This is a genomic window from Methylotuvimicrobium sp. (assembly GCF_050611805.1).
Taxonomy (GTDB): Bacteria; Pseudomonadota; Gammaproteobacteria; order Methylococcales; family Methylomonadaceae; genus Methylotuvimicrobium.
This window is the reverse complement of record NZ_JBNGHF010000008.1, coordinates 57672-115342: the sequence shown is the minus strand read 5'-3', so window position 1 is coordinate 115342 and position 57671 is coordinate 57672. Positions and strand designations below refer to the sequence as shown.

Genomic DNA, 57671 nt, shown 5'->3' with positions numbered 1-57671 from the left:
TAAACGACTTTACCAAGGCGGTTACTGGTTTAGTGAAAGCCTAACAAAGCCATTCTGCTTAGGCTAAAGCTAGCTTTAGAAATGAGTTTTTATTATTTTTATTTAACAACAACTCTTTGTAATTTTGATAATTTAATTGATTAACAAATAATTTCCCACATAGAGTGTAGACTAGATTTTGTGCTCTAGCGGCTAAATTATGCAACCCGACACAACGCATTCAAGCTTATTGACCCAATTTAAATAGTATTGAGACCACTAATACCTAACGCCTAATCTGAGCAAACAACGCATAACTAAAAAAAGCATTTCACCCTGAAAATCATGAAGAATAAGAAGTTGATTCATTTGTATAGAACTTTCGTTTATCCAAGAGGTTAGAGGGAATATTTAGGTATTCTATTGAAATACTTCATGTGCTTCATGGTTATACTGACGAATTTATACCTTTCGCACTTCAAATTTCAGCAGTGCCTTAGGAGGCGCCGGGATATTGCAAGTCTGAAAAAACAATTAAGGGAGCGAAAAATACGATTATGCCGTTGCACTCCATTTCATGCGTCGATTCACAATTGCAAAATGAAGTGCTTTTAGGGGAAAATAGGCGGTTTAGTGTATCTTGTGCTTTTCGTTCGACTTTATTGGAGGTGTGTCTGCCTGTCGAAGAATATAAACGAAGGCACCGGCTTTGGCCTTCATCATTCAATCCATTAACTCGCATCGAAATCACAGGCGAAAATCATGTCAATAGAGTCAAGACACATTCAGTTGATGGACACTACGCTGCGTGACGGCGAGCAAACGCAAGGTGTCGCCTTCACACCGACGGAAAAAGTGAGCATCGCCAAAGCCTTATTGCAGTTTTTGCGCGTCGACCGAATCGAAGTCGCTTCGGCTCGAGTGTCGGAAGGTGAAAAAGAGGCCGTCAGCCAAATCAACCAATGGGCCCGGCAAGAAGGCTTCGCCGACCGCGTCGAAGTATTGGGTTTTGTCGATCATACGCGCAGTGTCGATTGGATTCTATCTACGGGCGGATCGGTCATCAACTTGCTTGCCAAAGGCAGCGAAAAACACTGCCGCGAACAACTCGGCAAGACGCTCGAACAACACAGCGCTGAAGTATTAAAAACCATCAACTATGCTCACGAACAAGGCCTAAAAATCAACATTTATCTGGAAGACTGGTCGAACGGCTACAAAGACAGTCCCGCTTATGTCTATGGGCTCGTGGACCGCTTACGGAATAGCCCGGTTAGTCACTTCATGCTGCCGGATACCTTGGGCGTTATGTCCCCGGACGAAGTTTTCAACAGCTTCAGCGATATGTGCGGGCGCTATCCGGATTTATTGTTCGATTTTCATCCGCACAACGATTACGGTTTGGCGACTGCCAATGTCATGGCCGCAGTTAGGGCCGGCATCAGCGCCGTACATTGCACCATCAATTGCTTGGGCGAACGCGCCGGAAACGCTTCGCTAGCCGAAGTCGCCGTGGTCCTCCGCGATAAAATGAACATGCATTTGTCGATCGACGAAAGTCATTTGGTACGCATCAGCAACATGGTGGAAAACTTTTCCGGCAAGCGTGTTGCCGCAAATGCCCCGATCGTGGGTGCCGATGTCTTTACACAGACCGCAGGCATCCATGCCGACGGCGACCAAAAAGGCGGTCTATACAAAACCCGGCTGGGACCCGAACGCTTTTCCCGCACCCATAGTTATGCCTTAGGCAAAATGAGCGGCAAGGCTTCGCTGAAAAAAAATCTCGAACGGCTCGAACTCGAACTTTCCGAAGAAGACCAGAAGAAAGTTCTTGCACGCATCGTTAGCCTAGGCGACTCCAAACAAACCATCACGACCGATGATTTGCCGTTCATCATCGCCGATGTTCTCGAAAGCAAGAGCTATCAACATATAAAATTACTGAATTGTTCCTTGAATAGCGGCTTGGACCTCCAGTCCACGGTCAGCCTTCGCGTTGAAATCCAAGGCGAAAACCACCAAGCTACCGGCGCCGGTAGCGGCGGCTTCGATGCCTTCATCGACGCCATCAGTAAGGTGCTTAAAAAATACGACTACCGATTACCCGAACTGGCTGACTATGAAATCCGCATACCGAAGGGCGGCCATGCCAATGCACTGACCGAATGTGTAATAACCTGGAATTGCGGCAATGAATTACGCAAAACCCGCGGCGTCCACGTCAATCAAGTATTTTCCGGAATCATGGCTACGATTAAACTGATCAACATTCAGTTGCATGAAATGAAGAGCACCACTTAAATCGCGACTTTGACGCTGAGTAGAGGCTGATTTCGCGAACTCAACCAACCAGCAAAAGTGCCATTCACAATCAGGCGTGGACACGAAGTATATTAAGTTTTAACTATTCCATTCACTTAAAAACATAAAAATGAAGCATTATAAAATCGCAGTATTGGCCGGCGACGGCATCGGCCCTGAAATTACTAAAGAAGCGCTCAAGGTTCTCAAAGTCATCGAAGAACGTAACGATGTTACTTTCGAATTGATGCCTGCCTCGTTCGGAGCTTGCGCCTATTTCGAAACCGGCGACGCCTTCCCGCAAGCGACTATCGATATATGCGACCAGGCCGATGCGATTCTAAAAGGCCCGATCGGCTTGAGTCATGAAGAAGCAAAAAAAATCCCCATCGACCAACAACCCGAGCGAGGCGCGTTACTACCGATGCGCCGTCGCTACAATACCTACGCAAATTTCCGCCCGGTTTCTCTACCGAAATCTCTGGCGCATTTTTCACCGCTCAAGCCTGAAATTATCGGCGAAGGCATCGATCTGATCATCGTACGCGAATTGGTCGGCGGCCTGTATTTCGGCGAAAAAGAAATGGGCGTCAACGACAAAGGCCTGCGTTATGTCCGTGAAACACTGGAATACGATGAGGAACAAATTCGTCGTATCATGCACGAAGCATTCAAATTAGCCAGTAAACGCCGCAAGTTGCTGCACAATATTCACAAGAGCAACGTGCTGAAATCCAGTGTGTTATGGAACGAAGTCATGGAAGAAGTGGCGAAGGAATATCCGGACGTCAAGGTCGTTAACTTCCTAGTCGACGCTGCGGCAACGGCTTTATGCCTGAACCCGACCCAGTTCGATGTCATGGTCATGGAAAACATGTTCGGCGATATTCTCAGCGACCAAGGCGGAGGCATCCTAGGTTCGCTGGGCTTGATGCCTTCAGCCTGCATCGGTCCCGACAAAGCCTATTACGAACCGTCGCACGGCTCAGCACCGGATATCGCCGGTAAGAACATCGCGAATCCTTATTCCATGATCGGTTCGGTCGCGATGATGCTGGAAAACAGCTTCGACATGACGGCTGAAGCTAAAAATGTTTGGGATGCGATGCAAGGCGTTTTCGGCGACGGTTACTCCACCGCAGATTTGTCGAAACCCGGCAGCGGCGTAAAGATGATCAGCACCGAACAGTTTGGCGACAAAGTCGTGGAAAAATTACGGAATATGACTAAAGCTTAATCCTAAAAAAAGCCTTTTGTCCACGAAACACACGAAAATCACGAATATTCAATTAGCTATACTCTCCAAATTGCTTAACCAATGAATGATTCAAGTATCTCGTGATTTCCGCGGACTAACACCGAATTTAGAATAAGCCTTTGGCAGGAGGCGGTTTGCAATCCATAAGCATCAAGCTAAAAACGGCCAATTCACATCCCCTCTTCGCTCTTTCCCAAGCTCCGGCTTGGGAAAGACACCCCGGAAGCCCCCTTCGACAAGGCTCTCCTGGGCGCAGCCGAAGGGCTCAGGGCAAGAGCTTCCTGTGACTGACACAACCTCCGCGCGTTCTCAATCAACCCCGACTTTCTCGTTCAATCTTCCTTGATTGTCGGGAAGCTAGAGCTTCCTGAACAGATTACCCAAGCTGGAGCTTGCGTAACAGCATATTTTAGTATTTGTGACCTCGATACTATTTATTGTAACTTGGTATTTTCGGCCCCAACATCGCGATCTGGGGATCGCTCCCACAGTGTATGCACCACCCTCTGTGGGAGCAACACCTTCGTCTTCCCTCACCTAGCGTTAGGTGAAGGGCCAGCATGGAGCTGGCATAGAGCCTACAGGGATGTATTTACGGTGTCCTTTGACGGACACCCCGGTGCCGAATTTTGATCTGCGATTTGCATACTTAGCGAAGATAAACCCCGTCCGAACCAATCTTCCCCGCCCCATTTAACACGTAGATACCTGCCGAATTGGCTGGCACATGAAAACCAAGACAGCCGTTACTGACCGATATTTCCTTTCCGGTGATTGCGTCGCGATAAACTCCGTTACGGATATTTTCAACCGCTATATCCTGATCACTTCCGATAGCTAATCCGACAACGGCATAGCTTGTTCCGTCACGATAGTCCCGTACGAATCGCATGCCGCTTCCCCACTCATGGATTTGGCTCATTTCGCCCTTTTGCAATGCAGCTATCGCTCGCCGAATCTGATTCAAGCGCTTGATGTGTTGATATAGCGGATGACATTGGGTCTTACTAATGTTCTCGTCGGTCAGATGATCGCCGAAATAAGCCCTGCCGGTTTGATCGAGCGTGTCGTCGTTGCCGATAACATCCTGCGGCGCACCTTTCATGAACTCGATTTCCTCTCCGTAGTACAAGCAAGGAATACCGCGCACCGTCCACAACAAATTATAGGCGGCCGCGGCCATCCACTGCTCGCCTTTAAAGCGGAAACGGAAGTCGTTGTCAGGCCCGACATCGTGATTCTGTAGAAAGGTCACCAGCGTCGAAGCATTACCGTAGATCCAATCCATTTCCAGCACCCTAGCCACACCTTCGAAGCTGCCCCGACTCAGATTATCGCGAAAGGTCGAGAACAATCCGAAATCGAGTTGCGGAAAACCGGAATCACCGCCGGAATGCGGATTACGCGGATCGTGACCCAAGCGTGTGTACCACCACGGACGAATAAACGAAGGCCCGTTGTCGCCGCCGCCGAGATCGCCCCAGCCGTAGCCCTTGACCAAATTTTCGCCGAACACGAACAGCCCCGGCTTGTGCGCCTTCCAGGCATTGACGTATTCCAATAGATTATCGCGCGGCACATGCTTGACGGTGTCGATGCGTAGCGCGTCGACGCCCATGTCGAGATAACGGTTGACCGCGCCGATCAAATAATCCTTTACGTTTTGACGGTCGGTCGCGAGGTTAATGCAATCGCCGGCGATATGTTTCTTCTGAACGGCCTCGCTTTCCCAATCGCCGCCGCAGATAAAGCCGTGCTGCATGTACCATTCAGGGTCGAGAGATTGCGCATCGATACCGAAAAAACGACCGGGATCGTAACCGGGTTTCGGAATCGTTTCTCCGGTCTTGGGATCTTGCAGCGGCACCTTGCCTTCGGGATCGCTATGATGCCTTTCACGATACCAGTCAGGGGCCACTGGATTGTCGATGTCGTCGCGGTTGGGCCAGGCATAATTACCGAGATGGCCTTGATACGGGCCATGATCGACCCGGCCTTGCTCCGAACCTTGCGGTACATAATATTTGATCGGCAGATGATCGATGTGCACCTTGTCGCGAATACCGTATTGGCAGGAATGATTGACGACGACATCCTGAATGATCTTGATGCCACGTTTATGGGCTTCGTCGATCAAATCCTGATAAGTCGCATCGGGCGATTCGAGGCGGGGGTCGATACGAGTCCAATCGTAGGCGTGATAGCCGTGATAATCCAAACCGCTACGGTTTTCGACCGGCGGCGTGATCCAGATCGCGGTGAAGCCGAGATCACGGATGTAGTCGAGACGTTCGATCAAACCTTTGAAATCGCCGCGCCAATGCGGGTCTTCCGGTTCTCCGGTTTCAGGATTGAACTTGATGCGGTCGCGGCAGAAAAAACTGATGCTCGGATCGCCTTCATTGAAACGAGCGGTCAGCAAGAAATAGATCGTTTCCTCGCGAAAATCACCCAATGGCCCGTTCGGATCAATCGGCGCATGAATGACGCTATCCGACAAAAAAGTTTGGCTTGAGCTTTGTCCTTCGAAATTCAAATTCGGGCCAGCCAAACGATGTGTCAATCTACCAGGATCTTCAATCCAACGCCCGTTCGCGTAATAGCCACTTCGGGCGCAATGTAAATCCTCAGTCTGCGAGCCGTTGCCGTCATTGAAGACCAGGCTAGCAGACTTAGCGCCGTTGAAGCGGTAGACGAACCAACCATCGTCATCCGCCGCCATAGGCTGGCCTGGCCAACTCGTACTATGATCGTCAGGATAAGTATTCCAGTAATGAACATGAACGGTATCCGCCCAATTGGCCGGTTTAAGAAAGCGTATAACGAGTTCGGGCATGTGACTTTGAAACGAACGGTGAATAAGAAGGGTATCAAGGCAGTATGCTAGCCATGAAACCGTAAACTAGCACTCTGCGCCGGGGATAATGGCAATTGAATACTAGACTGTCAAGTACCGGATGATTAATCCAACAATTTTCAATTTGAAAATCCGCAAGTGCGTGGAGCGAACATGGAGGGGGTAACAGTTTTTGCTCCTGCAAAAAATCACAAAGGTGAAAAATAGCTCTTTCATCTCCTGCCTTTCAACCGTCTTCATTTGAAAAACCGAAGACTTCGTTGACATTCACCGGTATCGGATTCATTTCCATGGCGTTCCGCCGAACTCAAAGACCTCACGACAAAATTCCACGACGCTCGCATCATAGATGAAGCCCTTGCCTCGTTCGATCTCGTTCAAAGCCGCTTGCACTCCCAAAGCCGCCCGATAGGGCCGATGCGAGGCCATCGCTTCAACCACATCGGAAACGGCGAGAATGCGCGATTCCATCAAAATTTCGTCGCCTTTTAGCCCATGAGGATAACCGGTGCCGTCCAAGCGCTCATGATGCTGAACAACCATTTCGGCTATCGGCCATGGGAATTCGATGCCTTTGACAATTTCATAACCGATCGACGGATGGCTTTTAATGATGGTAAACAACATCGGTTCTAATTTTCCAGGCCGATTGAGTATTTCGATCGGGACGGCGATCTTGCCGATATCGTGTATCGTCGCACCTAACCGCAACCCTTCTAAACGATAAGCATCGAAGCCCATACGCCGGCCGATTTGCACCGCCAACTCGGCAACCCGCTCTTGGTGTCCGGCGGTATACGGATCGCGCTTTTCAATCGTCATGGCAATCGCGCGAATGGTTTGAATCAATGAGCCTTGCAATTTTTCGGCAAAACGCTGTTGTTCTTCCTCGGCATGTTTGCGCACCGAAATATCGATGATACTAGCCCGGTACTCGGCAACGCATCCTGTTTCATCTTTAATAGGATCAATGCTAAGACTAACCCAGAGCCCGCGACCATCTGCGCGGCGCATATTGAGCTCGATATCGCGAACGCTTTGCTCGCCGGCAAATAACTTCCCGATTTGCGTTCCCCCAAAAAGATCGAAAATCGTTTTCGTTTCCAAAAAAGCCCTGTCATACCCTAGCATCTCGCATAACGACTGATTGAATTGCAGCAAAACTCCGTTTTGGGGTGCGACCGATACATAAGCATTAGGCGCGTTTTCGTATAATTCTTCGTATCGATTCTCGGCGATTTTCAAAACCGACTCGGCATGCTCGCGCTCTTGTCGAATACGCAATGCCCGTATACCGAACGCCAAGTCGCCGGCCATTTCTTCAAGCAATCTCAATTCGGCTTGATCGAAGGCATCCGGCTCAGCAGAATCGAGCGTGATCGCACCCAAGGCTTCGTCATCCGAAATCAACGGCAGCGCGACCACCGACGCATAACCTTGTGTAAACGCGGCTTCGCGCCATGACGGAGCAAAGTCACGCGAATTATTGACGATATCTTTCAGAATAAACGTTTCCTTGTTGCGAATGGCGTAGGCCGCCGGATTGCGTCCGCCTGCATCATCGGCCCAAGACAGCTCGACCGAAGTAATGAAGTCGATATCGCCCCCGGCAAAAGCCATCGGACGAATCGTTTTACGATCGTCGTGCTCCGCATAGCCAACCCATGCAAAACGGTAGCCGCCGCTGTCGATCAAGATACGGCATATATCGTCCATCAGAGTTTGTTCTTGTTGCGCATGAACAAGCGTTGTATTGCACAGACTCAGCGTGCGTAATGCCCGGTTGAGCCTACGCATTTCATTCTCGGCCTGACGCAGCTCGGTAACATCCTGCACCGTGCCTATCATGCGAACCGGTTCTCCCGCATCGTTGACAATTACTTCACCAATTTCGTGAAGCACTCGCTCGACACCATCGGCACGGCAAATACGGTGATCAAGCTCATACTCATCGCCTCGCGAAAAGGCATTTTGCACGGCATCGGCCACAAAATCTCGATCTTCCGGCGATATCAACTCTAAAAACCTCCGATAAGTCGCTACGAATTGTTGAGGCTTAAAACCGAACATGCGGTACACTTCGTCGGACCACGACAACTCGTCGGTGACAATATTCCATTCCCAACTGCCTAGATGGGCGATTTGTTGAGCCGCAGCCAAATTCGTTTCACTAACCCGCAAGTGATTCATCGTGTCGATGCGCCGAAGAGTGTTGATAATCATCTCTCCAGCCGTTTGCAGTAGACGCTCTTCTTCTTCGTTCCAGCGACGAAAACGCCTGACGGAATCGACGCCGATAAAACCCGAGAAAACCCCGCCGTAATTAAATGGCGCCAAAAGCAGCGAAAGTATATTTTCGCGTTCGAACTCCTCGCGCTCGGGTATAGCGCCTGAAGGCAAGCGGCTAACATCGTCTATTGTTACGATTCTTCCGTTCATCAGCTCTCCGAACAACCACGGAAAAGATTCCACCTTAAATTTGCACAGCGAATCGATTTGCGGCTCGATGCCTTCCACGCACCATTCGTGAGTATGTCCGAAAGTATCTCCGGCATCATCGTAATCGAAGATATACGCCCGGTCGACGTCTAAAAACCGGCCTAATTGTTCGAGCGTTTTCAAAACGGTTTGATTAATTTGTTCCGGTCTGGCGTTACTCAAATTCGAAGCGATTTTGGCAATCAAGGTCTCCAAACCGATGCGATAGGTCAGCGCCTGTTCGGCCCGCTTGACTTCGCTAAGATCCAGAACGGTCAAGACAAAACCTTCTCGCTCGTCGTGATCGTTTAAAATCCCCGCAACCGTAATGAAAACCGGTAAGCCAAAGCCGCTCGACACATTCAATTCCATTTCGGCCGAAAAACCTTCGCCGTCTCGGTCGGCTTTATCGAATAGAGCTTGCAACTGCGGCATGAAATAAGCCGTGACCAGCAAACAATCACCTTTATTAAATAAGTGTTTATTACACTCGGGTTCGTGCGAATCGCACCCTAAAAGCGTTCTCAAACTCGGATTGCAAAAAATCACCCGGCAATCGCAATCCAATATCATAATCCCTTCGCCGGCCTGCTCTAGGGCTCGGTTTAATATTCTTCGACGCGCCTCTGTCTTGCGCAACTCGGTTACGTCTTCCAAAATATGAATCGCACTCTTGCTGCTTCTGTCCGCATGTATAATCCCGAAAGAGCGCGAAACGAATATATCGCCATTAGGTAGTTGCAATTCGTTTGCTTTAGCAAAACTAGCTTCCGGAAAATTACGGCATGCAGGCATCGGTTCATTCAGTTTCGGAAATAATTCGAAATAAATGCGTCCGATGACTTGTTTCAGCGTCATTCCCGCACGATCGCAATAAGCGGGGTTGGCTCTAACGATGCGCATCGCGGCATCGTGAATGAAGATAGGATCACCAATCGCATCGAAAGCATCGTTCCAGTCTTGGCTAATGAGTTCCAATTGTCGCCGGCTCTCTTCCAATTCGGCAGTTCTTTCCCTAACTCTAACCGCTAGATGATCGCGCGCATCGATCAATTCGCTTTCCGTTTTGCGCAGACGGCTATTCAGACGAATGAAATAAACAACAAAGAGACTTAATACCAGCGGCGTCAGTATCGACAATAACAACCAATGCCAATAATGACGCAAAAAATCATCAAAACCGATCCGGCCAATCTCTTCATACGGACTCAGTCGTAACTCGCGCAATAAATCGTGCACGGGTCGGTAATTATAAGCAACGGTCCAACCGGCAATTCCCGCTGCTTGAGCAGCGGAACTATCGATTGACATCAACATTAACGCCGAGGCAACTTCGAGACTCAAAGACTCGGAGGTATCGGCGAGTTTAGCAAATGGCCATTCAGGGTAAAGGCGAGTACTGCTTAAATAGCTGAAATTTTCATGCTGTATAGGGTTGATAACTTTCAGTTCTTTCAGATCGATCGCACCTTCTTTATGCATTTGCTCCAAAGTATCGCTACGCGCGGTCCCGGCATCGGCCGATCCATCTAAAACCGCACGGACGGTCGCATCATGGGTATTAAGAAAACTCAACCGAGTATGCTTCTCTGGCGTCACGCCCTGAGCCTGCATTTCACGCCAAGCTGCCAGATATCCGCCTAATGACGATTCGCTCACCGCAGCGAAACGCTTGCCTTTCAAGTCGGCAATTTGATTTATGTCTTCCCGATCCGCGCGCGTGAATATCACGCCGCTAAAAAATGTATTGCCGCGTCCGCCATTACGCTTACGCATTGTAGCGATACGCCCCGCGCCATAACGCGCCTCGAAATCGACATAGATTCCCGAGTTCACGAGAAAAAAATCGACTTTGCCCGAAGCGACAGCTTTATCGATTTCGTTAAAATCTAGCGGAACGATGGAAAAGTTTCGACTGGATATTTCACTCGCCAAATACTCGGCCGTCGGCAACCATTCGACCAAAGCGCGGTCCTTGCCCCGATTCGCCAATACGCCGATACGTACCGTATCGTCAGCAGCAACAGAAGCCGGTGTCAAGAGTAATATTGACGATAAAGACAAGATAATTAAGCGCAGCAGAAGCATATCGAACAATTTAATAGAGGAAGATTATTCTTAGGATTTTAAGAATGAAATACGAAGTCACCACCACCGGAACGGCTTAATTTCCTTGAGCATCATAGCAGATAAACCTTAAATAACGGTTCGGTTAAACAGTAAAAAATAATCGGTGATTCTTCTTGATGATTTATGCTCTGTAGGTAGCACTACCATTAAGTTAAGGATTTGGTCGTAAATAACTTCCCTATTTTATGGAAAGTTCGGTTGCTCGATTGACAGGTGTCGGCGGAAGGGAAAGCCGCCGTGAACCCATCCATGGGGCTTGACGGCAGCAATCCCTGCTGCCAACATCCTCGCTAGCCACACCCCATACCTTCATAAAGTCAACCATTTTTTGAGTATAAAGGGAGTAATTTCGCTAAAATACGAGCAAAATCGCAGTGTCGGGTGCGGTACTTATTTCATGTTCTCTCCTTATCCGATTTGACTTTTTTCGGTTTCGGTTTATAAATGGTCAGAAGAGAACGCTTTTTTGAGAGACTTTCTATTTTTTCAATTCTTTGTGATTATTTTGAGTGTTCGCATTTCAAATTTTGGTATTTTTACATGAAGAAGAAAGAGTATTAGGCGAATTTTAATTCCCGCAATATTCCGATTTTTCTAGGCGTCTAATTTCCACAATTTATAGATACGATCTATTAAATTCGTTAATTGAACCGTAAATCTCTATCGATAACCCTAACCCAAACTTAACATTTTGCAATTGTATGATACTGAATAATATGTAAAAATTTATTTTGATAGCACTACATTTGTTAACGCTGAGTTAATTGATAATTTTTGACTTATACCAAAATTTGATTCGCTAAGAGTTTATATCTCTTATTCGTTTTTACTTATTTTTTGAAGTTCGAGTAAAATCGATCAATAGAAAGGAATGCTTATATGCTTGAATGGTCGATTCTAATTTTTTTACTTTTTATTGTTTATATCATTATGAAAAAATCTAACACCACCACTGAAAAAACCAAATCCGAGACTGAGAAGACCGTGACACCCGAAGCGGTTAAAGAAACGCCAAAGAAAGCAAATCCTACCCGCCCGTCCTCTAAACAAGTTAAAGCCGCCACCGAAGAACCTAAAGCAACAATCGAACAACCGGTCACAACTGAAACCGCTAAAGTAACGCCAAAAAAAACCAGCACCGCCCGAGCTGGCACTAAAAAAACAAGCAGCCCTCCTCCAGCTCCGGTTGCCAAAACCCCGGAAATAAGCATACGTGAACGCGTCGGTTTAACTGCAGGTAACATTTGGCAATACTTGGACAAAAATGGCGAAACTTCCGTTGCAAGATTAATCAAAGAACTTCCTGAAGAAGAAAAAATTATCCATCGCAGCATCGGTTGGTTAGCCCAGGAAGATAAAATCAAACTCGACACCGTCAATCGAGTTGAAACCATCGCACTAAAATAATGAAGGGAATGAACCGTGTGGACTAATCTGCCTAATCTAATGTGGATTCAAGCAATCTGCAAATTACGTTCTTTAAATAAGCTAAACTAGCTACATATTGTTGCAGCCATAAATGAAACGTACTCACAAATTACTCCCATTTGATTGAAAAAAGTCAAACAAATAAAAGGTCTGGGGCGTGTCTATCAAGGACCGCTGTAAACCCGGCATCTAAATTCCATTGCTCATTGGCTATGATTAACTATCTGGGATAATTTAGGTGCTGGGTAAACCCATCCATGGGGGCTAGACTGCAAGCCCCCCCTATTCCCTACATCCTCGCTAGCTACAACCTCATACCTTCATAAAGTTAACCATTTTTTGAGTGTAAAGGGAGTAGAAGATAGTTAGTTACAACGTTTCTCAGTTTTATACCCGAAGATCAAAATTCGGCACTAAGGGCCCTAGCACCTAATTTATTTAAGAGTCAGTGAGCTATGAAATTACATGGACGTATTCACAGCGTCATTTGACGGTCACCCCGGTGCCGAATTTGTAAATACGATGGATATAAAAACCTCTACATTAACATTTCTTCGGCGCCCAAATTACAGGGTGATTTTTTGAAGGTTCGGCAGCCGGCTTGCCAAATCGCTTCACCGCCTCATAAACCCACCGTGCGCGTAGCTTATTCATACCGTCTTCGATACAAATGCGCTGTAATAATCTGTCGACAGGGTCTCTATGAGCGGCCATGCTCAATAAGCCATACCGCATTAGTTGATAAAGCGCATCATGTACCAACGAACCACGCATAATGTTTTTAGTATCGATAGCTGGACCCGACGCACCATCCCAAGCATAACCTGATCTAATCAGCAAATTACCAGAGGCATCAAGTTGAATAAACTGGATGTCTATTGCTTGATTGGGAGCAATGCCAATATTAGGTAACCTATAATCTTGTTTAAGTTGATATTTATAACCGCTACGGTAACCAATACAATTCATATCACACCTCACCCAAATGTAAAAACCTACCTCAATTTCCTCTTAACCTCCACCAAAACCTGCTTCCGTTGCGTAATTATTCCCCCCCTAGCATTGCCACGCAGAGCATAGGAACGAGAATGGCCGTGGAACTGAATATTCACATGCCAACTGCTCTTTTCAGGTTCAAATTTAGCTAAAGCCTATACACACACAACAATCTGAATGTGTATTTCCTAGGATACCTTTTAACTGCTTTTTCGTTTAGCCCCTATATAAAAGAACAAACCAAATGCCAGAACAGCAGGCAGCAAATTCCAGGTCACTAGCCACTTCCAATTAGGTATTTGGGTAACATACCCCCAAAAGCGGTCACTATTTGTTGTAGAGAATTCATTGGGAAGAAAGCACGCAGTATAAGTGTAAAAAGAGCTATCAAAAACATAGCACTTGGCTCTTTCTTTAGTGTAGGCCTCACTATGTCTTTTTTCGATACTGGAATCGCTGAAAACAGACTGGAGCACATGATAAACGGCTTTTAGTTTTTCGCTTATTTCGCCTGGGTTTTTATCGAATGTAAAAGTGTAGTTTTCACCAGTTTCTAAAACAGAATAACGATAAACCTCGCTCTGATATTCATAGATATATCCATCTTCGGCTGCGCGAGCTTCAGGGCAATAATTGGTTGCCCATATAAATATCAGATAACACAAAAAGACCATGACAGGAATCTTCCTTGGTTTGGCGAGCAATGACGAGACTGTTTGGAATTGAATTCGATACATCATCATGAAAAATTCCTCTTAGAATAAATCAGCAGTATGCACTTTTTTACCCGAATTGGTATGCATGAAATCGTCTGCAGCGCTTCCCTGGCCAGGGAAGCGGCTATTGAGCAAGCAGAACTTGCGATAGCTAAATAACCTCAATAAAAAAGCAGTTATCAGGTCGTGAGCCTGTTTTTTTACTCCCTTTATACTTAAAAAAGACTAACTTCATGAAGATATGGGGTGTGGCTAGCGAGGATGTCGGCAGGAGGGAACGCTGCCGTCAAGCCTACACGGACGTATTCACGGTTTCCTGTCAAGCGAGTTTCCGAACCCGCTACAAAACTCATAGCTCCAGGAAGTTATTTTTCACGAAATCCTGAACTTGTCAGAATTGAATCAAACACCCAGGTTTGTTTTATCCTTCTGGAAAGATTATGGCAGAATAAGCCGTAGAACTATTTTGAGAGAACCGATTAATGAACGATATTTACAGTCAAAAGCATCGGCAACTGCAAGACCTGCATGATACGCGCAATCTAGCCGACCGGGTACAGGAGCTGATCGTCGAAAATCAAATCAACGAACAACATCAGCCTTTCATCGAAAGCCGAGACTTTTTCTTCTTGACCTCGATCGACCACCGAGGCTATCCCACCTGTTCCTACAAAGGCGGCAATCCGGGTTTGGTTCGCGTTGTCGATCCTCAAACGTTAGCCTTCCCCAGTTATAACGGCAACGGCATGTTTCTGTCGATGGGTAATATTCAAGGCAATCCCAAGATTGGTATGTTGTTCATCGACTTTGAAACACCGCACCGTATCCGAGTACACGGCGAGGCATCGATTCAAGAAGGCGACTCATTGCTATCGGAATACCCGGGAGCAGACATGATCGTCAGAGTCAAAATCGGCGAGATATTTATCAACTGTCCACGCTATATCCACCGCATGCAGCGCATTGAAACGTCAAAATACGTCCCTCAATCCGGCAATGAAACACCCATTCCACAATGGAAACGCATCGATGCATTACAGGATGCGCTTCCCGCTTCAGAACAAGATCTTGCAGAAAAGCTAGGCGGCACCATTACGCCGGAAGAATACGCCGAGAAGGTGATAAAGGGAGAAGGATGATTTCAACATTAAAGAACCCTGTCATCATTATCTTCAAATCCTGCAGAAGGTTAAGGAGGCAGACCCTGAGGTATCCCCGCGAAACAGCCTAATAAAACAATTTGCTATGGCTGAAAATTGATAAATATATTGATTTTTTTCATCGTTCCTACGCTCTGCGTGGGAATGCATCCCAGGACGCTCTGCGTCCCTAGAGGTCGATAATCACGACAAGAGCAACGATACATTCTCTACAGTTTCTTAATCCGATTGCCCGCCGCAGTCGACGCAGAGCGCCTAAAGCGGCATTCCCACGCAGAGCATGGGAACGAGCGTTTTGTGGGGATACATCAGGGGCAGACCTTATATTTGACATAATAATGAATCCGGATGCGCTCAATGCCCACCAAAAAAGGAAGTGTCAAAGTTAAAGCTCCCTCTTCCTTTTTTGTCTTATCTCTCCGCATGCCGCGAATCGATGGCTAGGAAGAAGAAACCTCGGCAAGTACTTTCCGGGGACGATCGATATTGCCGAAAATAAGGAAAGCTACGATTTAACACGCTGTAAAAAATAGCTTGCACTTTTAAAGTTCTGTCTCGCAATACCAAAACATTGCGCTATCCCTAGCACTAACCCTTGCTTCATTGCGGAGTCTCGCCCTCCCCAGCCTGCAACACATAAATAGTCGCCCCAATCACTGCGGCCGGCGCGACGATGATATTTATTATCGGCAAGGTTAAACCTAACATCGTGACGCCACCGAAGCTCATCGAACCTAGACGAATGCTTTTGAGTATTTTACGTTGCTCAGAAAATAACAAACCGGCATTCTCCAATGGATAAGCCATGTATTCCAATGCCGCACCCCAAGCCCCAAACAAACCCCATAAAAAAGGCGCCGCGATATTGATGCCGGGAATGATCGATACAATTAATAACGGCAATGCCCTGCTACCCAAATAACCGAAGCGCTTGAATTCGGCCAGGATGATTTTGTTGATGGAGTGCTCGCCAATCTCAAGCTTTCGGCCCGTAAAGAGTTCCGCCGATTTTGCCGACAATGTGCCGTAAAAGGGCGCCGCAATCACATTCGCCACAATAGTAAACGTGAAAAAACCGGCGATAAAAAAACTAAGAAAAAACAGCGGCCACAAAACCCAGCTTAACCATGACAACCAGTCCGGGATAAAATATGCTATAAGGTCGGCCACATAATAATAACCGAGTACCAACACCGCGCTATAAAGGACGAGATTGATCAAAACCGGAATCACGATAAATTTTCGCAACTCCGGCTTAAGCGCCCAACGCAGGCCACGAAAGAAACAACTCACCGCCCACGCCGGATTATTGCCTTTTTTTGAAAACTTCATTATTTCAGTCCCCCCATACCATTTTCCGATGGATTCAATACCACGCCGCGTTCGGTCACGATCGCCGCAATCAATTCGGCCGGCGTCACATCAAACACCGGGTTCCAAGCGCTGACCAAGGATTCCTGATTATAACTATCCGGTAACAACTCATTCGATGCACGCTGTTCGATTTCAATACCGCTACCATCGGCAAGATTCCAATCGATCGTCGAAAATGGAGCAGCTACCATTAACTTTATGCCATGTTGTTTTGCCAACACCGCCAGCGAATAGGTGCCGATCTTGTTTGCGGTATCCCCATTTGCGGCGATTCGATCGGCACCGACGACAATCCAATCGACCGCGCCCGACTTCATTAACCAGGCGGCCGCCGAATCGGCTATCAAAGTCGCTGCAATGCCATCTTGAGCCAATTCCCAAACGGTTAGTCGGGCACCTTGTAACCAAGGGCGAGTTTCTCCTGCAAAAACCTTATTTAAGCCTCGCCGGCAGGCGCTCCGAATCACGCCGAGCGCGGTACCATAACCGCCTGTCGCCAAGGCGCCGGCATTACAATGCGTCAAAACGCCTTTAGTTCCACCGATAATGTCGGCGCCTAACTCGCCGATTCGATGATTCGCGGCAATATCGGCCTGATGGATTTCTAGGGCCAAGGCTTGTGTTGCCGCCACCGGATCTTCCGGGTGGGAATTTAAAAGCGCTTTCATCCGGTCCAAGGCCCAAAATAAATTGACCGCGGTCGGGCGCGATGCCGCCAGCCTTTCGATATCAGTAAACACTTTATCAGACCAATTTACAGAACGATCGTGATAATGCTGCTTCACCGATAACGCCACACCGTAAGCCGCCGCAATACCAATAGCGGGCGCTCCGCGCACACACATCGTTTTGATCGCTTCAGCGACTCCCAGCGCATCTCGGTAGTCTTCATAAACGATTGTTTTAGGAAGCAGCCTTTGATCCAGGACTTTTAACGAATCGCCTGTCCATTGCAGGGCTTGTACCGCTAATTGTTTGGGTTCAGTCATTGTTTATCGAATAGGTCGGAAAAAAAGTTATAATTCGGTTTTATCTTGCGATGCATGCTGTCGGCACACATTGCACGCAGGCTATTAATTTAATTTGGAAACCGTTCATGAAAGTCGATATTGCTATCAATGCCCGCTGGATTATACCCGTTGAGCCGGCATCCGTAACCTACGAGCATCATACGTTGATTATCGACAAAGGTCGTATCGTCGACCTATTGCCGACAACGGAAGCCTCGCAAAAATACCGGCCCGATTCGGTGGAGAATCTCGACCGACACGCCCTTATTCCCGGTCTGATCAACTGCCACACTCATGCCGCGATGACCCTATTGCGCGGCATTGCCGACGATTTACATTTAATGGACTGGCTGCAAAATCATATCTGGCCGCTCGAACACCAGTGGGTCGGCGAGGCTTTCGTCCGGGACGGCACTGATCTTGCGATCGCCGAAATGATACGCGGCGGCACGACCTGTTTTAACGATATGTATTTTTTCCCGGAAATCACCGCGCAGCAGGCGATACATCACGGCATACGCGCCGGCATCGGCATGATTCTAATCGACTTTCCGTCCGCCTGGGCCGAGAATGCCGACCGTTATATCGAAAAAGGCCTGGAACTGCACGACCGTCTCCGCCACGAGCCATTGATCAAAACACCGTTTGCGCCGCATGCGCCTTACACGGTCTCGGATGAACCTTTACAGAAAGTCAGAACTTTCGCAGACGAACTCGATGTGCCGGTACACATGCATGTTCACGAAACCCGGCACGAAGTCGATGAGGCCTATGAAAAAAACGGTAAACGTCCAATCGAAAGATTGAACGATCTTGGCCTGATCAATCCCTCGTTTATCGCCGTGCATATGACGCAATTAACTGACAGTGAAATCGAGCTGTTTGCCCAGTCAGGAGCGCATATCGTTCATTGCCCGGAATCCAATTTGAAACTAGCTAGCGGCTTTTGCCCGGTCGCGAAATGCCTCGATGCAGGAATCAATGTCGCGCTGGGTACAGACGGGGCCGCCAGCAATAACGACTTGGATATGCTCGGCGAAATGCGGAGCGCCGCGCTGCTAGGGAAAGCCGTCGCGAACGACGCATCAGCGATACCGGCCATGACCGCGCTTAAAATGGCAACGATCAACGGCGCCAAAGCCTTGGGCCTCGACGACGAAATCGGATCGTTGGCTATCGGAAAATCGGCCGATATCGCGGCGATCGATTTGAGCGGCATCGAAACCCAACCTTTATATTGTCCGGTCTCACAAATCGTTTACGCGGCAAGCCGACAAAACGTTACCGACGTTTGGGTAAACGGCAAACGCTTATTGAAACAACGGCGCCTGACAACACTTGATCTTGCCGAATTAAGGGTCAAAATCGACGCATGGCGGCAGCGTTTATTTCAATAACTAATACTGACCTCTAATCCGCCGCTAGCAATAACCCAGTAATATAGTATACAATTATTCAACCTAAACGGTTCACTATCATGACAGTTACAGACAACGTACATCTTCACGAAATCAATAAATTCGGCTCGCTCGCGGAACGCTGGTGGGATACTACCGGCGAGTTCAAAACTTTACACGATATCAACCCGCTACGAATCCGTTTCATTCAAGAGCATGCGGAGATTAACGGCAAACGTATCGTGGATGTCGGTTGCGGCGGCGGAATACTTTCCGAAGGACTGGCTAAAAACGGCGCCGATGTGCTCGGCATCGACTTGAGCGAGGAATTGATCGATATCGCCGATCTGCACGGACTGGAGTCGGGCGTCAACGCGCATTACCGCAAAATTAGCGCCGAAGCCTTGGCCGATGAACAACCCGAAGGTTTCGACCATGTAACTTGCATGGAAATGCTCGAGCACGTTCCCGACCCGGCATCTATCGTCAGAGCCTGTGCGAAACTGGTTAAGCCCGGCGGCACGGTATTTTTCTCGACGCTGAACCGTAAGCCGAAAGCCTATTTATTGGCCATCGTTGCAGCGGAGTATGTATTGAGAATGCTGCCTAAAGGAACACACGATTTCAAAACCTTTATTAAACCTTCTGAGTTGAGCCGCTGGGCACGCGAAACCGGGCTTGAACTACAAAGCATGGCCGGTATTGAATACAATCCTCTGACCAAACGCTTCAGTCTCGGCAAGGACATCGACGTTAATTATCTTGCCGCTTTCAAACGAAAAAACTGACTATGGTCTGCGATTTTAAACTTTCTTGCGTGCTATTCGATCTCGACGGAACACTCGTCGATACCGCACCAGACCTAATTGCCTGCTTGAATCATGCTTTGCTTGAACACGGCTTTGCGAATGCCCCAAAAGAATCGGTTAAGCCCTATATCTCATATGGCGCTGCGGCGATGGTTAAAGCCAGCATTAGCGATACCGTCAGTGATGACATTCGGCAGGCGATTCTAAAAACAATGCTCGACCGATATCAACACAATATCGCCGAATTCACGGTTTTTTTCGACGGCATGCCTCAACTACTCGAAACCATTGAATCACAAGGTCTTAAATGGGGGGTCGTGACCAATAAACTTAAACGCTACACCGATCCGTTGATGCAAGCGCTCGATCTGACGCGACGAGCAGCCTGTATCATTAGCGGCGATAGCACCGGCAACAGCAAGCCGCATCCCGAACCGATGCTAGAAGGCTGTCGACTGGCCGAAGTAACGCCACACGAATGCGTTTATATCGGCGACGCGAGCCACGACATCGAAGCCGGAAGAAATGTCGGCATGAAAACCCTGGCGGCCTTATACGGCTATCTTAAACCGGACGATGTTCCCGAGAACTGGGGCGCCGATGCCCTGATCGATCATCCCCGCCAAATCGATTCATGGATAAGGTCAACATTATGCAATTAACAGGAAAGGTTATTCTGATTACCGGCGCGGGCGGCGGTCTTGGCGGTACGGCTGCTTTGGCTCTCGCTAAACAAGGCGCACAGGTTATTTTACTGGACAAAATCATCGCTAAACTCGAAGCGGTTTACGACAAGATTGTCGCGGCCGGCGCACCTGAACCGATCATGTACCCTTTTGATTTGGCCGGCGCAAACGAAAACGATTACCAGGAACTCGCCGAACGGATCGAAGCAAAATACGGCTCGCTGGACGGCTTGCTGCATTCGGCTGTCGAATTCAGTGCATTCGAGCCTTTAGTCTTGCATAAAACCAAGGACTGGGGGCATTCGTTGAATGTTAATCTGAATGCGCCCTTTATATTATGTAAAGTCTTGTTACCGGTCATGCAAAAAAGCGATTTCGCTTCTATCGTATTCACGTCGGATTCCAAGGCGAGAACCGGCCAAGCCTATTCGGCGTCTTACGGCGTATCGAAAATCGCGCTGGAAGGCTTGGCTAAGATAGTGGCGGAAGAGCTGGAGTCGGAAGGAAAAATCAGGGTTAATACCTTGATTCCGGGACCTATCGATTCGCCATTTCGAAAAAAAGCATACCCGGCTGAGGATAAAAGCCTGCTACCGGCAATGTCCTCATTAAATGAGATTTATACCTATCTTTTCAGCGCCGACAGTATCGGTCTAACCGGTCGCATCATCGACGCGCAAACCTTTAAGCAACAACCAACGAATTAGCATGGCTGAAAGAGAAAGCATCGTTTTAACGCGGGATGTCAATATCGTCACGATTCCCGACGGCAATAACGGCACCTTAAGTAAAGGCACCGTCGTCACGATCCATCAATCGCTCGGTAACAACTACACGGTTGTCACCGATTACGGACACATGGTACGCATCAACAGCGCCGATGCCGACGCCTTGGGCAAAGAGCCTCACGAGCTCCACACCTTAGTCCGCGACACGGATCCTGACGCAGTCGAAAAAAACTGTTGGGAGGTCATGAAAACGGTCTATGACCCGGAGATCCCCGTCAACATCGTCGATTTGGGACTGGTTTATAACTGCGTGGTCACACCTACCGGGGAAGGCAAAAACAGGGTCGACATTCAAATGACGTTGACCGCACCCGGTTGCGGCATGGGCCCCGTCATCCAAAGTGATGTCGAAAAAGCGATACGTGCGCTACCCGGCGTCGATAGCGTTAATGTTGAAGTAGTGCTGGACCCGCCCTGGTCGAGACACATGATGTCGGAAGTCGCCCAGGTGCAACTCGGCTTGTTTTGAGCGGAATTATTATACCCATCGCAGATCAAGATTCGGCACCGGGATGTCCGTCAAAGGCCCAGCACCTAAATAAGCTATGGTTTTGAATCATTGCCAAAGACCTATGAAATTTAGGTGCTGGATGAACGACGGACCTCGATAGACTCATCCCATGCCTTTTATTCTTAGAATTCGGTATAAATAACTTCCCTATTTTTAATGCACGGTAAGCAGGTTCGGTTGCTCGATTGACAGGTGTCGGCGGCAGGGAAAGCCGCCGTCAAGCCTACACGGACGTATTCATGGCGTCCTGTCAAGCGAGTTACCGAACCCGCTACAATACTCATAGCCCCAGGAAATTATTTTTCACGATTCTCGCGCAGAGGCGCTGCGCGAGGCACTTTAAGTCATTCGCCGACGATAAACTGACCGAAGGCCCGGCTGCCCTCGCCTGTTTCGATCGTATCGATCACTTCAAGACTCAGCGCATCAATGACCGATACATTGTCATCGAACCAATTCGCGACATAGACGAAGCGACCTCCTGGCAGCGTGTCTATACCTTCGGGTTTATCGCCAACACTGATTACGGCCTTTTCTTGTAACGTTTCAGTATCGATCACCGATACGGTGCCGTCGTCCTGATTGGTCACGAACAACAAGCTATCGTTTTGCGTCAGCGAAGCGGCATAAGGCAGCATCTTGACCTTGACAGTGCCGATTCTTTTCAGATGATCGCGACTCAAGACCGTCACATCGTCACTCTCGACGTTCGCGACATAGATCTTCTCGCCTCGGCTATCGATCGTTAAACCGAACGGATGTTCGCCGACCTTGGTCGTGTTGCGGATTCGCAGCGTTTCCAGGTCTATCTGAGACACCGAATTATCGAGCCGGTTCGCGACATAGAGCCATCGGTTGTCGGGGCTTACCGCAAGACCGGACGGCGATTGTCCAACCGGAATCGTTTTCTTAACTTGCAGGCTTTCGGCATCGACTACCGATACGATGTTTTTGTACCAGTCGGCGATGTAGATCGTCTTGCCGGTCCGGTCCGTCGTGATGCCCAATGCGCCCGCACTGACCGGAACCTGAGCGATCAGCTTGTTGTTGGCAGTATCGATCACGGCTAGTTCGCCCGATTCCGGCGTCGTGACATAGACACGGCTACCGTCCGGCGCAACTGCGATCCCTGCCGGTTTGCCGGGTACCGCGATCGTTTCGATAACCGTATTCGACGCAGTGTCAATAACCGATACGCTATCGCCGAGTTGATTGGTGATATAGGCGCGTGGCGCGGCGGCGGCCAATGGCAGGGATAAAAAAAACGCGGCGGCCAAAGCCGCCGCGTTTTTGACATGCGTTAAAAACACTGCAAACAACCTTATTTTTCGGCTAAGGCTTTCAGGTTTTCCAAACCTTCTTTAAAAATAGCGTTAACGGCAGTGTTGGCCGCTTCTTCGTTCATTTCAGCCGGCGGGTTGTTGTTCATGTATGCGCGGTAGTAACCGGCTTTCCAGATGACCTGCGTTTTATCGCCTTTGGCCTTGACGTCGATGCTGGCAGCATAGTTACTGACCGGCAATACCGGCACCTCTTCGTCTTGGCCGGAATGCGTTATGGTTTTTGCAGCACTCATATCTTTGATTTTATAAGCATAACTCATCTTTTTATCGTCATGTTTTTTCAATTCTTCTTTAATCGTGCCCCCGTCTTTTAGCGTTAAAACACGGGTTGCGCCTTTTTTGTTGCCGCCCTCACCGGTTGTGCTGGCCACTGCCGGCAACCATGACATATCGTCGAAATTTTTAATCAACGCCCAGACTTTATCAGCCGATGCATTAATGGTGATATCCTGCTTTACTTTCTGACGCACCGGACCATGAGCATGGGCACCGGCTGCAAACAAAAACAAAGCTGAAACTAAGAGCGTGAATTTTTTCATTATTGACTTCCTATTGCGGAAAAGTGAAAAGATAGTCGGCTATTATATGCCAAAACACCGATCGCTAAAAACGAGTCGTGGGTTAATTCTGCAAAAAAGCACCTGAATTTTTCCTGAATTCATGCGCCAAGGATTTGTTCATAAACTTATAAAAAGTATATTCTGTCCACGAAAACCACGAAAATATTCAATTAACTATACGTTCCAAGCCGCTCACCCAATGAGGGCTTAAAAAGATTTATGGAACCGCATGAATACTTTACTGTGAAAGTTCGTAGATTTGGACACTTTATCTAATTTTTCGATATACAAAACTCTGTGCTGGCAATACCGGTTCCAGAGAGGGTGCGGTTGCTCGATCGACAGGCGTCGGCGTCAGGGAGCCGCCGTCGAGCCTACATGGACGTATTCACGGCGTCCTGTCGGGCGAGTGACCGCACCCTCCGCCACCAAGAGAACTTTCATTTGCCGGGGCGATGGTTAGGCCTTCATGAACGTTAGTGTATTTCTTGGAGCGAATGCCGAATTAAGGATAAATAATTTCTATATTGTGGGGGCAGCAGTGACCCGCTACAAAGCCATAACTCCGAAAAATGATTTGTTACGAAATCCTAAACAAAAGCATTCACTGCCGACAAATCTTTTTTGATGTCCTCGATGTTTTCGAGACCGACCGAAATACGCACCAAACCATCCTTGATTCCCGCAGCGTCCCGCGCCTCCGGCGTCAGGCGCCCGTGTGTGGTGGTCGCAGGATGAGTGATAGTGCTTTTGACATCGCCGAGATTTGCCGTAATCGATATCATGCGCGTCGAATCGATTAAATTCCAGGCCGGCTCTTTGCCGCCCTTCAATTCAAAACTCACGATGCCGCCGAATCCGGTTTGCTGACGCTTTGCCAACTCATGTTGCGGATGCGATGCCAGCCCTGGATAATGAACCCTTTCAACTCCCGGTTGCCTTTCCAACCAACGGGCTAAATCCAAAGCATTGGCGCAATGTTTTTCCATGCGCAGCGCTAGCGTTTCGAGCCCCGACAGAAAAGCCCAGGCATTAAAAGGACTCATCGAAGCGCCGCCTGTGCGCAAATAAGGATAGATGGCCTTTTCTATGATTTCATCGGAAGCGACAACAGCGCCGCCGACACAGCGACCGTGGCCGTCGATATATTTGGTCGCCGAATGGACGATAATATCGGCACCCAATTCGAGCGGTTTTTGCAGTGCCGGCGTACAGAAACAATTGTCGACAATGAGCAAGCAATCATGCCGATGCGCCAAGTCGGCAAGCGCTTGAATATCGGCGATTTCAGTCAACGGATTAGACGGCGTCTCCAAAAACAAAAAACGGGTATTCGGTTTGATCGCCGCTTCCCAAGCGGCCAAATCGGTTAAGGCGACAAAATCACTCTCTACCCCGAACTTGGCAAAATAATTTTGAAACATCAACACAGTATTGCCGAATACACCCCGCGAAACCACCACATGATCGCCCGATTTCAGCAAACCCATGCCTACCGCCATGATCGCGGCCATGCCCGACGCAAAAGCCAAACACCGCTCACCGTTTTCCATCCTGGCCAATCTTTCTTGAAATGTATTGACAGTCGGATTGGTAAAGCGGGAGTAGATATTACCGGGAATTTGGCCGGTAAACTTCAATGAGGCTTCTTCCGCGCTGTCAAACACATAACTGGACGTGATGAATATCGGAATGCTATGTTCTGCTTCGCCCGTGCGCCGATGCCCCGCTCTAATGGCCTGAGTTTCGAGCGAATAATCGTTCCAATCGGTATCTTTCATGTTGCTCCTATTCTAACCGGCGAGACGTTTTTTTATATGTTTCAAGCATAAACTTTGCTCAGTCTGAATTCTGCATTTCTATGATAAAATTTTCCGAATTTCTTTTTGCCTGAGCATCATCGTTACGCAAGGCTTGAACATTCTCCAAATAGGCATCGTCGATATCGCCGGTAATATATTCGCGGCTGAAGCACGATGTATCGAAATGCTGAATATCCCTATTACCTTTCCTTACCGCCTCGATCAAATCTTCAAGATCCTGATAAATTAAACGATCCGCACCGATTGCTTCGCAAACTTCATCTTCTGTCCGACCGTGCGCAATTAATTCTTCGACCACCGGCATATCGATACCGTAAACATTAGGATATCTGACCGGCGGCGCTGCCGATGCAAAATAAACTTTTTTAGCCCCGGCTTCACGGGCCATTTGTATGATTTGCTCCGAAGTCGTTCCTCTGACGACGGAATCGTCGATTAGCAGAACATTTTTTCCGTCGAATTCCAAATCGATTGCATTGAGCTTTTGCTTAACCGATTTTTTGCGCTTTTGTTGCCCCGGCATGATGAACGTCCGTCCGATATAACGGTTTTTGATAAAACCTTCTCGGTATTTGACACGAAGCTTGTTAGCCAACTGCAATGCCGCGGTTCGACTGGTATCGGGAATCGGAATCACCACATCGATATCGTGATCCGGCCAAATCCGCATAATTTTTTCGGCCAATTTTTCACCCATTCTCAAGCGGGCCTTATAAACTTGGATATCATCGATGATCGAATCGGGACGGGCAAAATAGACATATTCGAACATACAAGGACAATGATCGACGAAATCGGAACATTGCTTGGTATGCAAGGCACCCGATTCCTCGATGAACACAGCCTCTCCGGGATCGATATCCCGAATCAGATCAAAGCCCAAGACATCCAGCGCGACGCTTTCGGAAGCGATCATAAATTCGCTGCCTTTATCGGTTTTTCTTTCGCCGAATACGATAGGCCGAATACCATGCGGGTCGCGAAAGCCTAAAATACCGAAGCCAGCTATCATTACGACGACCGCATAAGCGCCGCGAACACGTTGATGAACTCTGGAAACCGCGGTAAACACATCGTCCACAGTCAATTTTAACTTACGCAGTTGCTGCAACTCATGCGCAAACACATTGAGCAACACTTCGGAGTCGGAGTCGGTATTGATATGACGTTGATCTTCGATGAATAAAACGTGCTTCAACGCTTCGGTGTTGGTTAAATTGCCGTTATGCGCCAGCGTCAAGCCGAACGGCGAATTCACATAAAAAGGCTGCGCTTCGGCCGAGCTCGTGCATCCGGCGGTCGGATAGCGCACATGACCGATACCCATATTACCCTTGAGCTTCAGCATTTGACTATTAGTAAAAACATCCCTAACCAAGCCGTTATCCTTACGTAAATGCAAACGTCCGTTTTCACAGGTCACGATGCCGCTCGCATCCTGCCCCCTATGCTGCAATACGGTCAACGCATCATACAGCTCTTGATTAACGTTGTTATGAGCAACAATACCGGCAATACCACACATGCTTTAAACCTAGAATTTTAATCAACGATAATTAACATAGCTCATCACGTCTGACGGGATATGATCCCGTAACCAAACGGCAAGCGATTGAAAAGGCGGAATCAAAGTCGACTCTTTCCACCAAGCATCCTCCGGAAGCGGCGTCAAACCGGCCAACATGATGCAAACCGTGACGACCAATAAGCCGCGAGCGATACCGAAAATCATTCCGGCGAAACGATCCGACCCGGTCAATCCGGTTTGCTTGACCAATTTTCGTAACATTAAATTGATCAATGCACCGAAGATTAGCACCGAAAAAAACAATGCCGCAAAGGCTGCGGCAATACGTGCCGAAGGCACGCTAAAAACCGGCTCTAAAAGCGCGGAAAACTCCCGACTAAACGTTAACCCGAGCCAAACCGCGACGACCCACAATACCAGCGAGAATGCTTCTTCGATAAAGCCTCTAAATAAACCGATCACCAAAGAAATGGAGATCAACCCCAAAATGGCATAATCGACCCAAATCATATCCGCATCTCCTATAAAGCTCATTCGGAAACCAGAAAACCTTTGAGACTGTGTTGGCTATCCAATTGCATTAGTTGGGTTTCAGCCCGTTTTTTATCGAGTTCGGGACCGACACGAAGACGATACGCCTTACCTTGCGCAGTATCGACTTCGGTAACAGCAGCAGGAAAACCTTTTGCGCGCAGTTTATCACGGAGTGAATCGGCATTTTCCTGTTTACTGAAACTTCCTAATTGTATATACCACTTTACCATGCCTGTGTTTGCAGCCGGCCCGCTCTGTTGAGGCGCCGATTGACTTACTTGAGCAGGCGCTGACGGTTCGATGGCCTTGGGCTTATTGACCGACAATAATAGGCTCTTGAGGTTATTATCGGCATCTAGTCGCGTTTTAAGCGCCTGGGCTTTGCTTTTATCGGTTTCAGGCCCCACCAAGACCCGATAGGATTTTCCGCCTCGGATATCGATCTCCTCGACCGCAGCGGGAAAACCTTGAGAACGCAATTTATCGCGCAATGCGAATGCATTATCTTTCTTACTAAAACTGCCCGGCTGTATATACCACGTCACGAGTTCCGCAATCGGCAATGTCTCCGCCGACTCCGTTTTCGGAACCCTGACTTCGGAAACCGGAGCATTCTCAACTATCTCGGTCGGCTTATCCGTTTCCGTCAAAGAGGACGGCAATTTTTTCTTATCAATAGGTTTAAGCTCAGACCCGTCATCGACAGGCCCAATGTATTCGAGCTCTTCAGGAGTCAAACCCTCTACTTCATCGGCATCAGGCTCGGGTTCGTCAACCGACTCTTCGGCCCACTGAGGCCGACTGCTGTCCGGAAGACGCTCGGCAGTCATGGCGAATTCTTGCGCTGGCGGCTCAGGCAAGGCTAATTCGTTGACCAATTGACCGCTCTCCTCAATCGGATCGTCAAACAGCATCGGTACAAAAATAGCGGCCAACGCGGTGATGACAACCGCGCCGATCAATCTTTGTTTTAATTCCTGATCCATCGATAACCTCTAAGCTAAACCAGCTAAGGAACGAGCATGAAATAACTTCGACAACTGTTGAAAGGGGAGTCGGCGGCTCGATTGACATTTATCGGCGCCCGGGATAGCCGCCGTCAAGCCGACATGGAGGTATTCACGGCGTACACTCAAGCGAATCACCGAACCGCCGCAAAACCAAGTATTTGTAGAATTTATTTTGTGCATATTCCTAAATATTCAGATACTAAAAAGAAAGAACCGAAAACCAGTAATAAATCGTTTTTTCCGGCTTTAGTCTTGGCACTATCCAATGCGTCTTGCAATCCGGAAAAACCGAAATCAACACCCGTAATTTTGCACTGTTCAAAATAATCTTGCATCATTGCCTCGGAAGCGCACCGAGGATTGTCTTTTAACGGCACAAAATACCATTGATGAACCAATGGCTTCATGATACTGATAACGCCAGGAATATCCTTATCCTTCATCATCGTAAAAACGGCATGAATGCGTTTGTCGGAAAAGTTATCGCTCAAATAGTCGACCAAGGTCTGAACGGCTTGCGGATTATGCCCGACATCGAGTAGGACAGGTATCTCGTCATGAATGAATTGAAAACGTCCGGTTAGTTCAACGGATTCGATGCCCTGCCTTATCGAATCCACACTAATCGGCAGTCGTGAAGACATTTGGGTCACAGCCATTACCACAGCAGCCGCATTTCGATATTGATGCTCGCCTTTGAGATTAGGTTCCGGCAATTCTTCGATCTGCCGATCGGGTGTATACCATATCCAACCTTTCGGCTGCTTCCGATAAGCGAAATCGCACCCGATAAAAAAAGCCGGGGCCTCGATTTCGTTTGCATAGTCGTATATCGAGTCAGGTGATTCAGGATCGCTGATAATCGCAGGAACCTGCTTTCTAAAAATACCGGCCTTTTCACGACCAATCAGCTCGCGCGTTTCGCCGAGCCAATCGGCATGATCGATCCCGATGCTGGAAATAATAGAAACGTCGGGGTCCACAATATTGACGGCATCAAGACGCCCGCCCAAACCTACCTCCAACAACTGCACATCGAGATTGGCCCTGGAAAAAATATCGAGCGCGGCCAAGGTTCCGAATTCAAAGTAACTCAACGATATACCCTCACGAACCGATTCAATACGCTCGAAAGCCGAACAGATCAAATCGTCGCTAACCGGATTGCCGTTAATTTTTATACGTTCGTTATAACTTAGAATATGCGGAGAAGTATATGTTCCGACTCGATAACCTTGAGCCCGATAAATAAATTCTAAGAAAGCCACGCATGAACCTTTACCATTGGTTCCTGCTACTGTGATCGTCGGCGGCTTATTGTAATCCGGTTGCAATGATCGGAATACGCTCTGTACTCTCTCCAATCCTAGATCGATCGTTTGCGGATGCAATCCTTCCTGCCACCTAAGCCAGCCCTCGAGCGTATCGAAATGCTTCATCTCAGACAAATTGTGGGTTCCACGAAAACATAAAAAAGCACGAAAGCGTCAACGAGATAGAAAATCGTGGATTGTCCCATCCAATAACTGCAGACTTAAGCCCTATTGCGGACCGATTATTGTTGTGTTTCTCATGACTTAAACGCAACAGTAGGATCATTCGGCCATTTATAATTGTACTGAATCCTGAACGGCAGGCAAAGGCTCGGATTCGGCCAAGATAATAGGCTCGTCTACATTCGGGCTTATTTTCGTTTCCATCCGCGAAGCCATCAAAATCGCCAGCATTGCAGCAATTTTATCGCGCATTTCACGCCTATCGATAATCATGTCGATAGCGCCGTGCTCTTGCAGAAACTCGCTACGTTGAAAACCTTCCGGCAATTTTTCTCGAACGGTTTGCTCGATGACGCGAGGTCCTGCAAAACCGATTAAGGCATTCGGCTCGGCGACATTAATATCGCCAAGCATCGCCAAACTTGCGGAAACACCGCCCATCGTCGGGTCGGTCATACAAGAAATAAACGGCAATCCCGCTTCCGACAACCGTGTCAAGGCCGCGCTGGTTTTCGCCATTTGAAACAATGAAAACAACGATTCCTGCATGCGAGCGCCGCCGCTGGCGGTAAAAACAATGAACGGCGCACCCATTTCGAGGCTCTGATTCACGCCTCGCACGAAACGCTCACCGACCACCGACCCCATCGAACCGCCCATAAAACTGAAATCGAACGCAGCGGCTACGATATCTTTATTTTTTAGCTTACCCTTAATCACTACGAGGGCATCGCTTTCCTTGGTCTGTTTTTGCGCTTGGCTTATACGGTCTTTATAGCGTTTGGAATCCTTGAATCTAAGCGGGTCGGTCGGTTTGATATGTTGACCGATTTCATCTTGATCCTGCTCATCGAGAAATAATTCCAACCGTACTCTTGCCGATATCCGCATGTGATGATTGCATTTAGGGCACACACTGGAATTTCGTTCCAATTCGTTGTTATAGAGAATCGCGTTGCAACTCGGACACTTGGTCCATAAGCCCTCGGGCACAGCGCCTTTTTTCTTGTTAGTCCCGTCTGTTCTGATTGTTGAGGGGACCAGTTTTTCAAACCAACTCATATTTTAAACTCCGAATTCGCTCATGTGATCGACGACTTATTCATCCATTGCGGCGCGCATGGCTTTAAGTAAATCGACTATTTCGGAACAAGCCTGCTCCGGATTATCCAAATTCGCTTCGATTTTACTGATTAAGGCACTACCGACAACGACACCATCACCTAAATGAGCCACTGTCTTTGCCGTTTCGGCATCCTTGACACCGAAGCCGATACCGATCGGCAATTGAGTATTCGCACGGATTAACTTCAGCCTTTCCTTGACATCGGCGGTGTTCAAGTGCCCTGCACCGGTCACACCTTTGAGTGAAACGTAGTAAATATAGCCACTGCCCGCCGCATCCATTTTACGAATGCGTTCTTCATTACTATTGGGCGCCAACAAAAAAACCGGATCGATACTGCGTTCTTTCAGCAGCGAAACACAGAAATCGGCCTCCTCAGGCGGCAAATCAACCGTCAGCACACCATCGATTTCGACGCGTTGCGCCGCATTGGCAAAATCTTCGTAACCCATTGCCTCGATCGGATTTAAATACCCCATCAACACGACCGGCGTTTGGTCATCCTTTCTTCTGAATTCGGCGACTATATTGAGTACTTTTCTTAAACTCATTTTATGCGCCAAGGCGCGTTCACTGGCTTTCTGAATGACCGGTCCGTCCGCCATCGGATCGGAAAACGGTACGCCAAGCTCAATAATATCAACGCCCGCTTCCACCATCGCATGCATCATCGGCACGGTAAAATTCGGATGCGGATCACCGGCCGTCAAAAATGGAATTAAAGCCTTACGGCCTGATTTGGAAAGCTCTTCGAATTTTGCGGCTAAACGGCTCACAGTTCTATTCCCTCGCGTTGCGCCAAGGTCATGATATCTTTATCGCCACGACCGGAAAGATTGATAATAATAATGCTGTCTTTGGGCATGGTCGGCGCCAGCTTTGTCGTATAGGCAATCGCATGACTCGATTCCAGCGCAGGGATAATGCCTTCCATTTCGGTTAAATCATGAAAACCCTTCAAGGCTTCATCATCGGTTATGTTGACATATTCGGCGCGCCCGCTGTCTTTCAACCAAGCATGCTCGGGTCCGACGCCGGGATAATCCAAGCCGGCCGAGATTGAATGCGTTTCGATGATTTCACCATCATCATCCTCGATCAAATAAGTCCGATTGCCGTGTAAAACTCCCGGACGTCCCGCACAAAGCGGAGCAGAATGACGTCCTGTTTCGACGCCGTCTCCGGCCGCTTCGACGCCGTACATTTTGACCGACGCATCGTCGATAAAAGGATAAAACAAACCGATCGCGTTCGACCCGCCCCCGACACAAGCGACCAGCGCATCGGGCAACCGCCCGGTCATGGTCAAACATTGTTCTTTGGCTTCACGGCCGATCACGGTTTGAAAATCGCGCACCATCGCAGGATAAGGATGAGGCCCTGCTACCGTTCCAATGATGTAGAATGTATTATCGACATTGGTAACCCAATCACGGAGCGCTTCGTTTAACGCGTCTTTCAGAGTCTTCGAACCCGATTCGACCGCAACGACTTTTGCGCCAAGCAGTTTCATTCGGTAAACATTCAAGGACTGTCGCGCGACATCGACCGCCCCCATATAAACAACGCACTCGAGTCCCAATCTGGCAGCAACCGTAGCCGTAGCTACACCATGTTGACCCGCGCCGGTTTCAGCGATGATCCGGGTTTTTCCCATGCGCTTAGCCAATAACGCCTGTCCGATCGTATTATTAACTTTATGCGCGCCGGTATGATTGAGGTCTTCTCGTTTCAAATAAAGCTGTGCACCGCCTAAATGCCGACTCCAGCGTTCGGCATGGTAAAGCGGTGAAGGGCGCCCGACATAATGCTGTAAATCGGCATCCAGTTCGGTTAAAAATTCAGGATCCTGCATATAGCGCAGATAAGCCTCTTCTAACTCTTGAATAGGCCCCATTAATGTTTCGGCAACGAATTTTCCGCCATAAGGACCGAAATGTCCGCGCTCGTCCGGCAAGTTATAATGCTGTGTCATGTTACTAACTTCTATTACCCTCGTTAATTATTCTTACGAATGCCGCCATTTTACCGGCATCCTTAATACCTTTTTCCGATTCCACGCCGCTGCTAACATCCAATGCATAAGGGCCGACCGATTCCATTGCCTGCCTGACATTGCAGGGTTCCAAACCGCCGGCCAAAATAATCGGTTTCGGGCAAGATTGCGGAATCAAATCCCAATCGAAACGGTTTCCAGAACCGCCTTTCACTCCCGGATGATAGGCATCGAGTAACAAACCGGCGGCTCCGGAATACCGTTTAGCCAAATCAGCTATATCAACGTCCTGTCGCATCCTAATTGCCTTGATATAAGGTTTATTGTACAGCTCGCAAGCATCTGGCGCCTCATCGCCGTGAAATTGCAAACAGTCGATCGGCACTCGACTCAACACTTCACGAATACGCGCCTCTTGCTCGTCGACGAACAAACCGACAACACTGGTAAAGGGCGGTAAAGCTTCGGCAATCGCAAGAGCTTGATCGATATCAATATTTCTCGGACTAGACGGATAAAAAACCAACCCGATCGCATCTACGCCTAGATGCGCCGCACGGACTGCGTCATTAACCCGGGTAAAGCCGCAAATTTTCACGCGAGTACGCATAAAGAGATAAGGGATTTAATAAAAAATTTAGCCGAATAGAATAACATAAAACAAAAGCTCTAAGCTAAGGCTAAAATGGCCTCAGCAATTCCCAGTTTGAGAAATTTCTCCGTGTTCAGGGTGCGGGGCCGAATTTTGATCTAAGGTGGTTAATACAACGACTAATGAGTATGATTTGATTCGGAGTGCTCGTGATTGTCAGGATGTAGATGATTATCACTCGGGTGATGGCTCTGAGATGAATCAGAGTGAGGGGGCTCACCACCCGAATCATGTCTATGCTCATTGACTTGCGGTTGCCCGTGCTCATGCACACTGGCTTCTTGGAGATCGATTGCCCCTTCGACTGCAACGCCGTAACGATAGACCATCAATCCGCCCAAATCGGCGCCCAAAACGACCAACACAGACAGACCCGCCGACAGCAATAGAAAAAAACCGTTTGCAGCACCTTTAAGCGACCTGCCGGCCAACAGACGCCAAACAGATAACAACGCCGACAAACTCAACACCGTAATACCAATTTGCTCATGCCTTTCCATGATGTCATGAACATTACCGCCGTGCGCAACCGTTTCACCGGCTTGCAAACCGGTATAAACAGTCACTGCTGCGCCAATCGTCCCAAAATAAAGCATCGCCGAAGCGGCACTGCGCCAAACCGGGTTACGAATCAAAGTCCCTAATAAGTCGAGAATAAAAAAACCGATTAATAAAGCGATTGGAAAATGTACTAGCAAAGGATGAATATTATCCAGTTCTGCGATTCCCGGAAATATGCTCGCAAATATGTCCGAAGGCTCTTGAGCCGCCAGACTTTCCAGAAATCCCAAAAAATGCCCGACTGACTCAGCTACCCCGCCGCCATGATCGGCGCCGCCATGAATTTGAAAAGAAAAAAAGTGATTCACATCAATTACGCTATGTTAGGTTTCGAATAAACACAATGTACTCGAAATCGTCGGAATTGCAAACTGCTAGAAAGCGATAAAGCAGACTTGTAAGAGACTTCATCCTAGCGAGTTTTGAAATCGGCCTGGTTTCGCCGTATATTAACGGCCTGTTTCCTAAAGCGACATTTCATCAATGGACACCATCAGCATTCGCGGCGCGCGCACCCACAATTTAAAAAACATCGACCTGGATCTGCCCCGCGATTCATTGATTGTCATTACCGGCCTCTCCGGTTCCGGCAAATCCTCACTGGCTTTCGACACGATTTATGCCGAAGGCCAACGGCGTTATGTCGAGTCGCTATCCGCCTACGCCCGGCAATTCCTGTCGATGATGGAAAAACCGGATGTCGATCATATTGAAGGACTATCCCCGGCGATTTCGATCGAACAAAAATCAACATCGCATAATCCACGATCGACAGTCGGCACAATTACCGAAATCTATGATTACTTGCGTTTGCTGTATGCGCGGGCAGGCACGCCTCGTTGCCCTGACCATAACGTTTCATTAGCCGCACAAACCGTCAGCCAGATGGTAGATAGCGTGCTCGAACAACCGGAAGGCGGGCGCTGGATGTTATTGGCACCCGTCATCAGCCAGCGCAAAGGGGAATACCTGCAATTGTTCGAGGACTTACGCGCGCAAGGCTTTATCAGAGCACGTATTGACGGCACCGTATACGATCTCGACGAAACGCCGGTGCTCGACCCCAAGAAAAAACACACGATCGAAGTGATCGTCGATCGATTCAAAATTCGTGACGACATCGCATTGCGCCTTTCCGAGTCATTCGAAACGGCACTTCGCATCGCAGACGGTATTGCGCTGGCCGTTTCCATGGACGACAACACGACCTTATTATTTTCCGAACGCTACGCCTGCCCCCACTGCGGATACAGCATCAGCGAATTGGAACCGCGCATTTTTTCGTTCAACAATCCGAAAGGCGCTTGCCCAACTTGCGATGGACTTGGCGTCCGCCAACACTTCGATCCGGCACTGGTGGTGCATAATCCCAATATCAGCCTAGCCGGCGGGGCGATTCGAGGCTGGGATCGGCGCAACGCTTATTATTATCAAATCATCTGCTCGCTGGCCGAACACTTCGGTTTCGATCCGGAAATCCCTTATCAGGAACTACCTGACAACATCAAAAAAGTATTATTGTTCGGCAGCGGCAACGAAGCGATCGATTTCAAATTACTTGGCGGTCCGCGCGCCGGCCAAACCAAACGCTACAGCTTTGAAGGCATCATTGCGAACATGGATCGCCGTTACCATGAAACCGACTCTCCGATGGTCCGTGAGGAACTGGCCAAATATCTATCGCAAAAAACCTGTCCCGACTGCGGCGGAGCGCGCCTAAACAAGGCCGCCCGCCATGTTTTCGTCAACGAACGCCCCTTGCACGAACTTACCCGTTTTCCGATACGCAAATCTTTACAGTTTTTCGAAGAATTGGACTTACCTGGAAAACAGGGCGAAGTGGCTGCAAAAATCATCAAGGAAATCGTCGAACGACAAGAGTTCTTGGTCAATGTCGGGCTGGACTATCTGACCCTAGATCGTAGCGCCGATACGTTGTCCGGCGGCGAAGCACAACGTATCCGACTGGCCAGCCAAATAGGCGCGGGCTTAGTCGGCGTGATGTATGTGCTCGACGAACCTTCAATCGGCCTGCATCAGCGCGATAACGATCGCTTGTTGAATACCCTGTTCCGGCTCAGGGATCTGGGTAATACCGTAATCGTCGTAGAACACGACGAAGATGCGATTCGCTCGGCCAATCATATCGTCGATATCGGCCCCGGCGCCGGTATTCACGGCGGTAGAATCGTCGCACAGGGTTCGCCGCAAGACATCATCGACTCACCCGACTCGTTGACCGGCCAGTACTTGTCGGGAAAACAAATGATTTCGATTCCGGAAAGCACGACGCCGGTCGACCCGGAAAAGCGTATCGTGATCCGCAACGCTCAAGGCAATAACCTGAAAAACGTCCATATTGCTCTGCCGGTCGGCCTACTTACCTGCATTACCGGCGTATCCGGCTCAGGGAAGTCGACGCTCATAAACGATACGCTCTACCGCTATGCTGCGCGCGCAATCAACCGAGCCGGCGCCCTGCCCTCACCGTGCGATGAAATCGAAGGCATTGAATATTTCGATAAAGTCATTGATATTAATCAAAGCCCGATCGGCCGAACACCCCGTTCGAATCCCGCCACTTATACCGGAATTTTTACGCCCATCCGGGAATTATTTGCGGCAACGCCAGAAGCTCGTTCACGCGGTTACACGCCGGGGCGCTTCAGCTTCAACGTCAAAGGGGGGCGTTGCGAGGCCTGCAAAGGAGATGGAGTCATCAAAGTCGAAATGCATTTCTTGCCGGATATTTTCGTACATTGCGACGTCTGCGGCGGTAAACGTTATAACCGTGAAACGCTGGAAATTCGCTACAAAGGCAAAGCAATCAACGAAGTATTGGACATGACCGTAGAGGACGCCGCGCAATTTTTCAGTGCCGTCCCGGTGTTATCCAAAAAACTCCATACTTTGACCGAAGTGGGATTGAATTACATCACGCTCGGACAAAATGCAGTCACGCTTTCCGGCGGCGAGGCGCAGCGCGTCAAGCTCGCAAAGGAATTGTCGAAACGCGATACCGGAAAGACGCTCTATATTCTCGACGAGCCCACAACCGGCCTGCATTTCCACGATATCAAACAATTATTGCGCGTATTACATACACTACGAGATCACGGCAATACCGTGATTGTCATCGAGCATAACCTGGACGTGATCAAAACGGCGGATTGGATTATTGATATGGGGCCGGAAGGCGGCGATGGAGGAGGCACACTGGTCGCCGAAGGTACTCCTAAACAACTGAGTAAAAACAACGCCTCTCATACCGGGCATTATTTAAAACGATTTTTTAGCTGATTTGGCGAATTGATTCGATTTTTTAACGCGGCTCAATCTTATTCGCTATCTTCATGTCTTTCTAGATCAATATTACGAAATAAGGATTGAAAACAAAAAAGGCCGGAAAGAACGCTCTTTCCGGCCTTTTTTACATTGCAAAAGCGTTATACTTTTTCTGATTCGGCTAGCGCGTTGAACGCATCGATTTTAGCTTTGCCGGTGTTGACCAATTCGACTCCGGTATCGATGACCATTTTGACAAGACCAGGAATTCGATAGACTCTCAAACCTAAATAAGCCACTATCGGAATCGCAATAAAAGCCGCAATAAATCCGTTTAAACCGAACAAGGTCATCAACTTGATCAATAATACGGCGGCATCCAGCGGCAATAAAACCATCGCTCCGAAATAAATCAATACCATGAATGTAAACAGAACGAATACGACGAACTGGAGAAGTCTAACTAATGCGACGTTAATATTTTTCATTGTAATTTTAATTTCCCGACAATACTAAGAAGCCTCGAAGGCCGCAACATGTTCGGCCCTTTAATCGTGAAAGGGCAAGCCTTTAAAAGGCGCTTATTATACAGAAATGCGATCCAATTTCATTTTTTATTGCTCAGGCTCGTTGCGCAGGAAAAACCGATATAAAATCGCTCCTGCAATAAAACCGCCTAAATGCGCCCACCAAGCCACATCAACCATCACGCCATCAAACATCACTGAAGTCGTGGCTTTTTGCAATTGAAGAATGATCCAAAACCCCAAAAAAGCTATCGCCGGCACATGAAAAACCAATGGAAAAAATAAGATCGGTATAAAAACAATGACGCGCTCAAACGGATATAGAAAAAAATAAGCCCCCAATACGCCGGCGATGGCTCCCGATGCGCCAACGACCGGTATCGTTAAATAGGGGTCGAAATAAAACTGCAAAGCCTGAGCCGATAACCCGCAAACCACATAAAAAACCAAAAAGCGACCCTTGCCCATCCGGTCTTCGACATTATCGGCAAAAATCCACATGAACAACATGTTAGTAACTAAATGAAACCAGCCTCCATGCAAAAAAAGACTGGTCAAAAACGATAAATAATAATCGGGGGGCAAGCCGAAATGAGCCGCCCAAGCGGGGCTTGAATAACGCAACGGCACCATACCGAATAGATAAGTCAAACGGTGTTTCAATTGATCGGGACTAATTTCCATCGCGATAAAGATCACGATACATAAAACCATTAAACTCCAAGAAACAATCGGCCTTGAATAACACGGAGCGGTATCTCTAATTGGAATCATGATCTTTCCGTTTATAAACAGCTTTTCTAAAATTTAAAAAAATATCGGCCATGCCGAGAAAAGCCATGCCGACGATCGCATATTGAGGCATAACAAACAATAACAAATACGGCGGCAGCAAATAATTTTTGCTGCGCTCGGAAACGTCAACCGTACAATGTAAAACCGCCATACCATGGAAGAAAAATGGCATCGTAAAAACCAATAACAAATCATAAAGCAAGGCTTCGCTTAATACCGCTGTCACGATCAACACTACACCCAAAACGCCCAATGCATAAATGGGATATCTAACTCGGTAAAATTCCTCGGCGAATCCTCCAGGGTTGTATAAAGCCGCCTGCATCCAACGTCCGATCAACAACGATGAAGTCACTGCGAAACCGAACATCATCGCCACCAATCCATTCATCAACCGTAAAGTACCATCGGCCTCGAAACCTTGATAAGTAGCGCCTTTAACGCCTTCAACAGCCCCTTCCAACCAATTAGCCCACCATTGCGCGGCATCGCCTGATACGACCTGTATCGAAACCGCCAAGAGGGCCGCAAACACCGCCGCGACCATTATCGCCAAACTTTGCGATTGGGTAACACGCAATACTTTCGCCGAAGCCGCCAACGGCACCAACAAAAACAAAACCACCGGAGTCTCGAGGCCCGGTCTGCTTTCGACAAAAAGACTACTAATATAAACAACCAAAGCCGTTCCGATCAAAACAATCAACCAGTAGCTATCCGAACGCGACAATACGCATAATGCGATGATGCCGCAACAAAATAGCGCCAACGGCAAAACAAATTGAGATAAAGCACCCAACACGCAAGCAGCGGCCAAGGCCTGATACGGTCCCTGCATAACAAAATTCGCTAAAGCCCTCATAAATAACAATCCTCCTTAAAACCCAATCTTAAAGATAAAACCGGCGCATTAAATTTTATATTCCGTGCCCGGCGACTTTGCTGCTTAGCATATCAGCATGCTGAAAAAGATAAAATCAATGGCTATGTTCGCGTTAATAGTTGATACCTATTTGAACTCAAAGTCCGCAGAAACCAAAGGATATAGCTCTAAATAACTTGCTTTTTTCAATATTAAGCGAATTGTTGAAAGGAGGGTACGGTTGCTCGATTGGCAGATGTCTGCGGCAGGGCAGATTTTTGCTCCTGCAAAATCTGCATTCACGCCATCCATGGCGTTTGCAAATTTTTGCTCCTCGGCAATTGCTGAATTACATGGATGTAATGAATGCAGAAAATGCAGGAGCATTTTTCTGCCCTGCATCGCCTAAAGCGCCTACTGTTGGTGCCCTAATACACGCCATCCTTGGCAATCAGTCGCCGCCGTCAAGCCTACATGGACGTATTTACGGCGTCCTGTCAAGCGAGTAATCGCACCCTCTTCCACGCTCAGAGTATTGGAAAGTAATCATTGACTATTTCCTAAATGGTTTATTAATACCTTTCGCACTTCAAATTTCGGCAGTGCCCGAGGAGGCGCCGGGGTGTCCGACAAAGGCTTTGCTAGCATGGAGCTGGCATAGAGCCTACATGGACGTATTCACGGCGTCCTTTGACGGACACCCCGGCGCCGAATTTTTATCTACGATGGGTATATTCCCTTTATACTCAAAAATTAGCTAACTTTATGAAGGTATAGGGGGTGGCTAACGAGGATGTCGGCAGCAGAGCGCTGCCGTCAAGCCCCCATGGATGGGTTCACGGAGGTCCTCGATAGACACATCCCATACCTTTTATTCTTAGACGGTTTTTCAATCAAAAGGGAGTAGTAGGAAAGAGAACCGTTTCAACTGCTAACGCGAGCATAGCCAAATCAATGACGCTTCATACAGATCTCAACGACACTAAGAACTTTTATTCGAAGTTGCTTATATTTTAAACAAAACGTAACATTGTCGGATTTATCTTTACGGCGCTTCTGCTAAATTGGAAAACTGCCAGCTCAGCCAACTCATTCAAGGTTTTATGGAAACACAACCGGGACCAACGCCCTCTTTAACATTCGGCCAATTCGAGCTTGATTCACGCATCCAACAAGCCACGGAAGCCATGGGTTTCGATCGCCCAACCGAAGTACAGGCTGCCGTCATACCTTTGGCCACCGAATCCAAAGATCTTTGGGTTTGTGCAAAAACCGGAAGCGGTAAAACCGCAGCCTTTCTAATACCCGCTTTACAGTATCTGCTGCAAAATTGCCCTGCAGACAACGCGGCAAAAGTCTTGATACTCGCGCCTACAAGGGAACTGGCCAAACAAACATATAAACAATGCCGACAGTTGGCCGAATTCACTCCGATCAAGTCCGGTATGATTATCGGCGGCGAAGATTTCAAGAAACAATCCACTTTATTTGCGAAAAGTACCGCCATCATCATCGCAACTCCAGGACGCCTAATCGAAGTCATCGAGGAAGGCTCCGCCGATTTCAGCCGACTCGACCTACTCATTCTCGATGAAGCCGACCGTATGCTCGACATGGGCTTCAAAAACGATTTACTGAAAATCGCAAGCGTTTGCAAGCCGGAACGCCAAACCCTGTTATTTTCCGCGACACTTAATCCGACGATCAAAGGCATTGCTCTCACACTTCTTAAAGAGCCGGAAAAAGTCTATCTCGATGGCATACACGCAGAACATGAAGATATCGAACAGCAAATGTTGCTGGCCGACGATTTCGAACATAAGAAAAAATTATTGATCTGGCTGCTAAGCCACGAAACATATGTAAAAGCCTTGGTCTTCACCAACACCAAAGTCCATACCGATCAATTGCGCGGTCCATTGAGAGGGCAAAAACTGCGCGTAGGCTCGCTGCATGGCGACATGGACCAAAGCGAACGCAACAAAACCATGGGGTTTTTCCGAGATGGAACCATCGATATATTGGTCGCAACCGACGTTGCCGCGCGCGGTCTCGATATCGAAGGTGTGGACCTGGTCATTAATTTCGACTTAGCCCGTAACGGTAATGACTATCTGCACAGAATCGGCCGTACCGGACGAGCCGGTCGACCGGGACTTGCAATCGCATTGATCAACTCTACCGAATGGAACGTCTTGGCGGGTATCGAACGCTATCTACAACAGCGACTGACCCGGCGCACGATCAAGGAGTTGGAAGGTCGCTATAAAGGACCCAAAAAGCTCAAAGCCTCGGGAAAAGCGGCCAGTAGTAAAAACAAAAAAGCGGAACCGAAGAAGAAAGCATCCAAAATCAAAGATCGCCATCGTGACCGAAAAAAAATCGGTAAAAGACGCAAGCCAAGCGAACTGGAAAACAACGGTTAATCTCAAACTTTCAAGCGTTCGACAACTCGTCCATTCTGCAAATGTTCCTCGATAATTTCATCGATATCGGCTTGATTTTCATAACGATACCAAATGGCATCGGGATAGACGACCATTACCGGCCCTTCCTTACAACGATCCAGACAACCGGCATTGTTGATGCGACATTTGCCGGGCCCGCTCATTTTTAGCTTTTTCAATTGCGCTTTCGCATAATCTCGAAAACACTGCGCGTCATGATCTTGGCAGCAGGCCGCTCCATTCTCGCGCTGATTGGTACAGAAAAAAACATGGTGTTTAAAGTAACTCATCGCAGTATTTTAAAATTTCGTAAGATTTCTATTTCTGGTTCCCACGGTACTCCGTAGGAACCCATACCTTGGCTTCCGAGGCAAAACCGACATGCGTTCCCACGCTGAAACCGTGGGAACGAAGAATATTTGGCAAATAATTACTTCAATCGCCATCTGCAGAGCCGTCATCGACAAAATCCCGACTATCGACATCTTGAGAATCGGACCTAGTTTCAGGATCTAATTCTTGGATGGCGCCATCAGCGCCTATCAATACTGAACTTGCCAAGCCCCAAAATATACCGTGCTCGATAACGCCCGGCATGGCGTTAAGCGCGTCGTCGAGATCAACGGTATCAATCGTGGCATCAAATACGGTATCGAGTACCAAGCTTCCGTAAGACGTCACCACCAATCCGTCACCGTTTGCAGTACGTCGTAATGCCGGCCTGCCGCCTAGTTTTACCAAACTTTCTTTAACCATTCGCCAGGCAAACGGCATTACCTCGATTGGAATTGGAAAACGTTCGCCGATACGCCCAACCAACTTGCTTTTATCGATCAGAACAACGAATCGGTCGGCCGCCTTCGCCAACAATTTTTCTCGCACCAAATCGTAGCCCCGTCCTTTAAGCAGCGTCTTATCGAGGGTGACTTCATCGGCGCCATCGACATAGAGATCGATTCGCTCGGTTTGTTCGATCGACTGCAGAGGCAAACCCAATTCACGAGCCTTAATCGCGCTGACAACCGAACTGGCGATCACGATCACTTTTAAACCTTCATCTTTATGGAGGCGAGACAACTCTTTAATAAAACAGTCTGCCGTGGAACCGGTCCCGAGTCCGACCCGCATCCCGTCTTTAACAAGCTTTGCGGCATGGACTGCCACCAATTCTTTATCATTCATTGCGACTCCCAGAAGTAATCCATTCGTCAATTAAGTTTCTATATATACCTTTCGCACTTCAAATTTCGGCATTGTTGGAGGAGGCCTTGGGGTGCTCGGTAAAGGCTTTGCCAGTATGGAGCAGGCATAGAACCTACATGGACGTATTTACCCAGCACCTAAATTCCGTAGCCCATTGGCCATGGTTAACTATCTTGGATAATTCATCCAGCACCTAAATAAGCCATGATTTTAAATCATTGCCAAAGACCTATGGAATTTAGGTGCTGGGTTTACGGCGTCCTTTGACGGGGTACCCCAAGGCCGAATTTTCATCTACGATGGGTAGTAAGTGAAGTAGCGATAACAACAAACTATTGACCACCCGCCATCAACTTATAAGCCACCCCTCCGATAACTACCAGTGCAACCAAAGCCCAGCCCAGACAATCCATATATTCGCGTAGTTTCGCTTCGAGTTTTTCGCCACCTGCCACGATTAGCAACGACACCAAAAAAAACCTCGCTCCACGCCCGACTGTCGATGCCAGCACGAACGGTAAAAACACCATACTCATCACGCCGGCCGCTATCGTGAATACTTTGTAAGGTATCGGCGAAAAACCGGCCACCAAGACTGCCCAGAACCCCCAATTGGTAAACCATTGCCGGGCCAATAGAAAACCCTCCCAATAATGCGTGGTTTTTAACCAAGGCTCAAGCTGGTCGAACATAAAAAAACCGATCGCATAACCAAAGATGCCTCCCAAGACCGAAAATAACGTGGTCCATAGCGCAAATTGGAAAGCGTGTTGAGGACGGCCGAGTGCCATCGGCGCCAACATGACATCGGGCGGAATCGGAAAAAAAGACGATTCTGCAAAGCTCAAAGCGCAAAGATACTTCAAGGCATGCCGATGCCGGGACCACAATAGCGTCTTATCGTATAGCGCTTGAAACATACTTACTCCCTGCCCGACAAAAACGGCACGAAATTGACCGACTCCAGGATTTCGACTTCGAACCCTGATGCGTTTCGCGTAACCCGTTGTAGCTCCTGTCCGCCGGCATGACCGATCGGAATCACCATCACGCCGCCGACAGCCAGTTGCCGTAGAAGCATTTCGGGAATTTCGGGCGGAGCCGCCGTTACCAAAATCCCATCGTAAGGAGCATGTTCCGGCCATCCCCAGCCGCCATCGCTGTGCAAATAGCTGATGTTTTTATGTTTCAAACTCCATACCAAATTTTTGGCTTTCTTCTGCAACGGCTGAATCCGTTCGACTGTATACACATAATCAACCAATTGCGACAACACCGCCGTCTGATAACCGCAACCTGTACCGATTTCCAGGACCTTGGCAAGCGGGCCTGATGCCAGAAGCAATTCGGTCATTTTAGCGACAATATAAGGCTGCGATATCGTCTGGTTATAACCGATCGGCAAAGCGGTATCTTCGTAGGCCCGACTAGCGAGCGCTTCATCGACGAACAAATGACGCGGAGTATTACGCAACGCATCGAGAATTTTATGATTGGTGATCCCCTGCTCCTTCAAACGCCCCACCATACGCTCCCGGGTTCGCATGGAAGTCATGCCTATTCCTTTTACATTAAGCATCATCATTATTATATTTCTCCTAAGGCAACCATTTTTCTAAAGCGCCTATACGTTCATAGCGTGTCAAATCGACTTGCAAGGGGCTAACCGAAACATAACCCGATTTAATCGCGTAAAAGTCGGTTCCCGGCCCCGCATCTTGTTCGACTCCTGGCGGCCCAACCCAGTAAATAGGTCTTTCTCGAGGATCGACACTTTTGACCACCGGCTCGGCTTTATGGCGTTGGCCCAAACGCGTTGCCTGAAATCCTTTAAGCTCGCTAAAAGGAATATCGGGTACATTGACATTCAAAATACTATCTTGAGGCAAAGGCTCTTCTATCAATCTTTGTAGTAATATAACCGCAACTTGCCCCGCCGTATCGAAATACCTCGGATTATTGCCGGCCAACGAAATCGCCACAGCCGGCAGGCCTAAAAACCGGCCTTCGGTCGCCGCCGCCACGGTGCCGGAATAGAGTACGTCATCGCCCAAATTGGAACCGTGATTGATTCCGGCAAATACCATATCAGGCTCTTGTGCCAACAAGCCGGTGATCGCTAAATGAACGCAATCGGTCGGCGTACCGTCTACTCTAATAAAACCGTTAGAGGTTTGGTAAGCTCTGAGCGGTCTTTCCAGAGTCAGTGAATTACTGGCCGCGCTACGGTTTCGGTCCGGCGCCACAACCGAAATTTCGGCATGAACGCTTAATGCACCCGCCAATGCATTCAGGCCTTCCGCCAGATAGCCGTCATCATTGCTCAACAAAATGTGCATTTTAAGTCGCCCCGCGCGCAAATAGTTTATAAAATCCCTAATATTAACAACTTATCGTATTTAAATCAGCTAACGTGAGAAAAAAAAGCCTAACACAAGAAGATCGGGATCTGTTTCGCCAAGCAGTTGGGAAAGTCATATCGATAGACAGCGACAAACTGCACCTGAGCACCACACCTAAACCCAAACCCATACCCGCTAAACGTTCAGTTGATAATGCTCAATCGCTTGACGAATCAATATTGGTCACTGAATTGCTAAGTCTCGAGGATAGCCTGAGCTTTTTAGGCCCCGGTTTACAAAAAAATGTTTTGCGAAAAATGCGGAAAGGGCGTTACGGACTCGATGCCGAAATCGACTTACACGGCCTGAGTAGCCACGAGGCAAAAAAGCAATTATTACGCTTTCTGCATAGCTGTGTGGAGGAAGGTTTCCGTTGCGTGTGTATCGTACATGGCAAGGGCTATCGCTCACCGGATAACCTACCGATTTTGAAAAACAGCCTCAATTTATGGCTTCGCCAACACCGGGATGTACAAGCCTTTTGTTCCGCGCCGCACAGAGAAGGCGGCACGGGGGCGGTTTTTGTTCTGCTGCGTTTAACGGATAAATACGACGAACAAGACGATGCCGAGCGCTAAACGATACCAAACGAAAGGAATCATGCCGATCCGATTCAGCAATTTCAAAAACCAACCGATTGTTAAGTAAGCAACGACACAGGAAACCGCCGCCCCGGTCGCCATAAAGTCCCACATGACTTCGATATCGGACTTGAACAATTCAAAAGCCTTTAGCATACCGGCCAATGCAATTACCGGAATCGACAGCAGAAACGAGAAACGAGCAGCTTGCTCGCGCTGTAAACCGGAAAACAAGCCGGCCGTGATCGTAATACCCGCACGGGAAGTGCCGGGAATCAATGCAATCGCTTGAAATACGCCGACCAGCAAAGCATCGAATAAAGTCACAACAGTCCGGCGCTCTTTAGCGAATTTTTCCGAAACCCACAGCAACATCGCGAAAACGATGGTCGAACTCGCAATAACCAGAGGCGATCTTAATGACTCTTCAAGCGAGTGAGGCATCAATAAGCCCGAAAGGCCCACCGGAATCGTGCCCAACACCACATACCAGGCTAAACGGGAATCGTCCGAAGCTCCATTGCCGGTGAACGAACCGAACCATGCCACAATGATCGTTAATAAATCTTTACGGTAATAGGCTACAACAGCCGTTAAGGTACCGACATGCACCGCAACATCGAATGCGAGCCCCTGATCCTCCCAACCCAAGATAACCGGCAATAAAATCAAATGCGCGGAACTCGAAATCGGTAAGAATTCAGTCAACCCCTGTAGCAAAGCCAACGCTGTGGCTTGAATAATATCCATGATTTAACTCTCTATTATTTCTCGAAGCAAAGCGGTCGCATAGCTACCCGCCGGTAAAGTAAATTTTAGTTGCAATCTGTCTAGCGAAATAAAACGCCACTCTAAATCTGACACACACATCCTAAGCGCCCTGCGAGCGCTTTCGAGGCCGCAGTTGGACAAACCGCGACCTATAAAATCGAAACGTTCTATAACTGCGGATTCGATCGCCCGAGCCTTACCGGCTACTTCGGAAGCCCCCTGCCCGCAAAGCACAGCGCTCGGGTGAATTTCGCACGCGTCGACCCTTTTAGAAATGGATTGATCGATTTGGTCGACTTTAAAAAACCCTCGGGAGCCGTCAACAATGAAAACATCACCATCGACCGGTTTATTCCAACTCTCTAGCTTGATTCTTTCAGCCAAAATATGATTGAACAAAAACGAACGTGCCGCCGATAAGTAAATACCGCGTTGTTCACGCTTAACCTTAGCGCCTTCGAATAGAGCCAGAGCTTTATTGACATTCTGTCCGAGATTTCCGAAGCGTTGCTCGCCGAAATAATTTGGCACACCGCAGGTCTTGATCCGACTCAACTGATCTTCAAGTCGCTTTTCGTCACCTTGCCAATCTCTAATCAATAGTTCGAAACGATTACCGGATAATATGCCGCGTTTCAATTTACGAGCATGACGTATTGACCGATGAACCGTAATCGTTTCCGATTCGAAACCGGACCATTGTGGCGCTTCCTTGCCCGGTAACCATACACTGAACCATTGCGTCGTAACGGCATGACGATCCTTCAAGCCGGCATATCCGATATCGCGCTGCCTAACGCCGGCAAAACGAGCCAGTTGTCTCGCCACAAACTCGGTATTTTCGCCTTTTTTCTCAATGAGCAGGAAAACATGCTCGCCTTCGCTTGAGGGTTCGAACGACAGCACTTCATTGACGATAAAGTCCTCGGGCTCAGTGCGGATCTTTCCGGTTCCAGATGGGCCTCCGTAAGCATAGGGCCACTGCGGTATTTCGATGTTTTTCAAGACTAGGAGGGATCCGTTGGTTTAACTATTGAAACTTGGATGATGTCGATCAGGCGGGTTCTTGCCGATGTATCCAAGGTAATTGCGGCAATTATCCGGCTTTGAGAAAATAATCTTTCATTCTAACGTTCATGAAGGCCCGGCAAATGAAAGTGCGTGGCGGAGGGTGCGGTCACTCGCCCGACAGGACGCCATGGATGGCGTGCATTAGGGCACCAACAGTAGGCGCTTTAGGCGATGCAGGGCAGAAAAATGCTCCTGCATTTTCTGCATTCATTACATCCATGTAACTCAGCAATTGCCGAGGAGCAAAAATTTGCCCTGCCGCCGATGCCTATCGATCAAGCAACCGCACCCTCTTCGGAACCGGTTTAACCATAAAGAACATGAAAAAATTTCAAGAAATCACCTAAATTTTCTTGCTAGCCTTTTTGGTGAGCGAAAGTTTTATACAAACGTATATCAAGTTATTGAACAACCTTCTTATTCTTCATGATCTTCATGGTGAAATGCTTTTTCTAGGTTTAAGGTTTGCCCTACTACAAGTTTGAACAATGCCTGTAGGACGGGTTTACAAATCCGGCTCTATCTGCGTCGCTCTACCTTTCAATCAATACGGCCGCCTGGACGGCAATGCCTTCTCCGCGGCCTTCAAAACCGAGCTTTTCGGTCGTGGTCGCCTTGACATTGATACAGTCGAGTTCGACCTTCAAATCTTCAGCAATATTACGGCACATCCCCTCGATATGTGGTGCCATTTTCGGCGCTTGGGCAATAATCGTAATATCGGCATTGACGAGAAAATAACCTTTATTTTGCACAATCTGATAAACATGGCGAAGCAATACGCGGCTATCGGCTCCTTTGAAACTTGGATCGGTATCGGGAAAGTGCTTACCGATATCGCCTAACGCGGCCGCGCCCAAAAGCGCATCAGACAAAGCATGCAGCACGACGTCTCCGTCCGAATGCGCGTCGAGACCTTTTTCATAAGGAATCTTCACGCCACCCAAAATAACGTCTCCACCTTCCTTGAAACGATGCACATCGTAACCTTGACCGACTCTGATCATTGTTGTTGCCTGCTCATTGTTGCTGTTCCAAATAAAATTGCGCTAAGGGTAAGTCTTCGGGTCGGGTAATCTTGATATTGTCGGGACGTCCTTCGACGATCTTGGGTTGAAAGCCGAGCAATTCGAGCGCACTCGCCTCATCGGTCACGGCCGGATTGCCGACCGACGCTTCAAGCGCCTGTTTCAACTGGCCGTAGCGAAACATCTGCGGCGTCAACGCGCGCCAAATATGCGTTCTGTCCAAGGTTCCGACAATACTGCCGCCTTGGACGTTTTTTAGCGTATCATGCGACGATAGCGCCAAAATTCCGCCTATTTCGTCATCTTGCAATGAGTCAATCAGAAACCGAATATCGGCGGTGGTAATACAAGGTCTCGCCGCATCGTGAACCAACACCCAATCTTGTTCAGATGCTGATCCGGATATCGCCTGTAACGCAGAAAGCACTGAATCCGAACGCTCCTTGCCACCCGGCGCGGTCTGCACATACTCATTTTTCGAAATCACCAGTTCCGGCCAATACGGATCTTCGATAGAAATCGCAACCGAAATCGCAGTAAAAATTTCGGCTTGCAACAAACGCGTCAATGTATGTTCCAAGACAGTTTTGCCTACTAATTCGAGATATTGTTTGGGGCGGTCGGCCTGCATGCGTTTGCCGACACCGGCAGCCGGAACTACCGCCCATATGGATCGGGTATTTGTCATCGATAAGGTAAAAATCTATGCTTGTCTATGGGATCCTACGGTGGACCGCTCATCGTTATGAATAACTGGTAACCATCATTATGGTATCTGAGCCTTTGTGACCTCGATACCATTAACATTCACTGGCAACCCGGGCTTCGATTCGACATCGCGATCAAGGGGGGCGCTCCCACAGACAGAATGTCGTAGACTGGGTTGAGCATCAGCGATACCCAGCGTTCCTTGCATTGTAAAGTCGGAGCTCACATTGCTGATCCCATTCCAGCCGATCTGCCCTACTCCAGAACCTGAAAAAAAGTCTCGCCTTCCTTAATCATCCCTAATTCATAGCGGGCTCTTTCCTCGATCGCCTCTTGTCCTTTTCTCAAATCCAGAACTTCGCCGTAAAGGGCCGCATTGCGTTCCTTTTTTTCCTGAACTTGCATCGCGAGCTCATCCAATCGGCTTTGATATTGATTGATCTGAACAATGCCGCCGTCGCCGAACCAAAGGCGATACTGCAAATGCACGATGATCGCAATCAGTACCGCGACGAAAATCTTGAAATTATTCATTGAGCGGGCCATCCTGAATCCGGGCGGCGACAGTGCCGCCCCTTTTCAGACAAATCAGAGCATTTTGAATGCACTGCGACCCGCGTATTTCGCCTGAGAACCCAATTCGTCCTCGATCTTCATTAAACGATTGTATTTGGCAACACGATCGGAACGACTCAGAGATCCTGTTTTGATCTGACCGGTTCCAGTCGCGACGACTAGATCGGCAATCGTCGTATCTTCGGTTTCACCGGATCGATGCGAAACGACGGCGCTATAACCGGCGGCTTGCGCGGTATGAATCGCATCGAGCGTTTCGGTCAAGGTACCGATTTGATTAACCTTGATCAAAATCGAATTGGCGATGCCTTTTTCTATGCCTTCTTTCAGAGTTTTAGGGTTAGTCACGAACAGATCGTCACCGACCAATTGAATCATACCCCCCAACTTCTCGGTATGAATTTTCCAACCGGCCCAATCGTTTTGATCCAGACCGTCTTCGATCGAGATGATCGGATATTTTTTGACCCACTCGACAAAGAAATCGGTCATTTCTTCCGACGTGAAGCTCCGGTTTTCCGCGGATAATACATATTTGCCATCTTTATAATATTCGGAGCTGGCCGCATCCATACCCAGATAGATATCTTGCCCTGCTTTGTAACCTGCTTTTTCGATCGCTTCGAGGATGACTTCGATCGCTTCTTCGTTCGAAGATAGATTCGGAGCAAAACCGCCTTCGTCGCCGACCGTAGTTGCCAAACCTTTACCTTTCAGTACTTTCGCGAGGTTGTGGAATACTTCCGCGCCGTAACGAATCGCTTCACGGAAGTTCGGCGCGCCGACCGGCAGAATCATGAATTCTTGCAAATCGACGCTGTTGTCGGCGTGCGAACCGCCATTGATGATATTCATCATCGGCACCGGCATGATAAATTCGCTACTGGTGTTCATATAATTGTACAAAGGCAGGCCCGCGTCTTTCGCTTCGGCATGCGCGGCCGCCATTGAAACCGACAGAATCGCGTTAGCGCCTAAACGGCCTTTGTTCTCGGTACCATCCAGTTCGATCATCTTTTGGTCGATAGCAGACTGATCGCCTGCGTCCATGCCAAGGATCGCGGAACGAATTTCAGTATTGACGTTATTAACGGCTTTCAACACGCCTTTACCTAGATAGCGTGATTTATCACCGTCACGCAATTCGATAGCCTCACGTTCGCCTGTCGATGCGCCGGAAGGCACCATGGCGCTACCGATAAAACCTGAAGACAGAACCACATCTGTTTCAATCGTCGGATTACCGCGTGAATCCAAAATTTCTCTTGCACGAATGTCTACTATTTCAGCCATTAGGGTTCCTTATAAAGTTGTTTCGATCAAACTGCTTGCTTTCACAGCTTGATCCAAGGTGATTAAAATTTTAAGTAATTCTTTGATGCGGTGCATAGGCCAAGAATTAGGACCATCGCTAAGTGCCTCGGCCGGATTCGGATGCGTTTCCATAAATAGCCCTGAAACGCCGACCGCTACTGCCGCTCTTGCCAGTACCGGAACGAATTCACGTTGCCCGCCGGAACAAGAACCTTGCCCGCCCGGCAATTGCACCGAATGCGTCGCATCGAACACGACCGGACAACCTGTATCTCGCATAACGGCCAGCGAGCGCATATCCGATACCAGGTTGTTATAGCCGAACGACACACCGCGTTCGCAAACCATGATCTGCTGATTGCCGGTCGCTTTGGCTTTGTTTGCCACATTGGCCATGTCCCAGGGAGCCAAGAACTGGCCTTTTTTAATATTGACCGGTATACCTAACTCGGCAACGCTTTGAATAAAATTAGTCTGCCTACATAAAAATGCCGGCGTCTGCACGACATCAACCACTTCGGCGACTTCTTTCAGCGGAGTATCTTCATGAACGTCAGTCAATACCGGCACACCGATTTGCTGCTTGACCTTTTGCAGAATGGCCAAACCCCGCTCAAAACCGAGGCCTCGAAAACTTTCCAGCGAAGAACGATTCGCTTTATCGAAAGACGATTTATAGATGAACGGAATACCCAATTCAGCCGTGATTTCTTTCAGGAAACCCGCAGTTTCCATAGCCAGTTCCTCACTTTCGATCACGCAAGGGCCTGCGATCAAAAACAATGGCTTATCGAGCCCTACTTCAAAGTTGCATAATTTCATTTCTCGGTTTCCTTTTTATGAAGAGCGGCCGCGGCAACAAAACCGGAAAATAACGGATGGCCTTTACGCGGCGCCGAATTAAATTCCGGATGAAATTGGCAAGCCAAAAACCAGGGGTGCTCCGGAATTTCGATGACTTCGACCAAGCGCCCGTCGATCGATTTGCCTGAGAAGCGCATGCCGTTTTGCTCAAGCCTTTCAAAATATTTATTATTAAACTCGTAACGGTGCCGATGACGCTCTCTAATCACTTCCTTCTGATAAAGCTCGTAAGCTAACGAGCCAATTTGCAAACGGCATTTTTGCCCGCCCAAACGCATCGTGCCGCCTAAGTCGGAATTTGCACTTCGAACCTCCACCTGTCCTTCCGCATCCATCCATTCGGTAATTAAGCCTATTACCGGATGCGGGGAATCGGGTAGAAACTCGGTACTGTGCGCGCCCTCCAGATTGGCGACATTGCGAGCAAACTCGATAACCGCCACCTGCATGCCTAAACAAATCCCTAAATAAGGGATCTTATTTTCCCGAGCATACCTAACTGTCGCAATCTTACCTTCGACACCTCGCTCGCCAAAACCGCCGGGAACCAAAATCGCATCAACGGGCTTCAAAGCCGAAACACCTTCCTCCTCGATCATTTCCGAATCGATATATTCAATCTTTACCTTATTTCGGGTTTTAATGCCGGCATGAATCAATGCTTCATGCAATGATTTATAAGCATCGGAATGATCGACATATTTTCCGACGATCGCAATCGACACTTCATTGAGCGGATGAGTTAGACCTTCGATCACATTTTCCCATTCGGTCAAATCAGCTTTAGGGACATCCAAGCGAAGTTTTTCGACAACAATATCGTCCAACCCCTGCTCATGCAGCAGCAAAGGAATACGATAAATCGAATCAGCATCGATCGCGGAAATAACAGCTCTCTCAGCAACATTCGTAAACAACGCAATTTTACGACGTTCGATTGCCGGAATCGGTTGTTCGGAACGACAAATCAAGATATCCGGCTGAATTCCGATTGTCCTAAGTTCTTTAACAGAATGTTGGGTCGGTTTGGTTTTGATCTCACCGGCCGACTTGATATAGGGAACTAGCGTCAAGTGAATGAAAAGCGCGCGATCCCTACCCAATTCAACATACATTTGCCGGATCGCCTCCAGAAAAGGCAGCGATTCGATGTCGCCGACCGTGCCGCCAACTTCGATAATCGCGACATCCATGCCTATGGCACTGAGTTCGATTCGACGCTTGATTTCATCGGTAATATGCGGAATAACTTGAACGGTCGCGCCTAAATAATCGCCTTTGCGTTCTTTGCGCAATACATTTTCATAAATTTGACCGGTCGTGAAATTGTTCTTCTTGGTCATTGTGGTTTTAATAAACCGCTCGTAATGACCTAGGTCGAGATCGGTTTCAGCGCCATCCTCGGTGACGAATACCTCGCCATGTTGAAAAGGACTCATCGTTCCGGGATCGACGTTGATGTAAGGGTCCAGTTTTGTCATCGTCACTTTCAGCCCACGCGCTTCAAGAATGGCAGCCAACGACGATGCGGCAATGCCTTTACCCAACGAGGAAACAACACCACCGGTAATGAAAATAAATTTGGTCATGTAAGAAATAAAAATTTCGGGAGACGGCTTTCAAATAGCCAAGATTAAAATTTATCTATTTTAATCGACTAAGACACATTCGTCATGGCCTTTCCGGTTTTTATTTTTTTGCGACCGAATTAGCCGAATACATCCTGGCTTGTTTTTGCAATAAAATTCGGAACCGATCCAAAGATCGGCAATTGCCGCCAAGCGCCCGTCTAAATAGATTAATGGAATATAAGGCCTTTCCCAAGGCGGAATCCCTGCGTCCTGATAAAGATTTTTCAAGCGATGCCGCCCTTCTCGATTCGGCAAAGCAATTTTTTCCCCGCCGCTACGAAACCTAACGTCGATATGCGACCTAAGCCAAATCGATTGATCAATTCCGGAGTGGTCATAAGCAATTTTCAGTTCCGTACCGTCAGGCAAGTCAAGAGGGGCATCGCTATTCGACCATACAACGCCTTGTTCCGGTAAAATAACGGTTTGCTGCGGCACACAAAACAAGCTATTCCGGAAACGGCGTATCGTATGTTTTTGATTCGGCAACTGCGGATCGCTAAGCGGCGACTGAATCATGGACAAAATACGCAACACAAAGGCACGGGGCGGCATTTTTAGCCCCAAACGCGCGAACCATTGCCGAACAATTAATGCTTGTTCCGTCACATCAAGCTTTACCAAAGCCGGTATCGATAGCGTTGCATCCTTTGCTTGATAGACCTGCTTGAATTGATCGCCAGCTAATTTACTCAACAGTTCAGAGGCTTCCGCGCAATGAACCGCTGAACGAGAGACTGTTTTATCAATGGACGGCCAACGTTGCTTGAGTAAAGGAACAATTTCATTGCGTAAAAAATTACGATCGAAGTCAATGCCTTGATTACTGGGATCTTCAATAAAATTGAAATCATGTTGCCGGGCGTATTGGTCGATGACTTGTTTTGGTGTATTCAATAAGGGCCTCAACAGCACTCCCTTGCCAAAGACCATCATTTCAGGCATGCCCGAGAGCCCTTGCAAACCGGCACCTCGAAACAATTGCAATAAAACGGTTTCCAATTGATCCTCTCGGTGCTGAGCCACCATCAAAACGTCGTTTTCCGAAAGCAAAGCCTTTAAGGCGTCATACCGCGCATTCCTGGCCGCTTCCTCGGGGCTTTCGCGCCCGGCGCTTCGCGCATCGACATGAATTTCGACAAAATCAACACCCAATTGCTTAGCGACCGACCGGCAATGACTTGGCCAAGCATCGCCTACCGCTTGCAAACCGTGATGTATATGAACCGCGGTAATTTTATTTTGTAGAGAAGATATCGAAGCACAAAGATGTAACAACACATGCGAATCTACACCGCCGCTATAGGCAATATAAACTTGTTGCGGCGATTTTAATTTTTGCAGGCCTAATTCAACGACTCGCGATTCTAGTTGAAGCATTTAAGATACCAATTATGAGCTAATATTTAGGCGCAGGATCGACAACATTCTTGACACTTAACCATTGCCGATTTCCCCCCAGCGTTTCATACGCAAATGCCGAAATTACATGCCTGACAGGTAAAATCACACAAAGAGCAGCGCGCCATTTTAATAACAAACTTTGTCAAGTTATTTTACAATTTCAGCCGCACTAAATCCTGATCCTCTTTGAGCCTAGGCCTTAACAACAATCTATTCGCTCCGCCAACAAAACATCGAAGTAAAAATGATATCTCAGCACGTTAAAATATGTAAAACCATCTTATCAATTAGTCATAGCTCATTTAAAAGCAGTCACTTACAGACTATAAACTGCACTTAATTGTCAATATTTTTTACAAAAGAAAGATTTTTGCGATTAAAACAATGACCATACTGCTCACAACGTTTTGATTATAATAATTTTCTAATATTTGGTATAAGTATTGCTTTTTATAATAAAGGTCGTAGAAACTTTCATGATGAAACGATTCGGAGCCATTGTAGTAAAATTGAACACATATCGAGAAAAGAATTTAGCTTTTCTTAATGGAAATGTAATATTTTAGTAGTATCGTCAGTATCGTGAAGTAGATATCAGTTTTTTTGTGAAAGTACAATGCCGGCTCCGAAGAGGATGCCGTTGCTCGATCGACAGGCGTCGGCGGCAGGGCAGATTTTTGCTCCTGCAAAATCTGCATTCATGCCATCCATGGCAATCAGTCGCCGCCGTCGAGCCTACATGGACGTATTCACGGCGTCCTGTCGGGCGAGTGACCGCATCCTCCGCCACGCCTCGAACTTTCATTTGCCGGGGCGATGAAGGCTTCTTCATGATCGTTACTATTGAAATTGACTAAATCGAACTTTACGAAAAACGTGTTTGGCGGATTCTTTACGCGAGTACGCCAAACACAGCAGAGAAATTTTTAAGAGAAAGCCTCACCCGTTGTAAAGCGGGGCCGGAAAGTTACGGATCTTTAATATTTTAAAGATGGCCGGACTACCTTAAATTGTTAGTGAGATTTTTAATGTCATGCATCTTTTTGTTGCAACCATTATTTCAAAGTCAATATTGCTCTTTGACTAATTTGGCCTAGCTTTTTCACCATGTAATTTTTTGACTTTACTCTTAATCACAAGGAGTTTTTTTCATGTTTAGAATAACCAAGTTTGTTTTAATATCATTTATTTATCTTTTTACGGGGAGTGCGCAAGCAAGCCTAGTCACCTTATACGGCAATTCTGTTTCGTTTGAATTTGATAGTACGCTTACCGGTTTATTCGGTTCAGCTAATGTTTCAGGCGACACTTTATACTTTACCCCAACAGCATTCACCGCTACCGCCTTGAATACTGCCGGCGTCGACATGACCAACGATACCGTTAACATCAAAGTCCAAGCATTGAACCCACAACATCAAATAAATACCGTTTCAGTTATTGAAAAAGGCGATTATTTTAGTTTTGGCAATTCAACTCTTGTTGGAGTAGGAGGTCAAGTTCGCGCTTTCGATATTGAAAATCCATCCTTTGACACTACCGAAAGTATCGTTGCTAATGATGCATTTACTCAAACTGCGTTCTTGCAAACCAATAACTGGCAGGCAGATACCATTTTAGATACCACTTCTTTCAATAGCGGATATCTGAATATCACAATCCAAAATCTTCTAGGTGCTATAAGCACAACAC

At 47.9% G+C, this 57671-nt stretch carries 49 protein-coding genes and 1 riboswitch (1 of these 50 only partly in view); of the genes, 13 read left to right on the top strand and 36 right to left on the bottom strand.

Annotated features, from left to right (window positions below):
- Positions 1-741: 741 nt before the first annotated feature.
- Both ACRJJO_RS06225 and leuB read left to right on the top strand, forming a co-directional pair.
- The gene (locus ACRJJO_RS06225; RefSeq protein WP_431065021.1) at positions 742-2283 is read left to right on the top strand and encodes an alpha-isopropylmalate synthase regulatory domain-containing protein; all 1542 of its coding nucleotides are present in this window, start codon (positions 742-744) and stop codon (positions 2281-2283) included.
- Between the two features lie 130 nt (positions 2284-2413).
- Entirely contained in the window at positions 2414-3520 is a 1107-nt protein-coding gene (gene leuB, locus ACRJJO_RS06220; RefSeq protein ID WP_431065020.1) for a 3-isopropylmalate dehydrogenase, read from the top strand.
- Between the two features lie 670 nt (positions 3521-4190).
- On the opposite strand, the gene ACRJJO_RS06215 is transcribed toward leuB, so the two are convergent.
- Together ACRJJO_RS06215 and ACRJJO_RS06210 are read right to left on the bottom strand one after the other, a co-directional pair.
- Entirely contained in the window at positions 4191-6377 is a 2187-nt protein-coding gene (locus ACRJJO_RS06215; protein ID WP_431065019.1) for an alpha-amylase family glycosyl hydrolase, read from the bottom strand.
- A 303-nt stretch (positions 6378-6680) separates the two neighbouring features.
- On the bottom strand, positions 6681-10964 hold the full coding sequence (locus tag ACRJJO_RS06210; protein WP_431065018.1) for a PhnD/SsuA/transferrin family substrate-binding protein: 4284 nt from the start codon (positions 10962-10964) through the stop codon (positions 6681-6683).
- Between the two features lie 921 nt (positions 10965-11885).
- Here ACRJJO_RS06210 and ACRJJO_RS06205 point away from each other — a divergent pair.
- Complete coding sequence (locus tag ACRJJO_RS06205) at positions 11886-12413, top strand: winged helix-turn-helix domain-containing protein (RefSeq protein ID WP_431065017.1); 528 nt, start codon at positions 11886-11888, stop codon at positions 12411-12413.
- 564 nt (positions 12414-12977) lie between these two features.
- Here ACRJJO_RS06205 and ACRJJO_RS06200 read toward each other — a convergent pair.
- Together ACRJJO_RS06200 and ACRJJO_RS06195 are read right to left on the bottom strand one after the other, a co-directional pair.
- A complete protein-coding gene (locus ACRJJO_RS06200) occupies positions 12978-13403 on the bottom strand; it encodes a hypothetical protein (protein WP_404355363.1) in 426 nt (141 codons plus the stop codon).
- A gap of 227 nt (positions 13404-13630) precedes the next feature.
- Positions 13631-14173 carry a hypothetical protein gene (locus ACRJJO_RS06195; RefSeq protein ID WP_431065016.1) on the bottom strand — a complete coding sequence of 181 codons (543 nt, stop codon included), beginning with the start codon at positions 14171-14173 and terminating at the stop codon, positions 13631-13633.
- Positions 14174-14628: 455 nt separating this feature from the next.
- Here ACRJJO_RS06195 and ACRJJO_RS06190 point away from each other — a divergent pair, with 455 nt between their 5' ends.
- On the top strand, positions 14629-15285 hold the full coding sequence (locus ACRJJO_RS06190; protein ID WP_431065015.1) for a pyridoxamine 5'-phosphate oxidase family protein: 657 nt from the start codon (positions 14629-14631) through the stop codon (positions 15283-15285).
- A gap of 621 nt (positions 15286-15906) precedes the next feature.
- Here ACRJJO_RS06190 and cysZ read toward each other — a convergent pair.
- On the bottom strand, positions 15907-16638 hold the full coding sequence (cysZ, locus tag ACRJJO_RS06185; RefSeq protein ID WP_431065014.1) for a sulfate transporter CysZ: 732 nt from the start codon (positions 16636-16638) through the stop codon (positions 15907-15909).
- Positions 16638-17669, bottom strand: coding sequence for an S-methyl-5-thioribose-1-phosphate isomerase (gene mtnA / locus ACRJJO_RS06180; protein WP_431065013.1), 1032 nt, complete (start codon positions 17667-17669; stop codon positions 16638-16640). Before mtnA ends, cysZ begins: the two co-directional genes overlap by 1 nt.
- Positions 17670-17776: 107 nt before the next feature.
- Here mtnA and ACRJJO_RS06175 point away from each other — a divergent pair, with 107 nt between their 5' ends.
- The 5 genes from ACRJJO_RS06175 to sufT all read left to right on the top strand — a co-directional run bounded on the left by ACRJJO_RS06175 (position 17777) and on the right by sufT (position 21839).
- Positions 17777-19087: a TRZ/ATZ family hydrolase gene (locus tag ACRJJO_RS06175; protein ID WP_431065012.1), complete on the top strand. Its 1311-nt coding sequence runs from the start codon at positions 17777-17779 to the stop codon at positions 19085-19087.
- Positions 19088-19167: 80 nt separating this feature from the next.
- Positions 19168-19875, top strand: a complete 708-nt coding sequence (gene ubiG, locus ACRJJO_RS06170; protein WP_431065011.1) for a bifunctional 2-polyprenyl-6-hydroxyphenol methylase/3-demethylubiquinol 3-O-methyltransferase UbiG — start codon at positions 19168-19170, stop codon at positions 19873-19875.
- A gap of 2 nt (positions 19876-19877) precedes the next feature.
- On the top strand, positions 19878-20558 hold the full coding sequence (locus tag ACRJJO_RS06165) for an HAD family hydrolase (protein WP_431065010.1): 681 nt from the start codon (positions 19878-19880) through the stop codon (positions 20556-20558).
- Positions 20549-21289, top strand: a complete 741-nt coding sequence (locus ACRJJO_RS06160; protein ID WP_431065009.1) for an SDR family NAD(P)-dependent oxidoreductase — start codon at positions 20549-20551, stop codon at positions 21287-21289. Before ACRJJO_RS06165 ends, ACRJJO_RS06160 begins: the two co-directional genes overlap by 10 nt.
- A 1-nt stretch (position 21290) precedes the next feature.
- Positions 21291-21839, top strand: a complete 549-nt coding sequence (gene sufT / locus ACRJJO_RS06155) for a putative Fe-S cluster assembly protein SufT (RefSeq protein WP_431065008.1) — start codon at positions 21291-21293, stop codon at positions 21837-21839.
- A 386-nt stretch (positions 21840-22225) separates the two neighbouring features.
- On the opposite strand, the gene ACRJJO_RS06150 is transcribed toward sufT, so the two are convergent.
- The 12 genes from ACRJJO_RS06150 to ACRJJO_RS06095 form a co-directional block, all read right to left on the bottom strand.
- Complete coding sequence (locus ACRJJO_RS06150) at positions 22226-23191, bottom strand: beta-propeller fold lactonase family protein (protein ID WP_431065007.1); 966 nt, start codon at positions 23189-23191, stop codon at positions 22226-22228.
- Between the two features lie 11 nt (positions 23192-23202).
- Positions 23203-23763, bottom strand: coding sequence for an SRPBCC family protein (locus ACRJJO_RS06145; protein WP_431065006.1), 561 nt, complete (start codon positions 23761-23763; stop codon positions 23203-23205).
- A 611-nt stretch (positions 23764-24374) separates the two neighbouring features.
- Positions 24375-25565 carry an O-succinylhomoserine sulfhydrylase gene (locus ACRJJO_RS06140; protein ID WP_431065005.1) on the bottom strand — a complete coding sequence of 397 codons (1191 nt, stop codon included), beginning with the start codon at positions 25563-25565 and terminating at the stop codon, positions 24375-24377.
- Positions 25566-25623: 58 nt separating this feature from the next.
- Positions 25624-27132, bottom strand: coding sequence for an amidophosphoribosyltransferase (gene purF / locus ACRJJO_RS06135; RefSeq protein WP_431065004.1), 1509 nt, complete (start codon positions 27130-27132; stop codon positions 25624-25626).
- A gap of 21 nt (positions 27133-27153) precedes the next feature.
- On the bottom strand, positions 27154-27645 hold the full coding sequence (locus ACRJJO_RS06130; protein WP_431065003.1) for a CvpA family protein: 492 nt from the start codon (positions 27643-27645) through the stop codon (positions 27154-27156).
- 20 nt (positions 27646-27665) lie between these two features.
- Positions 27666-28655 (bottom strand): SPOR domain-containing protein, encoded by a 990-nt coding sequence (locus tag ACRJJO_RS06125; RefSeq protein ID WP_431065002.1) that lies wholly within the window; start codon positions 28653-28655, stop codon positions 27666-27668.
- A 191-nt stretch (positions 28656-28846) separates the two neighbouring features.
- Complete coding sequence (folC, locus tag ACRJJO_RS06120; RefSeq protein WP_431065001.1) at positions 28847-30118, bottom strand: bifunctional tetrahydrofolate synthase/dihydrofolate synthase; 1272 nt, start codon at positions 30116-30118, stop codon at positions 28847-28849.
- A 168-nt stretch (positions 30119-30286) separates the two neighbouring features.
- Positions 30287-31237 (bottom strand): acetyl-CoA carboxylase, carboxyltransferase subunit beta, encoded by a 951-nt coding sequence (accD, locus tag ACRJJO_RS06115; protein WP_431065000.1) that lies wholly within the window; start codon positions 31235-31237, stop codon positions 30287-30289.
- A 36-nt stretch (positions 31238-31273) separates the two neighbouring features.
- Positions 31274-32077, bottom strand: coding sequence for a tryptophan synthase subunit alpha (gene trpA / locus ACRJJO_RS06110; RefSeq protein ID WP_431064999.1), 804 nt, complete (start codon positions 32075-32077; stop codon positions 31274-31276).
- The gene (gene trpB, locus ACRJJO_RS06105) at positions 32074-33276 is read right to left on the bottom strand and encodes a tryptophan synthase subunit beta (protein ID WP_014147965.1); all 1203 of its coding nucleotides are present in this window, start codon (positions 33274-33276) and stop codon (positions 32074-32076) included. Before trpB ends, trpA begins: the two co-directional genes overlap by 4 nt.
- A gap of 4 nt (positions 33277-33280) precedes the next feature.
- Positions 33281-33907 (bottom strand): phosphoribosylanthranilate isomerase, encoded by a 627-nt coding sequence (locus tag ACRJJO_RS06100; protein ID WP_431064998.1) that lies wholly within the window; start codon positions 33905-33907, stop codon positions 33281-33283.
- Between the two features lie 161 nt (positions 33908-34068).
- The gene (locus tag ACRJJO_RS06095) at positions 34069-34818 is read right to left on the bottom strand and encodes a DUF2231 domain-containing protein (RefSeq protein WP_431064997.1); all 750 of its coding nucleotides are present in this window, start codon (positions 34816-34818) and stop codon (positions 34069-34071) included.
- A gap of 175 nt (positions 34819-34993) precedes the next feature.
- Between ACRJJO_RS06095 and uvrA the strand changes: the two genes are divergently transcribed.
- A complete protein-coding gene (uvrA, locus tag ACRJJO_RS06090) occupies positions 34994-37810 on the top strand; it encodes an excinuclease ABC subunit UvrA (protein WP_431064996.1) in 2817 nt (938 codons plus the stop codon).
- A gap of 146 nt (positions 37811-37956) precedes the next feature.
- Here the strand turns inward: uvrA and ACRJJO_RS06085 are convergent, their stop codons facing one another.
- The 4 genes from ACRJJO_RS06085 to ACRJJO_RS06070 all read right to left on the bottom strand — a co-directional run bounded on the left by ACRJJO_RS06085 (position 37957) and on the right by ACRJJO_RS06070 (position 40381).
- Positions 37957-38283, bottom strand: a complete 327-nt coding sequence (locus ACRJJO_RS06085) for a hypothetical protein (protein ID WP_014147960.1) — start codon at positions 38281-38283, stop codon at positions 37957-37959.
- Between the two features lie 126 nt (positions 38284-38409).
- Entirely contained in the window at positions 38410-39096 is a 687-nt protein-coding gene (locus ACRJJO_RS06080) for a rhomboid family intramembrane serine protease (RefSeq protein WP_431064995.1), read from the bottom strand.
- Positions 39083-39979 (bottom strand): hypothetical protein, encoded by an 897-nt coding sequence (locus tag ACRJJO_RS06075; RefSeq protein WP_431064994.1) that lies wholly within the window; start codon positions 39977-39979, stop codon positions 39083-39085. Before ACRJJO_RS06075 ends, ACRJJO_RS06080 begins: the two co-directional genes overlap by 14 nt.
- Before the next feature lie 147 nt (positions 39980-40126).
- Positions 40127-40381 carry a hypothetical protein gene (locus ACRJJO_RS06070; RefSeq protein ID WP_431064993.1) on the bottom strand — a complete coding sequence of 85 codons (255 nt, stop codon included), beginning with the start codon at positions 40379-40381 and terminating at the stop codon, positions 40127-40129.
- Positions 40382-41082: 701 nt separating this feature from the next.
- Between ACRJJO_RS06070 and ACRJJO_RS06065 the strand changes: the two genes are divergently transcribed.
- Positions 41083-42405 carry a DEAD/DEAH box helicase gene (locus ACRJJO_RS06065; protein ID WP_431064992.1) on the top strand — a complete coding sequence of 441 codons (1323 nt, stop codon included), beginning with the start codon at positions 41083-41085 and terminating at the stop codon, positions 42403-42405.
- A gap of 2 nt (positions 42406-42407) precedes the next feature.
- Here the strand turns inward: ACRJJO_RS06065 and ACRJJO_RS06060 are convergent, their stop codons facing one another.
- The 5 genes from ACRJJO_RS06060 to surE all read right to left on the bottom strand — a co-directional run bounded on the left by ACRJJO_RS06060 (position 42408) and on the right by surE (position 45968).
- Positions 42408-42716 carry a (2Fe-2S) ferredoxin domain-containing protein gene (locus ACRJJO_RS06060; RefSeq protein WP_404355409.1) on the bottom strand — a complete coding sequence of 103 codons (309 nt, stop codon included), beginning with the start codon at positions 42714-42716 and terminating at the stop codon, positions 42408-42410.
- 145 nt (positions 42717-42861) lie between these two features.
- Positions 42862-43608: a ribose-5-phosphate isomerase RpiA gene (rpiA, locus tag ACRJJO_RS06055; protein ID WP_431064991.1), complete on the bottom strand. Its 747-nt coding sequence runs from the start codon at positions 43606-43608 to the stop codon at positions 42862-42864.
- Between the two features lie 353 nt (positions 43609-43961).
- Positions 43962-44549 carry a YqaA family protein gene (locus ACRJJO_RS06050; protein ID WP_431064990.1) on the bottom strand — a complete coding sequence of 196 codons (588 nt, stop codon included), beginning with the start codon at positions 44547-44549 and terminating at the stop codon, positions 43962-43964.
- Positions 44550-44551: 2 nt separating this feature from the next.
- Positions 44552-45211, bottom strand: coding sequence for a protein-L-isoaspartate(D-aspartate) O-methyltransferase (locus tag ACRJJO_RS06045; protein ID WP_431065031.1), 660 nt, complete (start codon positions 45209-45211; stop codon positions 44552-44554).
- 16 nt (positions 45212-45227) lie between these two features.
- Positions 45228-45968, bottom strand: coding sequence for a 5'/3'-nucleotidase SurE (surE, locus tag ACRJJO_RS06040; protein ID WP_431064989.1), 741 nt, complete (start codon positions 45966-45968; stop codon positions 45228-45230).
- A gap of 74 nt (positions 45969-46042) precedes the next feature.
- Between surE and ACRJJO_RS06035 the strand changes: the two genes are divergently transcribed.
- Complete coding sequence (locus ACRJJO_RS06035; RefSeq protein WP_431064988.1) at positions 46043-46609, top strand: Smr/MutS family protein; 567 nt, start codon at positions 46043-46045, stop codon at positions 46607-46609.
- On the opposite strand, the gene ACRJJO_RS06030 is transcribed toward ACRJJO_RS06035, so the two are convergent.
- The 9 genes from ACRJJO_RS06030 to tilS form a co-directional block, all read right to left on the bottom strand.
- On the bottom strand, positions 46568-47362 hold the full coding sequence (locus tag ACRJJO_RS06030) for an undecaprenyl-diphosphate phosphatase (RefSeq protein ID WP_431064987.1): 795 nt from the start codon (positions 47360-47362) through the stop codon (positions 46568-46570). The genes ACRJJO_RS06035 and ACRJJO_RS06030 overlap by 42 nt on opposite strands.
- Before the next feature lie 3 nt (positions 47363-47365).
- Complete coding sequence (gene truD, locus ACRJJO_RS06025; protein ID WP_431064986.1) at positions 47366-48388, bottom strand: tRNA pseudouridine(13) synthase TruD; 1023 nt, start codon at positions 48386-48388, stop codon at positions 47366-47368.
- A 599-nt stretch (positions 48389-48987) separates the two neighbouring features.
- Positions 48988-49461: a 2-C-methyl-D-erythritol 2,4-cyclodiphosphate synthase gene (gene ispF, locus ACRJJO_RS06020; protein ID WP_404355423.1), complete on the bottom strand. Its 474-nt coding sequence runs from the start codon at positions 49459-49461 to the stop codon at positions 48988-48990.
- Positions 49462-49474: 13 nt separating this feature from the next.
- Positions 49475-50170, bottom strand: coding sequence for a 2-C-methyl-D-erythritol 4-phosphate cytidylyltransferase (gene ispD / locus ACRJJO_RS06015; protein WP_431064985.1), 696 nt, complete (start codon positions 50168-50170; stop codon positions 49475-49477).
- A gap of 275 nt (positions 50171-50445) precedes the next feature.
- Positions 50446-50724 (bottom strand): cell division protein FtsB, encoded by a 279-nt coding sequence (gene ftsB, locus ACRJJO_RS06010; protein WP_431064984.1) that lies wholly within the window; start codon positions 50722-50724, stop codon positions 50446-50448.
- 54 nt (positions 50725-50778) lie between these two features.
- Positions 50779-52059 carry a phosphopyruvate hydratase gene (gene eno, locus ACRJJO_RS06005; RefSeq protein ID WP_431064983.1) on the bottom strand — a complete coding sequence of 427 codons (1281 nt, stop codon included), beginning with the start codon at positions 52057-52059 and terminating at the stop codon, positions 50779-50781.
- 9 nt (positions 52060-52068) lie between these two features.
- Positions 52069-52902 carry a 3-deoxy-8-phosphooctulonate synthase gene (gene kdsA / locus ACRJJO_RS06000; RefSeq protein WP_431064982.1) on the bottom strand — a complete coding sequence of 278 codons (834 nt, stop codon included), beginning with the start codon at positions 52900-52902 and terminating at the stop codon, positions 52069-52071.
- A complete protein-coding gene (locus ACRJJO_RS05995; protein ID WP_404355431.1) occupies positions 52899-54533 on the bottom strand; it encodes a CTP synthase in 1635 nt (544 codons plus the stop codon). The genes kdsA and ACRJJO_RS05995 overlap by 4 nt, the downstream gene beginning before the upstream one ends.
- Before the next feature lie 60 nt (positions 54534-54593).
- Positions 54594-55955 (bottom strand): tRNA lysidine(34) synthetase TilS, encoded by a 1362-nt coding sequence (gene tilS / locus ACRJJO_RS05990; RefSeq protein WP_431064981.1) that lies wholly within the window; start codon positions 55953-55955, stop codon positions 54594-54596.
- Positions 55956-56905: 950 nt separating this feature from the next.
- Positions 56906-56987, top strand: a riboswitch (cyclic di-GMP riboswitch).
- Between the two features lie 143 nt (positions 56988-57130).
- Here tilS and ACRJJO_RS05985 point away from each other — a divergent pair.
- A protein-coding gene (locus ACRJJO_RS05985; protein WP_431064980.1) for a VPLPA-CTERM sorting domain-containing protein crosses the window boundary here: on the top strand, positions 57131-57671 show its 5' portion. The gene runs 137 nt beyond the window's last position; only the first 541 of its 678 coding nucleotides appear in the window; its start codon is at positions 57131-57133; its stop codon lies off the right edge, out of view.

Excerpts from the sequence above, each read along its gene's own strand:
- surE (WP_431064989.1), bottom strand. The coding sequence starts at position 45,968 with ATGCACATTTTGTTGAGCAATGATGACGGCTATCTGGCGGAAGGCCTG.
- ACRJJO_RS06195 (WP_431065016.1), bottom strand. The coding sequence starts at position 14,173 with ATGATGATGTATCGAATTCAATTCCAAACAGTCTCGTCATTGCTCGCC.
- ACRJJO_RS05995 (WP_404355431.1), bottom strand. The coding sequence starts at position 54,533 with ATGACCAAATTTATTTTCATTACCGGTGGTGTTGTTTCCTCGTTGGGT.
- ACRJJO_RS06225 (WP_431065021.1), top strand. The coding sequence starts at position 742 with ATGTCAATAGAGTCAAGACACATTCAGTTGATGGACACTACGCTGCGT.
- ACRJJO_RS06200 (WP_404355363.1), bottom strand. The coding sequence starts at position 13,403 with ATGAATTGTATTGGTTACCGTAGCGGTTATAAATATCAACTTAAACAA.
- ACRJJO_RS06190 (WP_431065015.1), top strand. The coding sequence starts at position 14,629 with ATGAACGATATTTACAGTCAAAAGCATCGGCAACTGCAAGACCTGCAT.
- kdsA (WP_431064982.1), bottom strand. The coding sequence starts at position 52,902 with ATGAAATTATGCAACTTTGAAGTAGGGCTCGATAAGCCATTGTTTTTG.
- ACRJJO_RS06145 (WP_431065006.1), bottom strand. The coding sequence starts at position 23,763 with ATGAAAAAATTCACGCTCTTAGTTTCAGCTTTGTTTTTGTTTGCAGCC.
- ftsB (WP_431064984.1), bottom strand. The coding sequence starts at position 50,724 with ATGAATAATTTCAAGATTTTCGTCGCGGTACTGATTGCGATCATCGTG.
- ACRJJO_RS06215 (WP_431065019.1), bottom strand. The coding sequence starts at position 6,377 with ATGCCCGAACTCGTTATACGCTTTCTTAAACCGGCCAATTGGGCGGAT.
- ACRJJO_RS06060 (WP_404355409.1), bottom strand. The coding sequence starts at position 42,716 with ATGAGTTACTTTAAACACCATGTTTTTTTCTGTACCAATCAGCGCGAG.
- ACRJJO_RS06160 (WP_431065009.1), top strand. The coding sequence starts at position 20,549 with ATGCAATTAACAGGAAAGGTTATTCTGATTACCGGCGCGGGCGGCGGT.
- ACRJJO_RS06210 (WP_431065018.1), bottom strand. The coding sequence starts at position 10,964 with ATGCTTCTGCTGCGCTTAATTATCTTGTCTTTATCGTCAATATTACTC.
- uvrA (WP_431064996.1), top strand. The coding sequence starts at position 34,994 with ATGGACACCATCAGCATTCGCGGCGCGCGCACCCACAATTTAAAAAAC.
- folC (WP_431065001.1), bottom strand. The coding sequence starts at position 30,118 with ATGAAGCATTTCGATACGCTCGAGGGCTGGCTTAGGTGGCAGGAAGGA.
- ACRJJO_RS06205 (WP_431065017.1), top strand. The coding sequence starts at position 11,886 with ATGCTTGAATGGTCGATTCTAATTTTTTTACTTTTTATTGTTTATATC.
- accD (WP_431065000.1), bottom strand. The coding sequence starts at position 31,237 with ATGAGTTGGTTTGAAAAACTGGTCCCCTCAACAATCAGAACAGACGGG.
- ACRJJO_RS06140 (WP_431065005.1), bottom strand. The coding sequence starts at position 25,565 with ATGAAAGATACCGATTGGAACGATTATTCGCTCGAAACTCAGGCCATT.
- ACRJJO_RS06050 (WP_431064990.1), bottom strand. The coding sequence starts at position 44,549 with ATGTTTCAAGCGCTATACGATAAGACGCTATTGTGGTCCCGGCATCGG.
- ACRJJO_RS06130 (WP_431065003.1), bottom strand. The coding sequence starts at position 27,645 with ATGATTTGGGTCGATTATGCCATTTTGGGGTTGATCTCCATTTCTTTG.
- tilS (WP_431064981.1), bottom strand. The coding sequence starts at position 55,955 with ATGCTTCAACTAGAATCGCGAGTCGTTGAATTAGGCCTGCAAAAATTA.
- ACRJJO_RS06045 (WP_431065031.1), bottom strand. The coding sequence starts at position 45,211 with ATGATGCTTAATGTAAAAGGAATAGGCATGACTTCCATGCGAACCCGG.
- ACRJJO_RS06065 (WP_431064992.1), top strand. The coding sequence starts at position 41,083 with ATGGAAACACAACCGGGACCAACGCCCTCTTTAACATTCGGCCAATTC.
- ispD (WP_431064985.1), bottom strand. The coding sequence starts at position 50,170 with ATGACAAATACCCGATCCATATGGGCGGTAGTTCCGGCTGCCGGTGTC.
- ACRJJO_RS06030 (WP_431064987.1), bottom strand. The coding sequence starts at position 47,362 with ATGGATATTATTCAAGCCACAGCGTTGGCTTTGCTACAGGGGTTGACT.
- ubiG (WP_431065011.1), top strand. The coding sequence starts at position 19,168 with ATGACAGTTACAGACAACGTACATCTTCACGAAATCAATAAATTCGGC.
- purF (WP_431065004.1), bottom strand. The coding sequence starts at position 27,132 with ATGTGTGGTATTGCCGGTATTGTTGCTCATAACAACGTTAATCAAGAG.
- trpB (WP_014147965.1), bottom strand. The coding sequence starts at position 33,276 with ATGACACAGCATTATAACTTGCCGGACGAGCGCGGACATTTCGGTCCT.
- sufT (WP_431065008.1), top strand. The coding sequence starts at position 21,291 with ATGGCTGAAAGAGAAAGCATCGTTTTAACGCGGGATGTCAATATCGTC.
- rpiA (WP_431064991.1), bottom strand. The coding sequence starts at position 43,608 with ATGAATGATAAAGAATTGGTGGCAGTCCATGCCGCAAAGCTTGTTAAA.
- ispF (WP_404355423.1), bottom strand. The coding sequence starts at position 49,461 with ATGATCAGAGTCGGTCAAGGTTACGATGTGCATCGTTTCAAGGAAGGT.
- leuB (WP_431065020.1), top strand. The coding sequence starts at position 2,414 with ATGAAGCATTATAAAATCGCAGTATTGGCCGGCGACGGCATCGGCCCT.
- ACRJJO_RS06080 (WP_431064995.1), bottom strand. The coding sequence starts at position 39,096 with ATGATTCCAATTAGAGATACCGCTCCGTGTTATTCAAGGCCGATTGTT.
- eno (WP_431064983.1), bottom strand. The coding sequence starts at position 52,059 with ATGGCTGAAATAGTAGACATTCGTGCAAGAGAAATTTTGGATTCACGC.
- cysZ (WP_431065014.1), bottom strand. The coding sequence starts at position 16,638 with ATGAAGTTTTCAAAAAAAGGCAATAATCCGGCGTGGGCGGTGAGTTGT.
- ACRJJO_RS06085 (WP_014147960.1), bottom strand. The coding sequence starts at position 38,283 with ATGAAAAATATTAACGTCGCATTAGTTAGACTTCTCCAGTTCGTCGTA.
- ACRJJO_RS06070 (WP_431064993.1), bottom strand. The coding sequence starts at position 40,381 with ATGCAGGGCAGAAAAATGCTCCTGCATTTTCTGCATTCATTACATCCA.
- ACRJJO_RS06165 (WP_431065010.1), top strand. The coding sequence starts at position 19,878 with ATGGTCTGCGATTTTAAACTTTCTTGCGTGCTATTCGATCTCGACGGA.
- ACRJJO_RS06125 (WP_431065002.1), bottom strand. The coding sequence starts at position 28,655 with ATGGATCAGGAATTAAAACAAAGATTGATCGGCGCGGTTGTCATCACC.
- mtnA (WP_431065013.1), bottom strand. The coding sequence starts at position 17,669 with ATGACTGAACCCAAACAATTAGCGGTACAAGCCCTGCAATGGACAGGC.
- ACRJJO_RS06100 (WP_431064998.1), bottom strand. The coding sequence starts at position 33,907 with ATGCGTACTCGCGTGAAAATTTGCGGCTTTACCCGGGTTAATGACGCA.
- ACRJJO_RS06075 (WP_431064994.1), bottom strand. The coding sequence starts at position 39,979 with ATGAGGGCTTTAGCGAATTTTGTTATGCAGGGACCGTATCAGGCCTTG.
- ACRJJO_RS06175 (WP_431065012.1), top strand. The coding sequence starts at position 17,777 with ATGAAAGTCGATATTGCTATCAATGCCCGCTGGATTATACCCGTTGAG.